This window comes from Chryseobacterium sp. MYb7, assembly GCF_002979455.1.
Lineage (GTDB): Bacteria > Bacteroidota > Bacteroidia > Flavobacteriales > Weeksellaceae > Chryseobacterium.
This window is the reverse complement of the sequence record NZ_PCOU01000025.1, coordinates 1-57,671: the sequence shown is the minus strand read 5'-3', so window position 1 is coordinate 57,671 and position 57,671 is coordinate 1. Positions and strand designations below refer to the sequence as shown.

The following is a 57,671-nucleotide window of genomic DNA, read 5'->3' as shown; positions in this document are numbered from 1 at the left end:
CCTGATTTTTCACAGGCATTTTTTATCCGTTCGTGGATGATAGTGAGATTGTGGAGGATATCTTCTTTCATGATGGAATGATTTCCTTGGCTTCCAGTTTGTTAATTAAAGCAGCTTTCACAGCCGTTAAAGCATAATCCTTAGCTTCGGCAAAAGAAATAGAATATTTTCTTTCAACCGTTCTCATCTCTTCAGGAAACTTTGCCAGCAATTGATCGTAAAACGTATCCAGAATTTCAGCAGAAGGCATTTCGTAATTAATTTTCAACTGGAAACGTCTTAAAAGGGCTGTGTCAATTATCTCAGGATGATTCGTAGCACAAAGCAAAAGTGCGTGTTCAGGATAATAATCAATCAGTTGAATCAGAGTATTCACCAGTCTTCTCATTTCACCCACATCCTTATCATCACTGCCTCTTGCTTTTCCAATCTGATCCAATTCATCAAGAAAAAGGACAGATCTTTCACGTCCTGCTTTATCAAAGATCATTTTGATGTTTTGAGATGTTTCGCCAATTCGTGATGAAACAATATTGCTCAGATCCAGGATCATAATGTTTTTTCCTAAAGCGTTAGCAATAGCCTTTGCGGTCATTGTTTTCCCACATCCTGAACTTCCCTGGACCAGAATTTTATTATTAACCGGAAGACCGTATTCCTGCAGTTCTTTGATGTAGTTATGTTCCTTGATCAGCTGTACAAGCTGATCCCTGTTGTTTGTATTGAGAAATACCTCGTTAAGGCTTACCTGTTCTTTATCCTGAATAATGAGGTTGTACAGATTCATAATGACGTTTAAAAGGATTATTGAATAAGCAAAGATAAAGCTTTATTGAATGCTGGAAGAAATCCTGAATAATAATAAACATCTGGTCCAGCGGAAAGTGAATGATAAATGATGAATGATTGGGGAAAATCAGTATTAAAAACAATCTGTGAAAATCAGCGAGATCTGTGGGAAAAAGTTCAATAAAAAAAGAAAAGCCAGACTTGCGACCGGCTTTTCTCATTTGGATATTAAAATTTGTTATGAAACTAAGATCTTTCTGCTTATGTTTTTGGGCCCTTTTACCCGATGGTAAAAGAGCAATCTGATCTCTCAGACTAAAAACATAAAACAATATAATTAGTATAGATATTCTATAGGCTTATTTATTTTAAAATTAGTTTCTTTCTCTTCTTACTGTCATTAAATAAGAAGCAATTACTACTAAACCTGTTGCGATACCGATATAAGTTACCATTTTATATTATTTTTAATTATTTGACTTTTTTTTATCAATCTTTCAATTGCAATATTACTACTTTCAAATCACGTGCCAAAGTAAATAGTTATGATGTATATCAGTGTATTACAGTGGTTGTTGTTCATTTATTGGTGAAATTTTGTTTACATTAAATTAATGCATTATTGAAAATTTATTAATACTTTTATTATTCTCTCTGTAAAATTTTATTAAAACGGTAACTGTTTCCTGACTTCTATATTGGAGTTGATAAAACAAATAATAAATAATGCTTAGCATAATATTGCCGTAAAGTGTATTTTGTGAACTTTAATTTTCACCTGAAATGGATTTTTTATGTTAAGAAAACTTATTTTTCATCCTGATTTTTACCTTGAAATTTTTATCAGGTGTCACATTTCATGACATGGTGAAATGGTAATTTTATGCCATGACAGATAAATAAGTTGATACAATGACCTGTTTTTTTAGCATATTTGAATGATCAATGTAATTGAAAATAAGGTACTTAAATTGTGTTAAGTGCCTGTGTAGTAGATAGCCGTATTAATGGATGTTAAAAAGCCGCTTTTCATAAAGTATTAGAAAGGAGAGAAACAGCTGCATTCTTGGGAATAAAGAGATGATCATATTTGTGTCCTTTTTGGAATTACCGATGTGCTTTCGTTACTTTTGTATAAAGAATGAATTTATGGGACGCAGTTATATTTTTCTTGCTTTGGCGATTATATTTGAGATCATCGCTACTACTTTCCTGAAGAAATCTGAGGAATTCTCCAAACTGTGGCCATCTGTAGTAACCGCCATCGGATATGCCTGTGCTTTCTATTTTTTGAGCCTTACGCTTCGGCATATCCCGGTAGGGATTACCTATGCCATTTGGTCCGGAGTAGGAATTGTCTTTATAACGGTGATAGGAGTATTAGCATTCAAGCAGGTTCCGGACCTGCCTGCCATTATTGGTATTGCTTTGATTATAATCGGAGTGATTATTATTAATGTATTTTCAAAAATGGGTACTCACTAGAAAATAATCTCATGGCGCTTTTCCATCTGTTTCCAATGTTGTGCCCTTGTTTTGTATAAAAAAAACTTTCCCAGTTTATATTTGAACTTTAAATATCCGCGGAATTCAATGCCGCTAAATAATGTAAAAGGAATTGTCGGATTTTCCTCTAATGATTCCCTTATTCCATTGCTGAATACAGTAGGACCTGTAGTAGCATGGATATTATGTGGATATCGGTGACTGTTTATATTATCTATCATCAGTTCTAATGTTTTCTTCAGAAAAGGATGATTTTTATTGAATATAAGCGCCCATTGAACATACAGATTTTCGTGTCTTTCTACACTGATTACAGCTTCATCATTATCCTTAATCAATTCTCTGAACGGTTTGATAATACTGCTGTCGACATCCAGATATACACCTCCTTTCTTATATAAGACAGCATATCTGAAAAAATCAGCTTTTGAAGCACCAATTTTCAGTTTACGATACGTTTCAATATATTGGGGTGGAAATTCTTCTGTGAGAAACTTTTCTATATCCTGATCATCATAAAAGTAATACTTGTATTCCGGATTCTTTCTTTTCATATTCCAGATATGATAACGCGTAATCAGAGGAAGTTTTTTTGTTATAAAAGTCTGAAATATCTGTTTAGGTACTGCCATATTCAATTTTATTCAATTCTTAAAGGGAAATCCCGAAATCATTTTCATAAACCATTCGCATAAGTGGTAATAAGATTTTTATGAATGAGAATACTCTTAATTTGTGTTTTCTGAAGTTTTGATTATATTTTGGATGAATGGTTAAATCCCGATAGGTAGAAATTTTAATTTTTTTTTAATATTTTTTTTCAGGTCCTGATAATGAGTTAGAAAACTTTAAAATTGAATGACCGATTGATCTTATTTTACTCTTCGTCTTTCAAAAGGGTTATAGGAAATACCAACATTGAAATAGAATGAAGGTTTATAAGTTCCTTTCCATATATAATCATTAAAGGATTCCTGCTTGTTAAAAGCCCTGGAATTAATATTAGCTCTGAGCCCTGTTTTAAAAGTTCCGATGAAATTTCCTCCAAGATTGTGCTCATAAATAGCCCCGGAATTGAGAGCAACCTGCCGGAATTCATAGGTGTTATTATTTCGGTAGGTATAAAAAGAAATATTATCCATCTCCGTTCCCAAAGATATCCTTCCGTTTGCAGCAATATCTTTTCTTACCAGTACTTTTTTCGGAAGCAGGATATCCAGTACCCATCCGTTATTGAACCTGTTTTCATACGTGAAGACAGGCAGCACAGGAATCTGGGTACTTGGGTCAATAATACCTGCCAGCCCGAGGCTCATTTTTGTTTTTGGAGTTGCTTTTAAAATCAATGAAGCCGTAACCAATCCTCTGATACGTTCAAAACGCTGATCACTTCCATCCGTAGAAATGCTTGCAGAGTAAATAGCAGTCTTTTTAAACAATCTTGAAAAATAACTCAGATTGATGGCTTCCGAATGATAATGGAAGGTTTCTTCACCTTCCGTTCCGGGGATGACTGAATTTTCGTTTCTGATGGAAGTGTAGCGGTAGCTCAGGGCTGTACTCAAAAGCCAGCTTCTGTTCTTGATAAAGTAAATATTGGCATCCGCTTTCACTTGCTGAAAACTTTTCACCTTGTTATCCGGCAGATCCTTCCCCTGAAGTTGTGAAGAGAAAGAGGATGGAGTAACGAATGTGTATTCAAGATTGAAATTTCGCGCCTGTGGAATTTTATCAGCAAAAAAAGCGCGGACTTTCAACGGAATACTATCTTTTTTCTGGGCATAAATCATGTTTTTAAAAGGGAGGATTGCCAGTGGTACAAGCATTCTTCTCAATGTTTTCATGGGCAGTTTATTTTAATGGTTGAATTACAGATTGGAAAAAACTGAATGTAAAAATCCTGTCATAGAAGATGTCCAGACTGTTTTCAGTAATAGCATCCGTATAGAAGGAAGTATCCGATACAAAGGTTTCCTCTACAAAAACAAACCAGAGTTCTGAAAGGCCGTATCTTCTTCTAAACTCCTCAGAAGCATTGCTGTCAGGTACAGGAGAATGCTTAAGATCACAAAACAGAATTCCTTTTTTATCTCCGTTCTGTTCTACAATATTAATAGGATGATGGAGGTAGCTGAGGATTTTCATTTTCGGATCAAAACATTCTACGAAATGATGTAAATCAATGAGCTGTATTACTTTTTCTTCCTGTTGAGATTCAGTCATAAAAAAGCATTCTAGTGATATTTCCTGAGTCAGTTCGTGAAAAGAGGTTAATTCCATATGGATTCATTTTACAGTACAAAGGAATAGAGAAAAGCAGCGCGTGAATTTGTTTTTATACGAAACGGCTGGTATTTTATACAAAATCAGGGAAGCTGATAATTGGTATAAAAAAATGCAGGTTTTGTATAATAAAATAGTTATAATTTACGTTATTGTCTATTTTTGTTAATCATAAAATGAGTCTATCGTATGAAATACAGCCCGTGGAAATTTGAAGAAACCTTTGTAATGGATTTTTTGGTGGAAGCGAAGTATGGATTCCGAAGACATCTACTGTTTCTGATCTTCTTTTTCGTCTTAATCTACAGTGCGAGGTTCTGGCATTGGTATGCAGGGATCTATCAGTACTATGTTTTATTCTTTGTGTATGCGGTTCTGATTACTATGGTTTACATTAATATATATGTATTGGTTCCGCGGTTTTTCTTTAAAACAAAATATGTCACCTATCTTGCTTTGCTTGTTCTGATGGGAATAATGGGGCTCAATTTTATCGGATATGGTTTTAAACTTTTCTTTGAAGAATTCAGAGTGAAAAATATTCTTAGGGAAAATGAAAAAGGAGGAATTTATGAAGGAGTTTTGATGTGTATTCCGATTATCATGACCACCACCACCATAAAACTGTTGCAGAAATGGATCAGTGATAATAAAAGGATCAATGAACTGAGCAATCTTACGATGAGTATGGAACTGAATGAACTTAGAAATCAGATTAACCCTCATTTTCTGTTCAATATGCTTAATAATGTCAAAGCATTGATAAGAACAGATCCGGCAAAAGCTTCGGTAGTGATTGTAAAGCTTTCCGAATTTCTCAGATACCAGCTCTATGAAAATAGTGAAGAAAAAACTTTACTGACCTCAGAAATTGATTTTCTTTCCAACTTTTTAAATCTTGAAAAAATAAGACGTGATAATTTTTCTTTTGATATTTATGCGGATGTTGATAGAAGAATAATTAACAGCACTTTTATTCCACCCAATCTGTTCACAACTTTTGTTGAAAATGCGGTAAAACACAGTGTAGATCTCAGTGGGGGAGAATCTTATGTAAAAATAGAAATTAATATTGAAAACAAACAGCTTTATTTCAGATGTGTGAATTCCAGAAGTGCTGACTATATTCTTTCAGATAAGAAAAATAGTGGATTGGGGCTTGCCAATATCACCAGAAGACTGGAACTTCTCTATAGTGATACTTTTGGCCTTCAGATAGAATCCGGTGATAAAGAATATAGTGTAAATTTAAAAATTCCCGTTTGATGAATTGTATTATAATAGATGATGAACCTTTGGCAAGATCCGAAATGAGGTCGCTGATCGCTGAAATCTCCAATATTGATATCCTTGGCGAATTTTCCAATGCTCCGTCTGCTCTTGAGTTTCTTAAGGATAATGATGTAGATCTTATTTTTCTGGATATAGAAATGCCAATGGTGACAGGTCTTGAGTTTGCAGAAATGCTCCCGAAAAAATCCCTGATCATTTTTACCACTGCCTATTCTCAATATGCATTGAAAAGTTATGAACTGGAAGCTGTTGATTATCTCCTGAAACCTATTGATCCCCAAAGACTGGAAAAAGCAATTGAAAAAGCAATACTTTACACCGAACTATTGTCTAAAGATACTGTGAAAAATACAGTAGAATCTAATACTGCAGACTTTTTATTCATCAAAGCAGAACGAAGATTTTATAAGATCAGTTTTTCGGATATTAAGTTTATAGAAGGGCTTAAAGACTATGTGGTGATTCATACAAAGCAGCAAAAGCTGATCACGGCAATGAATTTAAAAACCATTCATCAGAAAATATCCGGTGAAACCTTTATCAGAGTAAGTAAATCCTACGTGGTGAATATGAATTTTATAGATTCATTTGACAATCATAATATATACATCGAAGACTCCGAAATTCCTCTTGGAGAAGTATACAGAGCCGAGTTCTTTACAAAATTTGCCGGAGGACTTCTTAACTCAGATTGATTTATGAGTAATAGGTAATGAGTAATAATAAATATCACTCAAGCAATCAAAAAATCTGTGTAATCAGTGGGAGAGAAATACAATATTATGATTCAATAGAAACGAGCTTTAGCTCGTTTCTATTGAATCAAATCTTTCAATGGCTTTAGCCAAAAATTAAAAATTACACTAATTTTTGTCCTACAAAACGAATCACAGAACCCGTTCCGTTGTGGAATAATCCTTCATTCAGCTCAATTTCTGTTTCTTCTAATTCAATAATGTCATAATCCGGAAAATCAGCTTTGATTTCTTCAATAGAGAATAATGATTCAATATCTTTTGGACCACCCACTTTTTCGTTCTTTGCAATATATTCAAGATGATTCTTACTGAAAGCTTCGAAAATAATAAAACCTCCTTTACGAAGATATTGATTCAGCATCTGATGAATAGAAGATTTGATAGCGCCCGGAAAATGAGCATAGATAAGAGCAATAGCATCAAACTGCTCTTTCTGATAATTCAAAGTAGAAAGTTCTCCTACCTGATAATCAATGGTCGTTTGTTGTTGCTCAGCCAGCTGTGACGCTTTACTTCTTCCATTAGCACTGATATCGAAAGCGGAAACCTGCCATCCCTGTGTGGCTGCGAAAACGGCATTTCGGCCTTCTCCTTCTGCAGGAAAAAGTATTTTTCCGGGAGTTAATCGGGAGAGTTGTTCTCTCAGATAATTGTTGGGTTCTGTTCCATACGCAAACTCTTCGCTGCTGTACCTTTCGTCCCATCTGTTGAGCCATGTATTGTCTGTCATAGTTATAAAGAATTTAAAATTTGAAAGAAGAATCAAAAATATTCTTCAATTGTATTAGTTGTATCAAAAGTAGAATATTTACTCAAGTTTTCCGATCCCTAAAAAACGTTTATTATAATAGATTTTTTGAATGACAGATCTGTTTAATAAAAATCTAAATACTATTCCGTACAATTAAAATTTGGAGTAATTTTGAAAAATGATGAATTTAAACCAGATTTTCACCAATCAACGTACAGGAAACAATCCACAGACAAAGGCTTCACGAACTGATTTTCAAAGAGATTTCGACAGAATTATCTTCTCTTCGGCCTTCAGAAGACTGCAGAATAAGACGCAGGTTTTTCCTCTTCCCGGAAGTGTTTTTGTACACAACAGACTTACGCATTCTTTGGAGGTATCATCCGTAGGAAGAAGTTTAGGAAGTATTATCGGTGAATTTATTGCTGAAGATTTTAAAAATGAACTTACTGAAGATTCAAAGAATTTTTATCTCTATAATTTAGGAAATGTAATTGCTGCAGCATGTTTGTGTCATGATGTGGGAAATCCTGCATTCGGACATTCTGGTGAAGATGCCATTGCAAGCTATTTTGAAAGAAATGAAAAAGATCTGAAATCAAAATTCAATGAAAAAGAGTGGGCGGATCTGGTAAATTTTGAAGGAAATGCAAACGCCATCAGAGTATTGGCGCAGCAGCAACAAGGGAAAGATGCAGGAGGTATTCAACTGACGTTCTCCACATTGGCAAGTATTGCAAAATACCCGTGTGAAGCGGTGGCAAAGAAAAAAGGAATTATTCACAGAAAGAAATTCGGGTTTTTCCAGAACGAAAAAGATATATTCCTGGAAATTGCCAAAGGAACCCAACTTATTTCTGAAAGTGAAGAACCTCATATTTTCAAAAGACATCCTTTTGTATGGCTGGTGGAAGCGGCTGACGATATTTGCTACAATATTATTGATATGGAAGATGCCCACAGATTGGGTATTGTTTCCACAGCAGACTGTAAAAACTTATTTTTCGAGCTGGTAAAATCGGAAACAGATGATGTTCAGAGAATTGAAAAAAAGCTAAGCTCTATCTCCAATGAAAATGAACAGATTTCTTATTTGAGAGCAAAAGTAATCAATGCATTAATCAATAAATCAATTGCGATGTACAAGCATAACTTTGAGACGATTCTTGAAGGAAATCTTGGCAACGGTTTACTTGATATTTATAAAAAAGAAAATAAAGCATTACAGGATATTGAAAGTTTCTCAGTAGAAAAAATTTACAATCATAAAGCGGTTGTTGAAATTGAAAATGCCGGGTATAATGTAATGTATGAATTGCTGGATCATTTTATTCCTTCCATTCTGAAGCCTGATGGTCAAAGAAAATCCTATGATGAAAAAGCTTTGAAATTAATTCCAAAGCAATTTATTTATAAGGACGGAACTGATTATCAGAAAGTGCTGGGAGTCATTGATTTCGTTTCCGGAATGACTGATAATTATGCTACCGATTTGTATAGAAAAATTAAAGGAATAGACATCGGAATGACGGTGTAAATTCTATTTATTGTAATAATTCAGAAGCCTCTTCTATTAATGATTTCATTAAAGTGGAGGCTTTTTTATGCTTTAAAAGGGGTGCAATCTGACCAGACCAGAAGAATACCAAATCATACTTTTGCTGTTCCAAAGCAGCTTTTCTCAATGCTCCCATAAAATGAGTCTGCAAAGGAAACGGCAATGTTTTGTCCGTTGCAGCCAATATATCTCTTGTGATTTTTGTAGTAATTCCACGGCCTAATCTACCTGTATACGCTCTGGAAAGCGCAGTAGATGCTGCATCAGAAAATAAAAACGCTTTGTGTATTGGTAATGCTCCAGATTCTTCAGTGGCCAGAAATGCAGTTCCGATCTGTACGGCATCAGCACCCAGTTTGAAAGCCCCCGCAATTCCACGGCCGTTGGCAATTCCTCCGGCAGCTACTACAGGAATTTTTACCCTATCCTTAATTAATTGAATCAAAGCAAAAGTTCCAGTTGTAGAAAGTTCTGCCTGATCCAGAAATGAAGGTCTGTGGCCGCCACTTTCGAAGCCGGAAGCTACAATTACATCCACTCCTGTTTTTTCCAGAGCAACTGCCTCATCCAGCGTTGTGGCATTTCCCAATACAACAGTGCCCTGCCGATGAAGATCTTCGATGATATTTTCATCAAGCAATCCGAACATAAAGCTGAAAACTTTAGGCTTTATATCAAAAACCATATCCAGCTGATTTTGAAATCTGGATTTAAAAGAGAGTGGTGGCGTAGGAATATCCGTTTGCAAAAGTTCAAAATAAGGTTTAAAAGCTTCAACCGCCTTTTGATATTGTTCTTTTGTGTGTTCTTCGTCAATAATATCATGATCGTTTACCCAGAGATTAAGGTTATAAGGTTTGTCCGTTTGGGATTGTATGGCTGTGTGAATGTCATAGATCTCCTGTGGTAACAAAGTATACGCTCCAAAACCTCCCAATCCTCCAAGGTTACTTACCGTGGTTGTTAGTTCAACGGTAGAAAGACCTCCGCCAAAAGGGCCTTGCAGGATGGGATATTCAATCCCTGATAATTCCGTAATCCTATTTTTATTCCACATGACTGTACTGATTTGAGTTAAAAATTTGAATTAAGGTTGCACATTGGTCAATGTCTTGTTAATGATTAGCCATTTTCCATCGATGTGATTGAAAGTTATGAAATTATAATAATTAAAATCATACATTTTGACGTTTAATTTTGCGACAGCAATTGAATTAATGATGTCAATTGAAATAATTTCAGCTTTAAATTCCTTTCCTGATTTTTCAGGACTTACACGGTTTCTTACTCCTTCAATATATTGTTCTGAAGTTTTGAAATAAGAAACTCCGTTGACGTCTCCGAAAAGTAAAACGCCTTTATAAAAAGCTTTTGCAAGAAGTTCTGTATTTCCTTCATAAATTCCTTTGAAATAACAATTCTCTATGACATTTCTTATTTCAGTTTCTGAGGTCTGATTGGTTTTCATATCCTTTACATTTTGTGCATAGCCACTCAACGGAAAGCTGAACAGCCATGCTATAATTAATGATAGTTTCATGATAAGTGATGTCCGGCTCCCATGCCTCCGTCCACATTGATGATGGCTCCGGAAATTAATTTGTTCTTAGCAATTGCATGGATCATTTGGGCAACTTCTTCCGGTTCACCAATACGATTGATCAGATGAATTCCTGCATTATGATCAAGGTCTGCACCATGCATCGGCGTTCTGATTAAACCCGGAGCAACTGTATTGACTCTTATATTGTCTTTTCCAAATTCTGCAGCCAGCTGTAAAGTCAGCGCATGAATGGCTCCTTTGCTCGAAATAGGTGCTGTAGAAGGAGACTCTGCAATCGCATGATATACCAATGGTGTTCCTACATTGATCACTACACCATCTTTTTGTTTGATCATATGAGGAATGACAGCTTGCGTTGTGAAGAATGTTCCTTTTAAGTTTGTTGTTAAAAAACGATCCAGATAGTCTTCAGTAACGTCTAAAAATGGTTTGTTCTCGTAGATTCCGGCATTATTGATAAGGACATCAATTGATCCAAATCTTTCCAAAGCAGTTTGAGCCAGCGCTTCACCCGTTGCCTTGTCTGAAACATTTCCGGCAACCATCGCCAGATTTTCTCCAGCTCCCAATTCGTGATACACTTCCTCCAGTTTGGATGCTGTTTGTGAATTGATGATGACATGATCACCTCTGTCTAAGAAATAACGGGCAGTTTCCAATCCTATTCCTGAAGATGCTCCTGTTATGATTACGGTTTGCTTTTCCATTGCTGATTTATTTTTTTTCTGTTGAAAATCCCTGTTCTTTTAACACTGAAACCTGTTCTCCGGCATATCCCCAGTTATCATCTTCAATTTCGTTGATGACAATATGAGTTAAATGAGGATCTTTATTCAAAACTGAAGTTACAGCTTCACTGATTTTTCTGATTAATTGTTGTTTTGTTTCGCGGTTAAGATCTTCGCGAAGCACATCTACTTTGATGAATGGCATGATGGTAAATTTTTAAGGTTATTTGAATTAATAAGCTTCCGCAACAAGATGAATATTTAAATCAAAATTGTTGTAGATCAATGTATCACCAAGGTTGGTGAAGAAATTAGAAGACCTGAATTTGATATTGAACTTCGTTCTGTCAACTACGATTTTGGTTTTAAGAATAGCTGTATTGTCCGCTTTTACAATCTCAAGGCTGGTGTCGATAGGATGCGTAATTCCTTTTATGGTAAGATCTCCTTTTACATAATAAAGATTTTCATCACCGGGTTCTGCATGAGTGATCTCGAAATGAGCTTCGGGAAACTGTTCAGAATTAAAGAAATCATCAGAAGCCAGATGATGGGCAAATTGAGTATTCGTTTCTGTGTCATCAATATCAAGGATTTTGATACTTCGGGTATCTATTGTGAATTTTCCTGATAAAGATTTTTCCTCTCCTAATGTAAAGCTTCCTTCTTTTACACCAATAGTTCCATTGTGAGCGCCGGTTACTTTTCTTCCGATCCACTCGATGGTGCTATTTTCTTTATTGACTTTAAAATTTTTTGTGTCCATTTTTATTGGGTTTAAATATTGACACAAAGTTCAGCCGATCGGAAGAAAGACTTACGTGATGTACCTCACAAAATAGAAGGGATTTTAAAGAGGTAAATTATTGATGAAGTCTGCTCAACGTTTCTCTGGTCACTCCCAAATAAGAGGCAATCAGGTGTTTCGGAACCAGATTGTACAGCTGCGGGTACATGGATAGAAGTTCTTCATACCTGAATTTGGCATCATTATTCATAAAAGAAAGCAGACGTTTCTGCGCAGCAACGTATCCTTTGTTGGTTCTCCATCTGAAAAAATGTTCCACCTCATGAATTTCATTACATATCTTTTCCCTGTCTTCATTGGAAATAGACAGGATGGTGGCATTTGTAATACAGTCTACATTGATAGTAGCCCTTGTTTTGCTGTAAAGCGCATCAAAATCGGTCACCCACCACGTAGGCATCGCAAACTGGAGAATAAACATTTTCATACTGTCGTTAAGATAGAAAGCTTTCAGGCAACCCTCAATAACAAAATATTCATGGTTCACAAAATCACCTTCTGAGATCAGGCTTTGCCCTTTCTTTAAACTCATCAGATTAAAATGCCCAAAAACATAATCCAGCTGCTCTTCCGTAAGAGAAGTGAATTTGGAGATATGATCTTTTAATATTTCTTTAGAATCGGTCATGGTTTGTAATGAATATTCAAAAGTAAGAGTTTTTAAGAATAATTTTAATTTTAAAAAATAATTTAGCCGTTGCAGCACTGATTTTCTGTGGATTATATTTCCGGTTTTACATTTATTTTTCCTATATTTAAGCAAGCACGAACAACAATGTTTTTAACAAAACAGGATTTGTGACGACATATTAAAAAAATTAAAACTATGGGTATATATTTAGCGCCCGTTATTTTCTTCGGGCTTATTATTTTATTCGCTTCGTTTTTTGTGGTTAAGCAGGAAACAGCGGCTATTATTGAGCGCTTTGGGAAATTTCGGGCTGTAAAACATTCTGGTCTTCATCTTAAGTTGCCAATTATAGATCAGATTGCAAAAAGACTGAATTTGAGAATTCAGCAGCTGGATGTAATGATTGATACGAAAACATTGGACAACGTTTTCATCAAAATGAAAATTTCCGTTCAGTATCAGGTGATTAGAGAGCAGGTTGGAGATGCTTATTATCGTTTGGAAAATCCTGAAAATCAAATTACTTCATTTGTTTTTGATGTGGTAAGAGCAGAAGTTCCAAAGCTGAAGCTGGATGATGTATTTGTAAGAAAAGATGATGTGGCAATTGCTGTAAAAGGTGAGCTTCAGGAAGCTATGAATAGTTATGGTTATGATATTATCAAAGCTTTGGTAACAGATATTGATCCGGATGAGCAGGTAAAACATGCCATGAACAGAATTAATGCTGCAGAAAGAGAAAAAACTGCTGCAGAATATGAATCCGAAGCACAAAGAATCCGTATTGTAGCCGTTGCAAAAGCAGAAGCAGAATCTAAAAAATTGCAAGGACAGGGGATTGCAGATCAAAGAAGAGAAATTGCAAAAGGGCTTGAAGAATCTGTAAGAATGCTGAACAATGTGGATATCAATTCTCACGAAGCATCAGCACTTATTGTAGTGACCCAGCATTATGATACTTTACATTCGGTAGGAGCGAGCAGCAGAAGTAATCTTGTACTTCTTCCCAATTCGCCTACTGCTGCGAGCGGAATGTTGAATGATCTTGTAGTCGCGATGACAACAGCAAACACGGTAGGAGAGGCTACAAAAGGGAAATATCCTGATCCTCCTCAAAAAGAAGCTGGATTTTAAGAATTAAAAATTGGATTTAAATAAAATAAAAAGAGCTCCTGAAATTTCAGGAGCTCTTTTTATTATTTCTTCGTTTTAGAAACTTGTTCAATCAGTGTATATTTGATGGAAGAGGCATCAGCCGGTGGATTAGCGATTTTTTCTGTTTTTACTTTTAAAACATATTCGTAGCCCGGTTCATAGGTGAATCCTTCAATGCTGCTGTAGAAATTCGTCCATTCTGCAGAAACGCTTTCTTTTACCTGCATACATTTCATGCGGCCTGCTCCAGCAGAACAGTCTACAGTTTGTGGCCCTACGATAATTGTTTTTTCATTGGCTGCCAGTTCTTTCTTTTTTGTTTTAGAAACCTGTTTTACCAGTGTATATTTTATGGAAGAAGCATCAGCCGGAGGATTGGCAATTTTTTCTGTTTTTACCTTTAAAACATATTCATACCCCGGTTCATAAGTAAATCCTTCGATATTGCTGTAAAAATTCGTCCAGTTTCCGGAAACGTTTTCTTTTACCTGCAGACATTTCATAGGAGCTACTCCTGTACAATCTACTGTCTGTGGTCCTACGATGAATGTTTTTTCATCACCTGCGGATGCATTGGCTGTGGTTGTACATTGCGTCATTGCGAATAATGCTAATGCGAGTGCTGCCCCTTTTAGAATTGTTGCTATACTTTTCATAAAACTTGATTTTTTCCCATACCTCGCAATTACCATGCCGAAATTGGTCAGATGAATTTGTAGTACTTCTGCTATTGCTTTTTATTTTTTTAATCATTTAATTTGAATTTATTAAAAACCAACCACAAAACATAATTCTTATAATAAATATGGAAAATCAAATGCAAGTTGAAAATTACAGGATTCAAAAACCTGAAATGTGGGCAGGAAATATCGGAGATGAAGAAATAAAAAACCTGATCAAAGATTCCGAATTTGCCAAAAGACAAATAGATGAAGGCCGTGATTACTGCTACTTTTTAGACAAAAAATACTATACAAGCAACACCGAAAACAGTGAATATGTCTGCATGGCATATACGCTGAACGAACCCGGAAACCTGGAAAGAGCTTCTGTTTCTGATGTCATTGTAGAGGAAAATGAAGTCTATCAGATTCATAGGATCAGTGTTTTGAGAGATGGAGTGCTGATTGATAAAATTCCAGATACTAAGATTAAAGTTCTCGACAGCGAAAACCAAAGCAGCGGAGGTGTTTTGAGCAGCAATAAGAAAATCAATATTACGATTAAAGATCTCAGACTGTATGATGTTCTGATTTTGGAAGATTCAAGAATAAAAGAGTTTACAGACCGTGATTTTTTAAGAAAGGAATTCTCAAAATATGTTTGGGTAAGTCCGGATAATTATTGGGCTTATGGAAATTTTAAATTCACTTTTATCAATGAGCGAGACCAGACTATTGCTTACAAAAAGACGTTTTTCAGAGATGAACAGGGCAATGTTCTTGAGCCCGAAATTAATCATCTTAAAAAAGGAGAACAGTTCGTGATTGAAGAACAGAATTATATCAATCCTGTAGATTCCGGACGTGAAATTTTCCCTTATATAGATTTTGCTACAGAAAGTAACTGGAAAGACCTTTCCAATTACATCGTACCTCTCTATGATGAGATTTTCAATAAATCTTCTTTACAGGATTTCGCTCCGAATCTGATTGAAAAACTGGATGCTATTGCGGATCAGGATGAAAAACTTCAGTTTGCGATAGAATATGTTCAGAATCACATTTACTATATCTTCAATGCTGATGAAATGAACGGACATAAGCCGCAGGAACCGTCAGTAACCTATGAAAACAAGCAGGGAGACTGTAAGGCAAAATCAGTTTTATTAAAAGTAATCCTTGATTATATAGGAGTAGATGCTTCTGTAGTGCTGGTTAATTTTAATACAGATTATTATATTAAATACTATCTGCCCTCATTGCTGAATTTCAACCACGTTGTGGTAAAAGTAAATTATAAAGGGGGAGAATATTTCATTGATGCTACCATCCGTGATGAATTCGGGCTCATAGAAAATAGAGGATTTATCTATTTTATGCATTATCTGGAAGTGAAAAAAGACCAGGAACTTCAGGTAAGAAAATCTTATAAATACCCTTATTTCTGTATTGATGAGAAAGTAGACTTGAATGCTCAGGGCAATACAGGAAAGCTTATTTTGTCAACTACTTACAAAGGAAACAGGGCCAATGCTATGCGTAGGTATTTTAAAAGTACGAACAAAAGAGAAATCATAGACAGTTGGAATAGTTTCCTTTTCTATGCCCTTAATTATTCAGGTGACCGAAATGGAACGGATGTCCGAAACGTATTCAAAGATGCTGCAATTGATATAGTAAGCGATGATAAAAGATTAAACGAAGTGAAGATTCAATATACCGCTATTGTTGAGAATCCTTATTTTGTGGATCCACAGAAAAACCGTTTTCTGATGTACTTTGACCGAAATGTTATAAAGGCAAGTGCAAGAGATTTCATTCATAAAGACTTACCATTCTGGCATAATTTCGACAGTGAGAAATATGAAATTAACCTGCATACGGATCAGAAAATTGATACTGAAGAAAAATATACCATTCAGGAGAGCACCATAGCCAATCCATATTTTGACTATAAAAGCCGTAAAAAAATAAATAAAAATGGGGCAAGTGTGTCTATTGAATACAATCCTTTGGTGAATCTTGAAATTCCGCAAAGTGAGTTTGAACAGTTCAGAACAGATCATCATACCGTTGCAGACAGTAATTTCGGACTTGGAATTGATATCATTGAACCAGGATTGATGAATATGCTTAAATTCAGTTTTAAGAAAAAATTTAAATAGAACCTGGGTTTTAAATTTAAGGTTTAGAGTTTCGGCGGACGGCTTCGCCGCCCGCCGAAACTCTTTATTCTAATAATGATTCGTTTACCAACAGAAATAATGGTAAACTGTAAAATTTTTGATGTATGAATTATGTAACGGTAATCTATCTTCTGAATATTGTTTTGTATGCCATGTATTTCTTTGGAAAAACCGGCAGTGAGGTTGCAATGTCCAGCCTGGATTATATTGTTTCCGGAATATTATCCCTGTTTCTCATCTTTGCAGGCTATCTGAATGCAAAAAAAGGAATGATCTACAGAACGGTTCTATGGGTGTTTTTTGTGAATGTGTTTTTATTTGCTTGTTCCGGTTTGTTTGATCAGTTTGGAAGTGATTTCAATATCCTTTCTACAAACAATAGTGATAGCCTTCTTTTTTCATTGGCACTTATTATTTATAATGGATCCCTTTTTCCTTTAACGGTTATTCTTGACGGATCAGGCCTGGCATTGATAGTTCCAGTAATATTATCATTTATGCTACCTTCATTGGGATATCTGGGAGGGAAAAAACTTCATTCGGACAAGTAAAATCCCACTGGGTTATAGTCATTGCGAGCCGAAGGTGAAGCAATCTCAATCGAAAAGTAAAGGTTGGAAAACGTAAAGGCGCAAGTATGATTACAGGGAAAGCTTTTAAGACGCAAAAATTTTATCGGAGATAAAATTTCAACACTCCGTTTGTCATTCCGAGCAAAGCAAGGAATCTAAACTTTAAACTACAAGAAAAATAATAACATACAACTTGCCGAAAATCTCACATTGAGCGAAGTCGAAATGTTCTTGCGCCTTAAAATATACCCAATAAATGATGTTCTTACGCCTTTTTGATTATTCAACAAAAAGATGAAACGTTCATTTAGAGTATGTAAAGGCGTAAGTATTATTACAAGGAAAACTTTTTGAAAAAAAAAGTCGAGAAAAGTCCTAACACTATTCCTGTTTCTGAGGCTGATTATTAGATGTAAAGAATTTCTGTTTACCAATAAGCAATTCAAAAAACAGTCTGAAATCTGAAATCAGAGACCATAGAGGGTATTTAAAAGTAGCCGGTTTATTTCTCTCAATCACTGCATGACTGAACCAGGCAAATCCGTAGCCTACAATTGGAATATACCATAAAAATCTCTCTTTTCCGGAGCTGATGACATACCATATAACGAAAAATACGAGAAAAGTTCCGATAAAATGAAATATACGGGTTCCTGTTTTACTGTGTTCTGTAAGATAAAACTGATAAAACTCTTTGTATGTTTTGATTCTTTCGGCCATGGTGATCTAGTTTATTGATTTTATTGAAGTTAAAGCAATAATTCTGCCGATTTTTATGATTGGGCTAAAAAGCAAAAAGACAAAACAACAAATCAGTTTCTCCATCAGGTTTAACCTCTTTGCTATTTTGCCTTTCTGCAATTTTGTTTAGTGCTTATTTAGCTGTTCTTTAATTCTTTTCCCAACTTACTGTTTTTGTATCCGTAGCAGAAGTAAATTACCATTCCAATCAGGAACCACATTCCGAACCAGAACCAGTTCTCATGACTCATTCCTGTAAGAAGATATAAACATGAGCTTAATCCAACCAGTGGAATCAATGATAAGTTCTTTATAAAAGTGACTATACATAAGATCAGATTGATGATAATGTAGAAGAAAATAGAAGCTCTGAATTCTCCTTCTTTAGGATCTGACCAGTTCATCAGATTGTTAAAAAACTCTGGCTGCAATTTGTAGAAAACCAACAAACTGCCTATAAAAACCACAGGGAAAATGATTTTACCATTCACATAAGGAAGATGAAATCTGCCCTTAATCTTTTCTTTAGCCGGAAGCATAAGCACTCCGGCACATACCAATACAAAAGCAAAAATAGTTCCGATACTTGTAAAATCAAGGATAAATGTTTTATCTGTAAACAGAATAGGAATACCTACTACAATCCCTGTTACAATGGTTGCATAAGAAGGTGTTTTGTATTTAGGATGTACCTTTTGAAACCTTGCAGGCATCAGTCCGTCGCGGCTCATTGCATACCAGATTCTCGGTTGTCCCATCTGGAAAACCAATAGTACAGTAGTAATGGCAACGATTGCAACGAAGGAAACTACAAGCTCCATCCAGGCTACATTGGCATTCGTTTTTTCAAAAATGAATGAAAGAGGATCTCCCACACCATCGAATTTCTTGTAATCTACCATTCCTGTTAACACTAATGTCAAAGCGATATAGATCACAGTACACAATACAAGGGAAATGATCATTCCTTTTGGTAGGGTTTTCTGCGGATCTTTAGTCTCTTCAGAAAGTACACTTAAGGCATCAAATCCGATATAGGCAAAGAATACTCCGGATACGGCACTCATTACTCCAGCAAAACCATTTGGCATGAAGGATGGTGTTCCTGTTGTAGGACTTACGGGAGTCCAGTTTTCAGTATTGATATAAGCGAAACCAACCAGAATCACTAATAGAATTACTCCAAGCTTTAGGATAACCAGAGAGTTATTGAAATTTTTACTTTCTTTTACACCTACATAGCAAAGCCATGTAATCAAACCGTTGATAACCAGTGCCGGAATATCTACAATGAATTTCAAACTTCCGATTAACGGAGCTGTTTTCCAGGCATTTAATAATTCTTTATTTTCAGAACCATATTGAACGGCTTTTCTTGCTTCGGTATAGCTGCAGGTAAGATAATCAGGAATATGCATTCCGAGACGTCCTAAGAAGCTCGTGAAATAATCTGACCAGGAAAAGGCGACATAGATATTCCCGAAAGAATATTCCATGATCAGAGCCCAGCCGATTACCCATGCAATCAATTCTCCAAAACTGGCATAAGCATAGGTGTAGGCAGAACCTGCGGTAGGAATTCTGCTGGCAAATTCAGCATAGCATAAAGCGGTAAAACCACAGGCAAAACCGCAAATCAAATATAGAAGGATTACACCGGGACCACCTCTGAAAACGGCTTCTCCTAAACTGCTGAAACTTCCAGCTCCTATAATGGCCGCTATACCAAAAAATACAATGTCCCATACACCTAAGACTCTTAAAAGTCCCGTTGAAGTATCTGTATCTGAATAGATTTTTCTTCTAAAAAGTTGACTCATTCAATAACTATATTTGATTTGAAAAAAAGCAAATGTAATGATTTTTTATTTTGATGTTAACAGTTGTTAAGAACATTTGGGTAAAAATGCTCAAACAAAAGACTTTACTCCTTATAAACAGGGATTTCCACGTAGCTGTCGTTGTACCATTTTATCTCCAGAGGTTCGTTGGCATCCTTTATCGTTTCATCACTTACATCTTTCCCAGAACCATAATTGACCTGCCAGCTTTTACTATTATTAACTCCAACCAATAATACCAGTTTGCTTCCCTTTTCTATTTTTTTACTCATAAACAATGAATTTTTGATAGGGATCTGCTCCTTTTGCTCAGGCTTAAGAAGTTGGCGTTTGGAATTGTCTTTTGCAAAACTTGCCCTTGTAAGGTGTGTAGATAGTAAGAACGTTTTACCATCGGGCTGTACCTGATATAATGAAGTACGAGGATCAAAATCTTTCTTATTAATGGAAACGTTGAATACTCCGGATAAATTTCCGCTTAGTATAATATCTCTGTTCAAAACTTCACTTTCAAAATAAACGGAGTTGGTTACATATACACTATCCTGTTTGCTTACTTTATGATAAAGATACTTCGGATTTCTGTCTTTGAAGTCAATGGTCTGTTGAGTAAATTGCTCAGTTTTGGGTTTCTCAAAAACCGAAGAGCCGTTTTTACGATCCTGAAGATAAAATTTAAGTGTAGACGAGTGCATTTTATCAAGAGTAGGAACATGTTTCCATGTATTGCTGCTCATAATCTGGAAATTGACTTTATCCTTTAGAAGTTCCGGTTTTTTTCCATCTTTCAGAATATAATCGAACCATGAAAAAGCAAGTTCATCAATACTTATTCTGGCTACAGGATCTATGAGGGTGCTCCCAGTACCATAGACATAATTATATCCATAACTTTGAGCTCCTGCGTGATCATAAGGCCCTATTACCAAATAATGGTTAGGATTTTTGTTGTTTTGATGATGTTGTTTATAATAATACATTGCTCCGATCTGGTCTGCATCATAATAACCGGTAGTCGTTAAAACCGGAATGTTTATTTTAGCAAAATCCTTTTTATAAGGAACCATTTTCTGCCAGTATTGATCATAACCAGGGTGATCAAGCCATCTTTGGAAAATTTTATTAGGCTTTCCGCTAAGGGAATCCAGAGCTCTGAATGACCTGCCACTTTTATACCATGCAGTATTGATAGAATCCCATTTTGGATAATTGGTGAAGGTTGCTTCGTCGGTCAGCTTATTATTAGTAACATAGCGGATCCACTGCATCATATAGCTCATGAATACATTGTTTTGAGCAGGATAATCTATCCCTATTCCTACAGATACCTGAGGTACAATGGTCTTTAATGCCGGGTGTAGTTTTTTGACCGCTGCCCATTGGCTGAATCCTAGATAACTTCCGCCTATCATTCCTACTTTACCATTGCTCCACGGCTGTTTGCTTACCCAGTCTATGACTTCATAAAGATCTTGTGCTTCATCTTCAAATGGATTATTGGGGTCATTACTGTCTCTTTTTCCACGGGTGTTAACTACAGCTCCTACATAATTGTAGACGGCTGCTCTTTTCCCCATTCCTGCATCTACAAGCTCTCCGGCATAAATATTATTGGTAAGAATAACGGGCAGGGGAGATGTGTTTTCTTTTTTTCGTACAATAGTAATCGTAAGTTTTGTTCCGTTTTTTAAGGTAATGTTTTTAGTTTCGATGATGAATTTTTCCTGCTCTCTTACTTTGAAAAGCTGCATAACCTGAGGCTTGATACTGGAATAGGTCTTATAATTGACATAATTTTTGCATAAAGCCAAAGCGGAAGCATAATCTATAGTGTCCTTATCTTTTTGCTTGTCAAGTGCTGTTTTCAGAGATTTTTTATATTCCCTTACATCACCATCCAGAATGGTCCCTATTTTGGCAGTCAGTGGATCTGAGAAACTTTTATATTTTGTTGTAAATGCTGTTTGAAGGGCATTGGAAAAAGAAGTTTTTTTATCTTTTTCCGTCAGTTTGGCCATGCTGTAGATTTCGTAAGCAAGAGATTTGTTCCCTGCCATATTATGATCTGCATATTCTTTACGATAATCATTTAAGCTTGCAATAGAATTTTTGTAATCTTTTGCGGCGAGCTGTAAACGAAACAGGTTGTCTAAAAATGTGACGGTAGATTTCGGTTTGTTTTTAGGAGACTGATGTTCAGTAATCACCTTTAGAGCGAGTTCCGGAATTTGTTTTTCCAAAATTACAGAATCTGTTGTTGCTGTTTTCGGAAAGTAAAACTTCTGAGCCTGCATTAGATTAACAAAAACTAATGCTACGAGTATTTTAAATTTCATTAAGGGTGTGTTTTGAGCTGCTGATGAAAAAGTATCACATCAGAATGTGTTGTTGATCATTCATTACTCGGTTGGTTATTTTTAGCCGACTAAATTAAGAATTTTTATCATTAAAGAATGAAATAATCTCATTGCTGTTTTTATCGTGTGAAGCCTGCTGAAACTAGCTTAAACAGAAGGTTTTAGTCTTTGTAAACAGGAATTTCCACGTAGCTGTCATTATACCATTTTATTTCCAGAGGTTCCCCGGAATCCTTTATGGTTTCATCACTTACATCCTTACCAGAACCATAATTGATCTGCCAGTTAGGATTTTTATTAACCCCTACCAATAAAAGCAGTTTACTTCCCTTCTCTATTTTTTTACTCATAACATACGAATTGTTAATCGGAATTTGTTCCAGTTTATTAGGTTGGAGAAGCTGTCGTTTTTCATTGTTTTTCGCATAACTGGCTCTTACAATATGAGTAGATAGAAGAGAAGATTTTCCATCCGGTTGAATCTGGTACAAATAAGTATCTGTATCAAAATCCTTTTTATTAATGGAAACATTGAAAATCCCAGATAGATTTCCACTGATGATTATATCCTTGTCTAGCACCTCACTTTCAAAAGCAACAGAATTGGTCATTTTTATACTGTCTTTTTTGCTGACTTTGTAGTAAATATCTTTCTGATCTCTGTTTTTTAAATCTACGATTTGAGTTGTAAAATTTTTAGTTTGAGGTTGATTAAATACAGACGATGCGTTTTTCTTGTCCTGAAGGTAAAATTTCAGGGTAGAAGTATGCATTTTGTCAAGATCAGCTACATGTTTCCAGGTATTGGTGTTCATTACCTGAAAATTGATTCTGTCTTTTAAAATTTCCGGTTTTTTGCCTCCTTTAAGAATATAATCAAACCATGAGAAAGCAAGGTCATCAATACTTATTCTCGCCACAGGATCAATAGGATTTCCATTCACGTAAGTAAATCCGAAACTTTGTGCTCCTCCATGATTATAAGGGCCTATTACCAGATAATGGTTTGCATTTTTATTGTACAAATGATGTTGTTTAAAATAATACAGCGCACCAATCTGATCATCCTCATAATAACCTGTCGTTGTCAGGATAGGAATGTTGATTTTAGAAAAATCCTCTTTGTATGGGACCATTTTCTGCCAGTATTGATCATATCCCGGATGATCCAGCCATCGCTGGAATATTTTGCTAGGCTTCCCACTTATTGTATCCAACGATCTGAATGCCTTTCCACTTTTATACCATTTTGAGTAAATAGAATCCCATTTTACAGCATTGGCAAAATCTGCTTCATCAGTAAGCTTGTTATTGGTCACATACTGTATCCACTGCAGCATATAACTCATGAAGATGTTATTCTGAGCAGGATAATCAATCCCGATGCCTACTGCAACCTGAGGAACGATGGTTTTTAATGCCGGGTGCAGTTTTTTTACGGCTGCCCATTGGCTGAAACCTAGATAGCTTCCACCGATCATTCCCACTTTTCCATCACACCAAGGCTGTTTGCTTACCCAGTCGATTACTTCATAAATATCTTCCGATTCATGTTCAAAAGGATTATTTACATTGTTACTGTTTCTTTTGCCACGGGTATTAACAACAGCTCCTACATAATTATAAACAGCTGCTCTTTTTCCGAAGAATTCATCAAATGAACCTGCATAAATATTGCTGGTAAGAATAACAGGAAGTGGGGACGTATTCTCCTTTTTCCGAACAATAGTGATCGTTAAGGTAGCTCCGTTTTTTATGGTAAGATCTTTGGTTTCAATAATGAATCTTTCCTTGTCTTTTGAAGTCAGAAGCTGCATCACCTGAGGTTTTATACCGGAATAGGTTTTATAACTTAAATAGCTTTTGCATAGAGCAAGAGCTGTTCTGTAATCAATACTGTCTTTGTCTTTTTGTTTGTCAAGTATTTTTTTCAGCTGCTTTCTGGATTCTTTTACATCTCCATCCAGAGCTAGCCTAAGTCTGGGAATCAATTTTTCCGGAAGACTTTCATATTTTTGATTAAACACTTTCTGAAGTGCATTGGAAAATGAAGTGTTGCTTTCTTTTTGTACCATTTTCGAAAGGCTGTACAGTTCAAATCCAATATATCTGTACCCTCCCATGTTGTTATCAGCGAATAGATTACGATTTTCAGAAAGAGAAACCAGTGAATTTTTATAATCCTGAGCTACCATCTGCAAACGGAAAAGATTGTCCATAAGGTCAACTGTGTTTTCCGGTTTGTACTTTGCTGACTGAAGGTGAGGAATCACTTGCAGAGCAAGGTTAGGGATCTGTTTTTCCATTATAACAGAGTCAGTTACAGCTGTCTTTGGAAAGTAAAATTTTTGTGCCTGCAGGAGGTTTACAAAAATTAATGCTAAAAGAATCTTAAATTTCATGGAATGGTGTGTTTATGGTATGTTTTTAGCTGTTGTTGAAAAAGTATCCAATTTAAATACGTTTTTGATAACGGTTAATTAAAATTGTTTACATTTTATTAGACGAAAGTAGTAAATTTTATCATTGTATAGTGAGAAAATTTTCATGGTTATGAAATAAGAATTAACATCCATTAACGGTGTTAAAACTTGCTTAAACAATAAGTTTTTAATATTTTCGTTAACTTATTTAGACTAATTTTCTTATATCAAGAAGAATGAAATCAAAAAAAATACTTTTAGCGGCTGCAGTAATTTATTTCGGAATCTCCGATGCGCAACAGTCCCAATATTTTACCCAGAAAGAAAATTACAGGTTCAATCTAGCCGAAAATCTTTATCAGACTAAAATTTACAACGCTTCACAATACGAATACGCAAGACAATACTTCTACAATCAGAATTTGTCCCGTTCGAAGAAGGAAGCAGCGCAGTTTTTTGATAATGTGATTGGTGTGATTCTTCAGAAAAATCATGCTGAAGAAGGGTTAACGGCTTTCATGAAAGAATATCCTAATTCTGCTTATTTTGCCCAGGCTAATCTTCCTCTGGCAGATTACTATTTGGCAAAAAAAGATTTTGACAAAGCGCTGGAAACCTTGAAAAAGGTGAACCAGTATCAGCTTTCGAAAGAGGAGAATACCCAGTATATTTTGAAGCTTGGATATGCAAAATTCATGACGGGTGACTCCAAAGGAGCTGTTGATGCACTGGAAGAAGCCTATAAAACAGCAGATCAGTCTCAAAAAGGAGATATTGCTTATATGCTTGGGCATTTATATTATAGCAACAGGCAGAATGATAAAGCTTTCCAGTATTTTGATTCAATAAAAGATCAGGATAAATTCTCAAAGCTGGTACGTCCTTATTATGTACAGATGTATTATAACGATAAGAACTATGATCAGGCAATTACGGAAGGAAATGCTCTGTTAAAAGAAAATATTTCAGATTCTTATAAGGCAGAAGTTCATAAGATCATTGGTGAAAGTTATTTCATGAAGAATGATTACAGTTCTGCTTACCCACATTTAAAAGATTATCTGAGTGTACAGCAAAATCCATCTGAAAATGATTTGTATGAGATGGGATTTGTAGCTGCCCAACTTAAAAAATATGATGAAGCGGTTTCTTATTACAATCAGCTTCTGAACAGCAATTCTGCTTTAGCACAAAATGCTTACTATCAGTTAGGAAATGCTTATCTGGCAGTAGATAAAAAGCAGGAAGCACTTTCTGCATTCCGTTCTTCTTATCAAATGGATTATGATGCGAAAGTGAAAAAACTGGCTCATGAGCAGTACGCTAAATTAAGTTACGATATCGGTAACCCGTTTGAAAGCCCTTCGGCGGTGATTCAAAGTTATATCAACGAAAATCAGAATGGTGCCAATGCCACAGAAATGAGATCATTATTGGTGAAATCTTATCTGTATTCCGGAAACTATAAAGAAACTTTGAATGCGATTGATAGATTACAGAGTTCTACTCCTGACATCAACAAAGTAGACCAAGAGGTTTCTTATTTATTAGGGACTGAAGAGTTCAACAAAGGAAATTATGATGAAGCTGAGAAATATTTCTTAAGAAGTCTTGGCTTTAATATCAATAAAGAATTCAACAGCAGAGCTTTATACTGGCTGGCACAGGTGTATTACCAAAAAGGAAATTATCCGTCTGCCATTGTTCGTTATGAAAAGCTTCTTAATGAAAACTTCCCTGAAAAACAGCAGCTTCCGTATGATTTAGGATATGCTTATTTTAAATCCAAGAAATTTGATCAGGCTGCTACTTACTTCAAACAATATCTTACCAATCCGAAACCGGAATTTAAAAATGATGCAGAACTTCGTCTTGCAGATATTCATTATGCCAACAATGATCTGAACGAAGCGATTGCTATTTATGATAAAAATGAAGATGCTACGGATTATACCTTGTACCAAAAAGCGATGGCTTTAGGATTCAAAGGAGATACACAGGCGAAGATTACCAACCTTAAAAATCTTTTATCAAAATATCCGGATTCCGAATATTATGATGATGCTCAATACGAAATAGGAACAGCATATGCAGCTCAGGATGATTTTGCGAACTCCAATGATTATTTTGGAAAAGTAATTAAAGGATCTTCCGACAAAGATCTTATTGCGAATGCTTCTATCTACAGAGCACAGAACTATATCGATCAGAATCAGAATGATAAAGCGCTTTCTGAACTGAAATCTCTGGGTGAGCAGTATAAAAATACAGCCTATGCTCAGAAAGTAGTTCAGGCCGCAAAACCTATCTTCACGAAAAACGGAGATGTTTCGGGATATGAAAGTTTCGCAAGAAATATTGGTGTGAATGTAGATACTGCTGAAATAGATGAAATTAACCTTTCAACTGCTAAACAGTTCTTCGCGAAGAAAGATTATAAGAATGCAATTTCTTACTACGAAAAGTATCTTACGCAGAACCCAACAGGTGAAGGATTGTACCAGGCGAAGTATGAATTGGGAGAAAGTTACTATCAGACTAATAATTCAACTAAAGCTTTACTTGTGCTTCAGGAAGTTTCTGGAATTCAGAACGATTACCAGGGTGATGCAGAAACTCGTTTAGCTCAAATATTTATTGCACAAGGGAATACAGCAGAAGCTAAAAAGTACCTTGAAGGCATTAAGAATTCTTCAGACATTGGTATTAAGAATTATGCGAATGTGGAGCTGATGAAGTTGTACGCACAAGAAAATAATTTCTCTGAAGCTGAAAAATTAGCCAATGCAGTAATTGCTAATTCTAAAAACTCAGCAGCCGTTATTGAAACAGCAAAAGTGATTAAAGCAAGAAGTCTGATGAATTCAGGAAAGGATAAAGAGGCACAGTCTGCTTATGTTTCCCTTGAAAAATCATCCAATACTTCAGTAGCTGCGGAAGCTTTGTATGCTAAAGCGTATTATCAGAACAAAGGAAAAGCTTTCAAATCTTCTAACGAAACGATCTTTAAGCTTGCCAATAACTATGCATCTGAAGAATTCTGGGGAGCAAAAGCGTTGGTATTGATGGCGAAAAACTATATCGGTCTGAAAGATAACTACCAGGCAAGTTATACCTGTGATCAGATCATTGCGAACTACAAAGATTTCCCTGAAATCGTAGCTGAAGCTAAAGAAGTTAAAAAGCAGATTAAGAAATAGGAAATGAAGGTGTTTAAAATTGCCATATATTCTTTTTTAATTTCCGGTTCTCTCTGGAGCTGCATTCCTTCGTACAGTGCCTATCCAAAAGAATATAACCATGCAAAAGCTGATTTCAAAAAGCAAAAGGTTTTTGTGGTAAATAAGGATCTTGAAAAAGAATTTAAAATTTTAAAACACTCCAATATTTATGAAATTGTAGAAGACAGTACTTATGCAGCAAAAATAACTCTGCATCCCATGATGACGCGTACTCCTCCTTGCGGAAATCCAATGATTGGAAGTATGCTTACAGTTGGTCTATTGCCTTCGGGATTTCCGTATGATATTTCTTACAGCTATGATGTAGCAGAGAACAGTACAACGAAAAATTATCAATACAAATTACAAGTTTATCAAAGCCTTTGGCTGTTTAATATATTCAGACTAGGGAGAACTTTTTCAAAACAGTCAGGGAAAGCTTTATTAGGCAATTATATTGCTTCCAATAAATAAAAACCCGTTATATATTTTTTTCAAATAAAGAAAATATGAACAAGAAGATTCAAATATTATCCATATTATTTTTAGGGGTTTCGTCAGTGGCGTTTTCCCAGATCAAGGAGGAAAAACTGGTTCTTAACAAAAAAAGAGAGCCGGAAGTGAAGAAGATCGAGAAGAAGAAAACTTCTGTGGAAACCATCAAGAATTATCCGCCGGAAGAGAAATCGCAGACTCCTGTGAAATATACCATCACAGATGTTCCTGCTGTTTCGGATTTCAAAACTTCAACCATTCAAGGAGAGGACGTAGCTCCAAAATTTGATGGAACTGCCCAGAATAACTATTTCCAGTTCGGAATGGGTAATTACGGGAAAGTTCTGGTAGACGGAAACGTTTCAAAAACCCTTCAAAATAAGCTTGAAGTAGGAGCAGATGTTCATGTTCTTTCTACAAATGGTCTTAAAAAAGATTATGACTGGAAATCCGGGCAGACTTCCGCCAATGTTGGCGCTTTCTTAAACTCTTATGGTGAAAAAGGGAAATTCAATCTTAATGCTGAATATGGTTTAGACAGCTATAATTATTATGGAATCTATGCCATGCAGCCTACGGGAGATATTGATCTGAAGCAAAAAGTAAATCAGTTTAAAGTAAATGGTTACTATGATTTTTACTCCAATGAAATTTTAAATGATGTAAGGGTAAAATCTTCCTTCCTGAAAGACCATTTTGATGCTTCGGAGAATCAGGTTTCAATTTTGGCTAATTTCTCTAAACATGCTGTTGAATTAGGAAAATCAGGAATCAACCTGAATGCTGACCTTGGAGTAGGATTAGATGCGGTGAAAACTGATTTTGCGATCAGAGATAAAAACTCTTCCAATTTCTTCAATACAAGCCTGACTCCGAAAGTGACGTTTAGAAAAGGAGAATCTTACTTGATGTTAGGATCTTCATTCTCTTTCCTGAATGCTAAAAATTCCAACGATCAATTAGAACAGCAAAAAAATAATAAAACCTACTGGTTCCCGCAGGCGGAGTTCCAATTTGCTGCTGCTAAAGAATTTAAATTCTACGGAGGGGTAGACGGAGGTTTGAAGCTGAATACGTATGGAGATATGTTGCAGACGAATCCATTCATCCTTTCTGACCAGTTTTTAAAGCCAACAGAGACGAAATATCATTTTTATGTAGGATTGAGAGGAGATATTGATGAAACGTTGAAATATGACTTCTCCGCAGGCTATGGAAAGATGAGAGATATTATGTTCTTTAAAGCTAATGGTCTTTTCGATAATACATCTGTTAACCGTTCTGCCTACAATTTTGCCAATACATTCTCTGCCGTTTATGATGACGGAAATGTAAGCGATATCAAGGGTAGTGTACAATATTTCCCATTGGCCAACCTTATTATAGATGGAGAATTAAGGTTCACGAAGTATGATCTGAAGACTTACGACAATATTTATAACGTTCCTTTATTCAATGCGAGCATCGGGGCAAAATATACCATGCTTGACAAGAAGTTATTGTTAGGATTCAAAGGAATCTTTGCAAGTGACAGAACTACAAACTCTTATGCGATTGAAGGAGTAGGTGCTCCGAATGTGATCTTCCAGTCTACGGAGAACACCAACGATAAAGTGGGTGGTTATGCTGATTTAAATCTTTCTGCAGAGTATAAAATTCACAAAAATTTCAGTATTTTCGCACTCGGAAATAATCTTCTGAGCTCAAAATACCAGACGTACAAAGGATATAAAGTCCTGGGTGCACAGATTCTGGGAGGTGTGAAAATTACTTTCTAAAAGTAGATTTAGGATAAAGTAAAAAGGCTCAGCACCTATTACCTGTTTCCTTTCATCTGCTACCTGAAATAGGCTGCATAGTTTAATGGATAGAACTTCGGATTTCGGCTCCGACAGTGAGGGTTCGAATCCTTCTGCGGTCACAAATCGCCCTTATAAATAGGGCGATTTTTTTAATTTTACCCCAAAAAATACCCCCAAAATGAAAGAACTTAATTTGTTTTACGAGCCAGGCAAAGAGTAATATTTTGTTTTATACAGATCTCCTGGGGGTAGATCTTCTTTTCAGAGTAGACAACTTAAATCCGACAATGCTGACTCATGTGATTGAAGTTGCTTGGTTTAAATCAAGTCAAGAACGCTCAAAAATAATTGAAGAGATGGAAGTCTTTGCAAAAAGAGAAATTGAAAAGCTTAACAATAATTTTTAATCAAAAAGTAATCCCGGAACTACTCCGGGATTACTTTTTGATTTTTACTCAATCTCATTTCTAAAGACTAATATTAATGATAGTATTGAACTAGCAATAAATAATAGTGAAGGAATAATGAACCAACTATTTATTCTTTTATAATTATTTGGATCATAAACTCCAGTTAGCAAAATTAAAGCTATAAATAGACTTATAAAACAAAATGCTGAAAGATATCTTTCTTTATATCTGTTGCTTGATAAAAATACTATAAAAGTTCCTATAAGAAATACCATTCCTAAGCCTTCCCATAAAATTCCATATTCGGGATTTAAAATATCGGAAATAAACTGATATAATGACATAAATATAATTCCTATATTTAGTGTATCATGTTGATGTATACCTTGTGTAAACAAAAAGGCAATTACTGCGATAATTTTGAGAATTTTGACAATCATTATTTACAATTTCTTTTAGTTTGAGGAGCGTTTCCGTTTGTGCTTGTGGCGCCAGATTGAATGCTATTTGAAAATGAAGTAGGTGTATCGATACTTATCGGAGTCATATTAATCCCTACATTATTCAGTACAATTATTGCGAAATCAACACAATTATTAAATCTTAGATCATAACTAGTGTTTGCAAATGCAGAAGACGTTTTAATAATTTCCTGAAGTTGTGCAGGAGTAATATTTCCTATATTCCATGCGGTTGTATAGGCATGCCCACTATCGTTACCCATTTGTCCAGGACCTATTATTTGTTCCAATCCTGAATTTTTAGGATAAAATCCATATGTCATGGTATTACTTCCTTGAGTTATGGATATAAATGCATGCCCTGAGGGACTTGAAGAAAACATTTTAGCTGCATAAACTGTAAGATTAGCAGGCTTACTAGTATCAAAACACTTTAAAAAATCATTTATATCGCTAATAGGAGTATCTGGAGGTAGAGGTGGGGTAAGTGAAATTGTAGGGGTACCATTTCCTCCGCCACCGCCACCGCTGCCACCGCCGGAGTTTCCAGATCCGCCACCATTATTACATTGCCCATACATTTCACATTGTCCAGGACCTATTACACCCATATCATCTGAAGGATTCGATGGTCCTGTAATCACAATTTCGTCAATCTCATTTACTCCTCCACTTTTGGAGAATATCTTCTCATTAGGACGATTAACAACTCTTTCAAATGTAGAAAAAATATCATTATATTCTTGCTCAGTATTTTTTAGTTTATATAATCCTAGAATAGTATTTTCTTTATTAATAGTAGAGTAATAGATATCGGAAACTTTACGATTTTTAATTACTGGAAAATACATATGTATAACCCCATTTTTATCTTCAATTATTTGAGAATGTATTCTAAAATTAATATAAGAATCAGCGATCGGACCTTTTACATTAATTCCAGTGTAATTTGTTTCATTTTTAAGATCGTAAGAATAATAAGCTTGTTGAAAATCTAAAGCATATAGGTTTCCTAAAGACAGATTATTCTGAGAATCCTTTGATTGGTAAGGATTATCCTTCTTGAAAAGGTTGAATGTTCTCTCATCATTTTGAGTTTCCAATAATCCATCTTGTTGTCGACAAGAAACGATTCCTAATGCTAGAAATAACAAATAGAATAATTTTTTTAAATTGTGTTTAATCATATTATAAAATGAAAATGTAAATATATAACTTAATTCTTTTTAAAGTGAAATTTTATTTTTCACTTTATTTATGCATTAAAAATAGATATTAGTTTTAATGCATAATTACGGAAACCCGTAATGTTTAATAAAATTATATACATTAGATTTACAGAAGATATTCCATTCAATAATAAAACACACAATGAAAAAGAGAAATTAAAAGCTATAAGAAAACAAAAAGGTTTAGGGAGCTGATTTTATAGCAATAGATATATCTAATTACAGCAGAAAGGAAAGCAGTGATGTGAGAATTATTCACGAAGAGTGGGAGAAAATAGCAAATTTTTTTGAAGTACCAATTGTGGGAATATATGAAGAAGAAATAAAAATATACCTGAAAAAACAAAAGAACAAACTATAAAAATTAATAAAGAGAGCTTATACTTGTCAATCATAATCAAATAGGCAAATTTTTGCAGTTTCAAATAAAAAGTAAAGTCTACCCTGATTTTACTCAAGGTAGACTCATATAGAGATAAGTGGTGTTCTTATTTTGGATATACTCCTGCAATAAATTGTTTGTCTGTAGATGATAAAACTGTATTATTACCTACACTGAATCCATTTGTTGTTAGGGTTGAACTAATGCTGTAATGCATAATGGATTGCGTATCATAGGCACTATATTGTGTCTGTGAGGTTGAATATTTAGCAAAAAGGTTGTTGTCTACCTGAGCTTGAGTCCAGTAATTTGGATATCCTGCATAATATGCATATACCTTTGGTTTATCCCATGGAATATCGGCTAAAGGGTGTTGATGCTCATGGATCATACCAAGTGCATGACCAAATTCATGAATGGCTGTTCTGCTGAATTCTGTATCACTGGTTGTATCATCAAACCAACCGAAGTTCATAGTTTCTTTATTGGAAGCTATATTAAGAGCATCTGTTCCTATATAGGAATAGGATCCGGCACCGGACGTAAATGTAACACGGATTTGAGCCGTTCCGGTAGTAATAAAATTAAAGGTGATGTTGGCGTAATTTGACCATTCATTGGCATACTGCATCACTTTATTTCGAACTTTGGTAGTTCCTCCGTAAAGACGTACCGTAATAACACTTCCATTGGGCCATTTTTTATTGGTAATGACAGATCCTTTTGAGGTGTTTCCAGGAATTTTATCCTCACCCGGAAGATAAACATCTTTACACATTTGTGTTTTTTCAAAGCCTGCAGGAATATCTCCTTTAGGTATAGCTTGCAATTCTGAAAATGATTGTTGTTCTTGCGGCATTTTTTCTTCTACATTGTCATTAGTAGTATTACAAGATACTACAGCCATTGAAATAAATGATCCTAATAAGATCTTCTCGTGTAATTTCATAGTATTTAATATTTGGTGTTTTTAGACTTAATAGTGGAAAATAAATTATCCATACTGTGGGAATTAAAACTATGATAAAAAATAGTATTGCCTCTCTTTTTCTTTTGTAAATTAAAATCAGGTCATGTCTACACAGATACTACATTTATCGGAATCTATATTCAATAAAGGAATGCAGGTGATGTAAGAATATTTGATTTAACACTTTAGTAGTTCATACAGGCTTCATTATTTGGCGGATTAAACTGAATTGAGGGTTTTAATGACTTCGATTTTTATTCAATAAATTCATTTTCCTTAATAGAAATTGAAATTTATTGAATTAAGCTTGGGTATTTTTCAATAAAATCAAAGACTTTTAGATTTTATTATGATTTATTTTAATTAAAAAAATAGAAATAGAATCTTAAATTAGATCCAAATTCAACAAAAGGCAAAAAAATGAGAAAAATAGTATTTCTTATGATAACCATAGTAAGCGTTATGATAACAAAAGCGCAAACCATAGAATCCGGCAGCCGAAGTACGATCGGTTATATTAAAAGTGACGGGACGATTGAAAACAGCAGCAGATCAACGATAGGATACATCAAAAACGATGGTACTATTGAAAATAGCCACCGCTCTACGATTGGTTATATTAAAGGTGATGGAACTATCGAAAACAGCAGTCGTTCCACGGTAGGCTATGTAAAGAAAGACGGAACGGTAGAAAATAGCAGCCGTTCTACATTGGGATATATCAAAGATGATGGTACCGTTGAAAATGCAAGCCGAAGTACCATAGGCTATGCCAGGGGTATTCAAAAGGAATGGGTTGCAGTTGTGTATTTCTTCTTTAAATTGCAGTAGTTTTTAGTATTTAAAAATTTTACTATTATTTTTTTAATAATATATGAGCAGTAAAGAATCTGTTAATAAAAATAATATCTTTTTCCTGTTGAAAATCATCATATATGCAATGGGTTTTCTGAGTTTGGTAGGAATGTCAAGAATCTGGATAGGTCCAAAAGAAAATTGGGATCAGGTGATAGAAAATGACTTTATTCCAGCTTTACTATTCAGAAGTATTTTTTTGACCATGGTAGGGTTGTTATTTTTAGGACTATCTTTAATAGTAAGTAAAATCTACAAGAGAGAGAACCATTTTCCGAAAGAACTTGTTGGTTTACTATTGTTTTCTTTCATACTGAATTTAATAATGATGTTAGGTTTTATCACATAAGAATCTATTATAAAAACATATTGTTTTTCATTTTGAAAATTGAAATATTAAATAAAGTGAGCCTTATATAGAAAATTTTCCTAAATGTGGTAGGCCTTAAAGCCCTATTGGCGTATAAATTGATACTACAAACTGAATTGAATTTTGATGACTAATGACTAGAACGACTGTAACTCTGATTTTCCTTTTAAGTGGTTTTTCCTTTTTAAATGCGCAGGAGAAAAAAGACTCGCTATACTACAAAATAGAAGAATTTTCGGATAAAAGAAAAGTAACCAAATTCATTCACCGTTTTATATTCCGTAGAGAACCGGATTCTACTTCTGTCAGCTCCAGAACGGAGAAATTGTCGCAGGAGGCTTACAACAAAAAACATATCAGAAATATCAGGATAGAAACCATTGATCCTTTTGGTTATAATTCCAAAGACAGTAAAGAAAGATCCAGATGGTATGATTGGGTAGCAGATCATCTTCACGCCAATACAAGAAATTCTACCGTTGATAATTATCTGCTTTTTAAGGAAGGGGAAGAATATAATGCTCAGAAATTGTATGAATCTGAGCGTTTGTTGAGAACCATGCCTTTTGTAAACAGAGTGAATATAAGTGTTTCAGACAGTACTTCCAGCAAAGATTCTATTGATGTAGTAGTAAAAGTTCTTGATTCCTGGAGTTTGAAGCCGAGAATCAGCTATTCAGGAAGCAAGATTGGCTTGGGAGTGACTGAAGAAAATGTACTGGGATTAGGCCATACGTTTGATTTCCTTTACAGAAATGATTCCAAAGAACATCAGAACTATCTTATGGGAAGCTACACTTCTTATAACCTTTTTGGTACTTATATCAGTGCTCAGCTTCTCGGGGAAAGGGACTTTTCTAAAAATGAAAGAATCAATTTTAGTTTGAGAAGAGACTTTTTCTCTCCTTTGACGAAATGGGCAGGTGGCTTTACTTTCGAATATTTTATGCGGCATGTTTTACTTCCGGTAGAAACCAGTACTACTTTTCCGGAAGTTCAGATCAAAGTGTATAGCCAGGATATATGGGGAGGATATCAGATCCCTGTTTCAGCAGATCCCAGTGAAAAAGTATCCAGTAATATTGCTATCATAGGGAGATTTCAGAATTATCAGTACAAAGACAGCCCCGGAATTGATCAGTATAAATATTTCAGCTCATACAACAGCTTTCTGATGTCCGTTGGGTTTATTCAGAGAAACTTTTCCGTTCAGAGAAATATTTTCCAGTATGATCTTCCTGAAGATATAGCTTATGGTAATTCTGTGAATATCATTGGAGGAGGTTTATCCAGAAATAAAGAAGTGAACCCTTATGTAGGAATTTCCGCATCGTATGGTACTTTTACAAAGTTGGGCTATTTTACGGTAAAAGGGCAGTTTGGAAGGTTTTTTAATGAAGACAGCCAGAATAGAGAATCTTTCCGCTTTGATGCCACCTATTTTACAAATCTTATGGATTGGAAATTTGCGAAAGCAAGACATTTCTTTTCACCTACTTTAGCATTAGGAAATCCACAGCATAATTACTCTTATAAAGACAGAATCAATCTTTCTTCTGCAGATGAGTTTCCTGTGTATAATTCTGATTATATCGGAACTAAAAAATTGGTTTTAAGATATCAGCTTCAGCTGTTTGTAAACAAAACCTGGAAGAATTTCCATTTCAGCCCTTATCTGACTGCCGCAATGGGATGGCTGGGTATGCCGGACGATAAATTGTTTAAAACAAAAGTTAATACAAAAATTGGAATTGGAGTATTAATTAATAATCCATACCTGGTATTCAATAGGATTCAAATTTCGTTCACGTATTATCCACGTGTTCCTTTTGATAATAATTCGGTTTTTGATTTTAACAGTAATAGGAACAATCTTTTACCAATGAATAATTTCGCAACAGATGTTCCGCATTTTGTGAACTTTGGAAATTAATAATGGGAGCATTTTAAATGGCTCCCATTACAAACATATTTTCCATAGTAGGCACTTTGCTTCCGCCTTCTTTTTCGAGCGTAATGGCAAAAGCCTGAGCATTTGATATATTGGCCAAAGCAATATTGCTGTCTTTATCTTCGGTGTACATTCCTGCACTCACAGGTTTGCCATCTTCAATGGCCCAAAGCTGGTATTGCATTCCTTCAGGAGCTTTTGGCAGTTTTTCAGCATTCAGATATACTTCTTTTGTTTTTTTATCCCAGAAAACCATTGCTTTTGCATCTGTATGCTTTTCTACGCCTTTTAGCATTACCATCTGCATATCAGGATTAGAGAACATATCAAGCTTCTGATTCATTCTTTTCATTTGCTGATTTTGCTGCTTTGTCTCTGCAGCCAGTAAAGCCATTTGTTTTTTATCAGATGACTGAGAATTCATCATGAATAAATTTCCGGCAGCACTGATTAGGAACAACACAGATGCTGCTATTGCATAAGGTTTCCAGCTGGTATTTTTCTTAATAATTGTTCCTTCTGTGCTTTCTTTAAGATCTTTTCTTTCAGGAATATCTATAGAAAGAGCAGGTTTTATCTCTTCAACAATCTGCTCCTGCTGAATTTTATTCCAGATCTTAGATTTCAAATCACTTGGAGGTGTTACAGCCTGAGCTGTAGCCAGATGTTCTAAAGTATTTTGCGCTTCTTCAAAAGCAGCTTTTACTTCAGCATTATTTTTCATCACACACTCCAAAATCCCCGCTTCCTCAGGAGAAGCATGGCCAAGAATATAAGATTCTATAATTCCGGATGATATGTATTCTTTAGTGTTCAATTTATTTTATTGATAATCTTTTAGCAAATCTTTTAATTTCATCAGTGCGTTCCGCATTTTCGTTTTTACCGTTCCCAGCGGTATTTTCAGTTTTTCGGATATTTCATTTTGGGTATATCCCTGATAATAAGCAAGATCTATAAGTTCCTGCTTGTCTGTCTCCAGACCTTTCAGCACGTTATTAAATCCAATATAATCGGAAGAATTATTTGTGGTTGAAAGCTCTTTGGAGTTATATACGAAATCTGGAAGTGATTGGTTTTTAAGTTCGTTCTGAAATCCTTTCGATTTTAAATAATCAATAGCGGTATTTCTTGCAATATTGATCATCCATGTATAAAATCTCCCTTTGGAAGCATCATATTGATGAATAGAATTCCAGATTTTAACAAAGACATCCTGAATAACTTCTTCAGTATATTCTTTAGATTGAACGATTCGGAGAATGATTCCGTACAACGCACCAGAATAGTGGTCATACAGATAATGAAAACCGTTTTCGTTTTTTTCTTTTAATAAAACGATAAGTTCTTCTTCCGAATAGGTTGTTTTAATAGCGTTTATTTTTCTATCCAAATGTAGCAAAATAAAACATATTCCCCAAAAAATCTATATCAACTTTTATTTCGTACATGATTTTAAAGAAATAATTAAAAAATATTAAATATGAAAACATTAGTTTCAAAAACCATACTTGCTCTTTGCTTGGCACTATCTTTCGGAGGATATAAAGCACAAAGTTCACTTTTTAAAAGTAAAAATCCTTATTACTCTCACACTGCAGAAAATACATTGAAAGTAAGCAATACTGAATGGAAAAAGATTTTAAAGCCGGAACTCTATCAGGTTGCCAGAGAAGGAGCTACAGAAACTGCTTTTACCGGAAAGTACTATGAATTTGATGAAAAGGGAATCTATTATTGCGCGGTATGTGGTAATCCTCTTTTCATCTCAACTTCAAAATTTGCAACAACCTGCGGATGGCCGTCATTTTATCAGCCTATTCGTAAAAACAGTGTCAGATACAGAAAAGACACCTCATATCATATGGAACGTACAGAAGTACTGTGTGGAAGATGTGACTCTCATCTGGGACATGTTTTCGATGATGGTCCGAAACCGACAGGAAAGCGGTTCTGTATGAATTCTATCTGTCTTGAATTTGTTCCGGGTAAAAAATAATTAACTTAAAATCAATTAGTTGTGATAAATTTCATTTTTTTTCAATCTAAAATAAAACCAACCTCGTAAATGACATTAAAAGCACAATTAACTATAATTAATTAAAAGAATCAACACAATGAACACACAATCAAAAATCACAGTTTTAGCAATGGTAGCTTTATCATTTGCTTTCAGCGGGAAGGTAACTGCACAAACGATGAAAGAAAAAACAGTAATGGTAGGAGGAGCACCGATGTATCCATCCAAAAACATTATTGAAAACGCAGTCAATTCAAAAGATCACAAAACCCTTGTCGCAGCAGTGAAAGCAGCAGGCTTGGTAGAAACTTTACAGAGCGCAGGACCATTTACTGTATTAGCACCTACAGATGCTGCCTTTGGAAAACTTCCGAAAGGAACAGTTGAGAATCTTGTAAAACCTGAAAATAAAGCAACGCTTACGAGCATATTGACTTATCATGTTTTGCCAGGAAAATACAGTGCTAAAGAAATTTGGGCTGCTGTAAAAGCCGGAAACGGAAAAAGCATGATGAAAACAGTACAGGGAGAGGATCTTACTTTCTGGACCAAAGGAAAAGACCTTTACATTAAAGATGCTAAAGGAAATAGTGCGAAAGTGACTATTGCAGATGTGAACCAGTCTAACGGAGTGATTCATGTAATAGATACGGTTTTAATGCCATAACAAATTATAAGATTTCAAACAGCATATTTTAGTATGCTGTTTTTCTTCTTTTATCCTAACACTAAAAAAATAATAGTATGAAAAAGACAATTCAGGTTTCTAATCAGGGTGCAACCCTTGATACCAGCAGAAGAAACTTTTTAAAATTAGGAGGAGTAGGATTGGCTATCGCAGGCCTTACCATCATTGGGTGTAATGATGATGATGATTTCCAGATCATGGAAGAATCCAAATATGATTTGGGGACAGGAGATGTAGGAGTATTAAATTATGCCTATGCACTGGAACAGCTGGAAGCAGATTTTTATACCAAAGTAGTCAACAATTTTTATTCGGGAATTTCCAGTATTGAGAAAGAAGTTTTTACAGACCTCTATCATCATGAAGTGATTCACCGGGATTTCTTTAAAGCAGCCATTAGTGGTGCTACAGATCATGTACTTCCTAAACTTGAGTTTCAGTATCCTAATGTGAATTTTAATGATCGTAATTCAGTATTAGCCACAGCAAAAGCTTTGGAAGATACGGGTGTAGCAGCTTATAACGGGGCAGGAAAATACATTTCTAACCCTGCTTATCTTGTGATTGCCGGAAAAATAGTTTCTGTGGAAGCCAGACATGCCTCTGCTATCAGAAATTTGATCAATCCAGGATCTGCTGATTTTTCAGGAGATGATGTGATAGATGCTAACGGACTTGATCTTGCAAAAGAGCCTAAAGATATTGTAATGGCTGCCGGAGCATTCATCAAAACACCTTTTACCTGGAAAGAAAGAGGTATTAATTAATCATTCACCTTAAAAAATTACATTATGAATATTCTTAGATTACTGGATAAGCTTTCCCATGATAAATTTTTCACCACGGAAGCTTCAAGACTGGAAACCATTACGAATATGTCATTATTCGGAAAAAAAGCAGCTACAGCAGCGGTACCTCTTGGATTGGGAGCTCTGATGGTGACTCCTGCCAAAGCAGAAACTACAGAAATGAAATTTACAGGAGCTGCCTTAAAAAGTACTTTGACAGATGCCCTACAGCTGGCGCTCGTACTGGAATATCTTGAAAATGAATATTACAGCATTGGATTATCCACACCAGGATTGATTCCCAACGGAGACAGAACTGTTTTTATGCAGATCTCAAAACATGAATCAGCACACGTCAGCTTTCTGAAAAGTACACTTACTTCTTTAGGAACAACTCCTGGTAATAAACCTACATTTGACTTTACAGCCAGTGGAAACTTTATGCCTTTTACAGATTATAACCAATTTCTTATTCTCGCTCAGGCATTTGAAGATACCGGAGTAAGAGCTTATAAAGGACAGGCCGGAAATGTAATGTCTAATAAAGTTGTGCTCCAGGCAGCATTACAGATTCACTCTGTAGAGGCCAGACATGCCTCACAGGTAAGAAGAATGAGAGCCAATAAAGGGTGGATTGAGCTTGCCAACGGAGGAAATATGCCTTCCGCAACCAATCCTGTCTACGCTGGAGAAGACAATGTTAATCAGGCAGGCTATAACACAGGAACTTTATTTGGAGCAGCAGCTGGTTCTGCTGCGTATGACGAAATTTTAAGTGGCAGCGATGCTCAAGCTATTGCTTCATTGTTCATAGTTTAGTTGTGATTTGGATGATGATCAAGTGGTGCGCCCATTTTCGGAAAACCCAGAAATGGGCTTTTTATTGGTATCCTATTGACAAATAATCAGATTGTATTTGAATCTTTTGAGTTTACAGAATTGATTTCTATAACTTTAATAAATGAAATTGAGGTAAATAAAAAAATCCCCAGTTGTGCTGGGGATAAAAACTAATAACCATGAAACTCAAATTAATGAGATAATCAAGCCGCAAATGTATTGAAAAAGATTCAAAATCCCATTAATTTGAATTATATTTTTTTGTTTTTTCTACAAAATTTTTGCTTTTGTTACTTGGGAAATAGTAGGTAAGATTGAATGCTAATTTCATTTAAAGAATGAAAACCTCCCTCACCAAAGAGGCAAGGAAGGTTCTTAATCAAAATGTATAATCACATTCTGATAACTACACAACCACATCTATTTTCACATTAATATTCCCACGGGTAGCTTTAGAATAGGGACATGTTGCATGGGCAGCTTCCACAACTTTTTTCGCATCGTCTATTGACAAACCCGGTAAATGAATTTCCAAATGAGCCTGAAGAAAATATTCCTCATCATGAGTTCCCAGATCTACAGAGGTATTGACAAACAACTCGGTAGGAAGGGAAATTTTCATTTTAGATGCTCCTAATTGCATCGCTCCGATAAAACAAGCTGACCAACCTGCGGCCAGTAATTGTTCTGGATTTGTTCCGTTTCCTTTTGCTCCGGGAGAAGTCAGTTCAATATCAAGCTTTTCGTCATTGCTTTTAGCTTTTCCGTCACGTCCTCCGGTCACTACAACTTTCCCGGAATAAAGTACTTTACTGATGTTTATTATAGAAGTATTTTCTATCTCCTGAATGATATTTGATTCCATAATTTTTTATTATTTAGGTTAAATGATATTTGTTAAAGCTTTTTTCTTACATCCTTGAATGCGGCTCTAAGTTCTTCCGTAAAGACTTGTGGCTGTTCCCAGGCCGCAAAGTGTCCCCCTTTCGGAGCTTTATGATAATAATATAAGGTAGGGTAGGCTTGCTTAGACCAGCTTTCAGGAGCCTGATAGATCTCGTGAGGAAATACTGAAATAGCTACAGGAACTTTAATTTCTTTTGTTTTCTGGGCTTCAGAGCTGAAATTGTTCTTGTTATTTTCCCAATAAAAACGGGATGAAGACGCTCCTGTATTGGTAAGCCAGTAAAGGGTAATATCATCAAGAATGGCATCACGGCCAATTATATTTTCAGGATGAAGGTCACTTTCACTCCACTCAGCAATTTTCTCATAAAGGAAAGCAGCTAAGGCACCTGGAGAATCCGAAAGTAAGTATCCTGTCGTCTGGGGACGCGTTACCATCATTCCTCCATAAGCTGCATTTCTTCCAAAGAACGTACTCATTGCATTATAAGCCTGTTTTTCAGAAGCAGACAACCCGGATGGAGCAGGATCTCCTGCATTAATCGGTTTTACAAGCTCAGCTGGGATAGTGGCCGGCATCGTTAAATGAATACCCAGAAGTCCTGAAGGAGCCTGTTTTGCCAAAGCATCAGAAATCACAGAACCATGGTCCCCGCCTTCAGAAACATATTTCTTGTAACCAAGCCTTTTCATCAGTACATCCCAGGCACGGGCAACGCGGTCAGGGTTCCAGCCCAGTTCAGTTGGTATTTCTGAAAAGCCATAGCCCGGAATTGCTGGTATAATTACATCAAAGGCATCACTTGCTTTCCCACCATATTTTACAGGATTTGTCAGAGGATCTATGGCATTAATGAACTCTAATGGAGAACCCGGCCAACCATGAGTAAGGATCACAGGTAATGCGTTGGATTCTTTTGAACGAACATGTATAAACTGAATATCAATACCGTCAATTTTTGTTACATACTGTGGAAGAGCATTCAGTTGAGTTTCTACTTTTCTCCAGTCATATCCATTGCCCCAATAGGAGATTAGTTCTTTTAACTGAGCCAATTGAATTCCCTGAGAAGCATCTTTTACGGTTTCTTTATCCGGAAAACGAGTTTCAGAGATACGTCTTTTAAGTTCATCCAACTGAGATTGAGGAATATTGATGTGGAAAGGACGGATACTGGTGTCAGATTCTGATGATGTCGTATGAGTGTTATTTGCTTGCGCTTTAAAAATTGTCGGAGTACTTAGAATAAAAGTTGCGGCAAACAGGATGGTTGAAATTGTTGTTTTCATTGCTTTATTGTTTTAGGTTTTACTCTGTTTTTCTTTTTTGATGAGACAAAATTAGGTTCTGGAAAACGGTTGGTAAATGAGTAATTTGTTCAAGTAGTCATATTTTGCAGTGAAATAGACATTACAGATGGTGAACATAAAAATAAGATAAGAATGAGTGTGATGGTAAAGAAAAACTGGGGAAAGTAAGCCGGCTGTCCGATTCGGAAAAAGATAAAAAAATAAGCTCCGTTCTTTGAAGGACGGAGCTTATTTTTTGACTCTATTATTTTGGAAAACTATCCGTGAGCTTCCACGGATACATCATTCCATTCTTCCCAAAGTTTTAGTCGTTGTTCGTAATTGTGTTTTACAAACGGAAGAGCCACCTTTCCAAGTAATAAACGTAAAGGAGGATTTTCAGTTTCCGCCAATTTAATCAACGCCGGTACAGTAGCTTCTACCTCTCCAAAAGAAGTTTCAGATTCAGAGAAAGCCTTTTTAACGCTATCATAAACCGGATTGCTTTGAGTATTGATTCCCGTATGCCAGATATTGGAAGCATAACCATTAGGCTCTACCAAAGTAACATGAATACCAAATTCTTTCACTTCTGTTGCTAAAGTTTCGCTTAAACCTTCCAATGCAAACTTAGAAGCATTATAAAGTCCCATAGTAGGTAAGGTTGCTAGTCCCAAAATTGAAGAAACCTGAATGATATGACCGCTTTTCTGATCCCTCATGATAGGAAGTACCGCCTGTGTAAGCCATAATGTTCCAAAGAAATTTGTTTCGAACTGTGCTCTGGCTTCCTGTTCGTTTGTTTCTTCAATAGCACCCGTTAAAGCGTAACCCGCATTATTGATCAGGATATCAATGCGGCCAAAATGCTGATGTACTTTCTGAACCACCGCTAGAGATTCTTCTCTTTTATCGACATCTAAAGTTAAAGTCAATACAGAATTTCCATATTTTTCTTTTAAATCATTAAGGGTTTCTACATTTCTGGCTGTTGCCGCTACTTTGTATCCTTTTGCTAAAAATGCTTCTGCCCAAGCTTTTCCAAAGCCTTTTGATGCACCTGTAATTAAAACTGTTTTTGACATGTTTTGTTTTTTTAATTGATTGTTATGATTATACTTTTTATGAAATATTGTTTTAAAATTTATATGACCAATCGGTCATATTTTAAGTAAAAAAAATTACATGCTATTTTCCTCTATTATTTTTTTCAGACTATCTCCGATAACCATCATTTTATCATTATTACCCGACATTCTAGCCATCAGATGACCTCCTTCAAGCATTGCAAACAAAACAGTTGCAAAATCTGACGGATTCCAGTCTGCTCTGAATTCTTTATTGGAAATTCCTTTCTCAATGATGCCGGAAAGTAACTCCTGACCTTGTTGAATGGCACGGTTTACTTTTTCCTTTACAACAGGATTCATATCATCAGCTTCTGTTCCAAAATTTAATAATGGACAGCCGCCAGCAACCGGTGGATGATTAGGATCACTAAAGAAATCAATATAAGCGAATAATTGTTCTTTCGAAGTTTTGCATTGTGTCAAAGCTCTTTTGAGTTTCTCACTTAATATTTTCATATTGTGTTCCACAGCGGCACATGCAAGAACCTCTTTGTTTTCAAAATGAACATACATACTGCCTTTAGACAACCTGGTAGCCTCCATAATGTCACTCATAGAAGTAGCTGCAATCCCTTTCGTATTAAAAATAGGGGCTGCTTTTTCTATAATGAACTGTCTGGTCTCTTCTCCTTTTGCCATGGTAATGCTAAATAGTGATGCAAATATATGACCGATTGGTCATAAAAACAAAGTTTTATTTGCTTTTTTTGAATTGTAGATTATAAATATGTGAAAATTAGGTGGTTGAAATTAATTTTAATAATGTAAAAGCCCCTATATTAGAGGCTTTTTGTGTAAGAAAGTGTAAAAAATCCCCAACTAAAAAAAATCAATTTCACTTGAGAACTTGAGGGACAAATTCATAAAAAAGAGTTGGGGATAAGAATAGAAAAGTGTTACTAAAATATCTATACATAAAATTTAGTGATTGTTTTGTACTATATAAAGAACAAATCCTTTATTTATCATCCATTTAATAAATCAATTGTTTTGCATTTGTGTTTATAGAATCGTAAGCGTATGAAAAATGTGAAAAGGATAGCATACATTTAGTAGAGGGAAATAAAATATATGCAACTCATTACTATTTTTTAATGTATGGAAAGATAGCTTTTGATCAGTATTTTTTAATCCATTTGTATAAAGTGGTTTTGGGAATTCTGTATTCTTCTATTATTTCTTTTTTTGTTTTTTCATTAGCTTTTAAAAGGCTCAGAATGAATGTAATCATTTCTAAAGTATAGATATTTTTTCTGAACTCCGGAAGCTGTGTTTTTCTTTCGTCTTTCGTCTTTTGATAAAACTCTGAAGATGATGGTGGAGAGTACAGTACAAGATGCTGGGAATAAATTCTGAAAAAATCATAAGACAACAGCTTACTCCATTTAAGAAGAGTCTCCGTATCCAATGACTTACTTTTGTACATCTGTCTGAGCTCTTCATGACTACACTGCATAAAATTCATGACTCTATCTGAAGAGAAACCGGTTTCCTCTACTCGTTTTTGTATCAATTCACCTACATGGATATCTTTAAAAAGCATAATGAAAATAATTTTAATAGAAGCATCTTTTACAATATGACAAAAGATGCTTTTTGAAAATATTGATAATTTGTGTTTTATAGTTTGAGGCTAATTAATCTATACCAATACCTGCATTTTAGTAAGCATACATTTGACATGTAAAGCCTTATGCCGAGTTCTAGTATGAATAGCAACTTGTGAGTTCGCATTTAAAAAAATCTATTGGTAATAATAATTTTTTCATAGATATAGAATTTTTTATTCTTTGTTTTTTAATGATTGGTTAGTCGATAATTTGTATGTGCTGGAAATCAAATGGATATGATTTATTGATACAATATTACATACCTAATTCCATGTTGTGCAAAATTCTACGTATTACATATCTATGACATAATTGTAACTAGTTGATAATCAGGTTTTTATTTTTTTTTAATTAAAAGAATTGATTGTGTTTGAAATATTCATATTTATGTGGTATTTATAGTAATTAATCAACTCTCATCTTCTGACCATTGGGGAATGGCTATGCTGAAAAAACAGGGGTTCGATTTCGTATTATAAGCTAGTTTAGCTGATAAGAAGAAGCATATTGTTCAGCAGTGAGAATCATAACTTGTAATACTTGATTTAGGAAATGACAAAGGTTTTTTTTAAAATTTGAATAATAATGAGGTGGCGTTCCTGAAAAATAGCCTAAAAACATCAAAAATCTTCAATGTCATATGTATGTCATATGGTTGTAGTGCCTGTGTGTAAGATTTTTGTCCTATAAATATTTTATCATTGCCCTGAATTAAGAGTGTAAATTTCCATTCAGATGTTAATCAGTATTATATTTTTTTTATTATGGGTATTTTTTTAAAACTTTATTTTTTTATTTAATATCAATTTGATTTTTTTTTACTTTTATACTTATTAGATACGCAAATGTTATATATTTAATACATAATGAAATTTATTTTTTTGTTTTTCCCATTACTGCTGTTGGCACAGTCTAAAATTACGACAGCAACCATTGATAAGAGGCTGGAGAAGTCTAATGCTTTACTGATTGATGGTCAGACAGATGCTATGATTGCATTGAATCTTTCGATACTTGATGATGCCAAACGTATTAATTATGCAGAAGGTAAATTATCTGTATATTATAATTTGGCACTCGCTTTTTCTATGCAGTACAAGTATAATAAGAGCAATTACTATTTAAAGATGATGGAGCCGGAGTTTAAAAATGCAAATGCAGAGGATCAGGAAATTTCAATGAATATATTGTACAGTATTAATTATAGGGGAATTAAAATGTATGATGAAGCCCTGAAAAAGCTAAAAAAGAATCTTGTGATGGCGAATGATTTAAAAAATGATTCTACAAGACATGCTATAAAGGGAATAATTCTGGTACAGGTAGGAAGAAATTATATCGAGAAAAAGAAGTATGACTCTGTTACCTATTATGGAAAGAGAATTGTTGATGAACTGAAGCAATCCAAAAAAATGGATGCAGGTATGAATACAAGTTTAAAGGCAGCAATGCTGCTTCTATCTGAAGCAAAGCTCAATCAAAATAAAATAGATTCTGCTGTTTTTTTTGTAAAAAAAGCCCAATATGTACCTGTTCAATTAGGTAATAATGAGTTTGCAATATTTAAACTTTTGGGGCAAATTCATGACTCGCGAAAAGAATATGATTCTGCTATTGTAGATTATAAAAAGGCAATAGAACTAGCTACAAAGGCTAAGAATCTTAAAAAGCTATCAGAATTATATGAGTTGATATCCAAAGCATATGATAGGACAGGGCAGATGGATGAAGAAAAAAAGTCTGAGCTTAAGCTGGATAGTATTAATAGTACACTAAAGAAGCTGGAGGAAGATAATCTGAAGGATACTGTAGATCTTATGGTGGATGAAAAACAAAAAAATCTGAAAGATGAAAATCACTTTTTACTCAATATTATCATTACAGGAATTGTTATTTCTGTTATTATTGTGTTTTTTATCAATAACAGATTAAGAAACAGAAATAAGATCCTGAATGTGAAAGAAGTTGAAACTAAGGAGCTTAGTCAAAAGTTGAATGTAGTTTTTGAAGAAGTTATACAATTGGCAAAAAATAATGATGTGGAATTTCTTGCCCGTTTTCAGGAAGTATATCCGGAATTTGTTCCGAAATTATTAAAAATTGAGCCCCAACTATTGAACACAGAATTAAAATTTTGCGCTCTGCTATTTCTTAACTTTTCAACCAAAGATATTGCAACATATACTTTTGTTCAGCCACAATCTATACAAACCAGAAAAAACAGGTTGAGAAAAAGATTAAATATTCCTTCAGATGAGGATATTTATGTATGGATGAAGAATATATGATTTCCAATCCTAATTGATGAACAAAACCAACAAGTACGGCAAATTTCAATCTGTCATACCTGTTGGTTTTTTTATAAGATTTGAGTTTGCCTGTATTTATGGAAATGCTATGAGGTATAAGATGTTTTATAAAAACATGATCACTCAAAATGTATTACCTTGTAAATTAGGAATATTGCCCAAAAATAGCGTGAGTATGATGGAGTCATATCCAAGTCATATCTGTTTTTTTGGAGAATACTATAAAAAGCAAGAGCTTTGAACCAGAATTTTAAAAAGACAATATGAATTGGAAAGTATTATAACCAGATTTTAGAAATGTGCTTACAGATTTATCGAAAAATCTACAAATGAAGCTCATACAATTCAGCCTAAGACTGTTTTTATATTGAAGAAAGTGTCCATCAAAACGAATGGTTTTTCTATTCATATTGTAATTTTAAAAGTGGAAAATTAGATAATTGAAATTAATCTGGAAACAAAGTCTACTCATTCTTCGTATACAATTGATAACCGAATTTTTACAGTTTTTATTTGAAGAAGAGAAACTATTAGAAGTGGAAATAAAGTTATATACACATTCAATATTAACAGCAATTTTAACAGAATATGGGAATGAAGATTTTGACTTCCGGAATACCTCAATATAAACTTGTTGAGGAAGATAAAGGTTCAAAATGAAGTTTTGTTCAATTTTAAAATTTAAAAAAATAGATATGCAAAATCCTGATTATAAGAGAATATATGAAGATATTTTATTAAAGCATCCTACTAAAAAGAAACAGTGTGAGACGATATTGTCTAAAACAACTTTTTCTGTGAAAGATGTTATTACCATTAATGATATTATTTTCCCAAAAGCTAATCAGGAAACTGAGTCTGCTAATCAGAGGCACCGTTCTTATGATAAAAGATCTATTATGGAGATTTTGGATTATCAGAAAAAGAATAAACTTAATAATTCCGAATTGGCAAGGCATTATAAACTGAGCAGAAATACAGTAGCCAAGTGGAAAAAACAATTTTTAATTTAGTATGTTATCGGGCTGTTTTTATTGTGAGGCAGCCTGGTTTTTTTACTAATTATTGATATGGACAAAGCAGAAACCTTCATAAGTTTCTGCTTTTTTAGTTATTTAACCAGAACCTTAATATTCTCCTTATCATTACTTTCATAAAAAATACTAATAATATAAGCCCCTTTGGTATAGCCGAAAAAATCTATTTGGGTGTTATAAACATGGAGGTTTTTCCAATTTGCAAGTTGTCTTTGCGCCATATCATAAAGGATGATGGTTTTTATTTTTTCTTTACTTTTTATATAACAAATTTCAGCAACAGGATTAGGATAAAATGTAAGTTCAGGCTGTACATTAAGATCTGTAGTTTCTAATGATCCGATAGTAATTATTTGGGTAAATGTTTCTGAGCAGGAGTTTTTATTAACGGTAAGTGAAACAGTATAATTTCCTGAAGAAGTATACTGATGAACCGGATGTAAAGATGTATCGGTTGTACCATCTCCAAAATTCCACAGTATTGAAGTAAAATTGGCAGAATGATTGGTAAAGTTTACAGTCGTTCCATTGATTGCTGCTGTAAAATTAGCATAAAGATGAAATAGATTGCTGTTCCACTGAGCAGGATTGTTAAAAAATACAAGATCTGCAATGTTTTGAAAGTTTTCAGCAGTATTCTGTGGCAGTCCATTATAAAAAGTGGATGGAGATACGTGGTCCTGAAATATAGTTGAATACATTGATGCAGCCACAAGATAGCTCCCTTTAGGCCCCGGATGAATGTCATTATAAGATCCGTGGAGAGCAAGATCCTGAGAGGTATTATAATATTGTCTTGCAGATTCTCCAGCAGGAACTATTTCTACCTGCATTAGATTGGACATCTTAGTTATGGAATCCTTTATTTTTTGCTGAAAAGTAAAATAGGTGTTATATTCATTGGCAGATGGTACTCCATAGGGGATTTCGTAAAGAAATATTTTAGAGCACGGGCTGTATTTCCGAATAGAATCCCTGATCTTGCGGCCACGCTCAGCTGTTAACGAAACAGGATAAGAATGACCCGCAGATTCTGCAGTACCAGGTTGCATAATAACATATTTGTAGTTTTTAGATCTTATCTTTTGATAGAGTGAAGGATCGTCTACATGATTGACAAATCCGGTTCCTCCTGGAGTATGCGTTGTTATTGAAACGGTTTTTCCTTTTGAAGCTGCTATATTTTTGAAAATTTCTGGCATATCATTAAAATATGTCACACTGTTTCCAATAAATAGCACCTCATCGGATTGACAAAAAGATAATACTGAAAAACCAGTACATAGAAGAAAGAGTAGTTTTTTTAGCATATAGTATTTTTTAGATTGTTATGTTAAAAAAGGTACCTGCAAAAAAAACACTTATGCTGCAGGTACGCTACTAGAATGATTAAAAACACATATAATGAGTGATTGTGGTCTTTGCTTTAATAAGGCTTAAAAAAGTACCTGTAGAAAGTACTGGTTATCCTACAGGTACACGGTACACTAATGATTAACTCTTTATTATTACAGTGAGTTTATGAAAATTTTTTCGGTTCTTTTTGTGTTTGCAGCTGAATGATAAATGCTCTTGTATGGAGTTCTTTTTTTCAGTATTTCAAAAGTAATTGCTAATTTTTTAATTTAAATAATGTTTAGTTGCTGTTTTGATACATGTAGTATGTGATATGTAGGTGTTTTATATGATTTTAGGTAGGTGTAGTAGTAATGTAGTATTTGTGTTGCATTTGGATTTTTGGGAATTTGTAATGAACACCGGAATGTTTTTTTAATGCGATTGCTCAATCCATACAATATGCTGTAAGAAAGAAATTAAATATTCATTAAAAAGAAAAGAGACTATTTCATTTCGAAATAGTCTCTGCGTTTCAATTAATTTCCGTCAAAACATGATATTAATTTCTTATGGTTGAAATATGAATGTTTTTTTTGTCCGTTAGTATCTATAACTTCAATATTGCTAATCATTTCATTATAGACGAGAGTAGCAGTATCATTAAACTGATATCCTTCAATAAATACAGGTCTGTCTTTTGGAAGACTATTTTGCTCATTCAACGTTTCCAGAGATAAGCTGTCAGGGTAACGTAAAATCACTTTGAAAATAAGGGAAATAGAAATAATAAGACTTTATCTTCAGGGATTAACAATAGAAGAAATTGTAGAACAGTTGTTTGTGTCTCCCAGCACAATAAAGTTTCACAGGAGCAAATTGTTTGAAAGAATTGGGGTAAAAAATATTATTGAAGCAATCTCCTACGTAATATCGAATAATTTGATTTAAACTTTATTTTCTGAAAAATTTTACCGGATAATTTACAGTTTTCAAAATATTGAAAACCTGTCATATCCTGTGCTATACTATTTTTTTGAGAATTGCTCCTCTACAAGACATAGTAAAGGAGCAATCCGCTAAACAGCCTAATTAAGCTGATAGTTGGCAATCACTAAACTCAGGATGAAGTGCACATAGTTTTCTTCAACCTCTTTTCTATTGATCAGTTTGTTTTTGTATTCATAAGAACTAAGATCTCTGGATAATTTCTGATAGGTTTCAAAATCATCACCCTTAATCTTTACTCTTATATTACCGTCTCTTCTGTTGATAAGTACATCATCTAAAGTTCTCACTTTAAATAAAACTTCACATAATGTAGGACGGGCCTTCATGGACCCGATATATCTTTCAACTATATTAATCTTGAACGAATCAAATTTGACGTTATGAAAAACAATTTTAGAATTAGGCTCCTGAGTGTTGAGTTCAAGTTTATAGTTCATTACTTTATAAATTTTGGCAAATATAAGTTTAATTATGCCAAAAAACAGACAGTTTTAATAGATCATTACCATAATAATGATTGAATTTTATTCTGTAAAGATAAAATCATGTGAAAATGTGAATATTAGTGGCTTATAAATGAGGGACAAACAAGAATTTGTAGAACTTTTTCTTTCCTTTTATTTTTTTCATTATGCGCATTTGCGTAATTTTATTCTCTGTATAATAAAAATTCATATTAATACCAATAGAATGGAAAGATATAGTTATGGAATGGTTGGCCTTGGAGTAATGGGGCGGAATCTGCTTTATAATATCGCTGGCAATGGGTTTTCAATCGCAGGATTCGACCTTGATCAGGAGAAAGTTAAAGAATTAGAGAGTGGAGCGGCTCCGGAAATGAAAGTAAAAGGTACAGGCTCTTTAGAGGATTTTGTGTCCGCATTAGAAACCCCAAGGAAAATTATTCTGATGGTTCCTGCAGGAAAACCTGTAGATGCAGTGTTGGAAAATATTACTCCGCTTTTGAATGAAGGTGATATCGTCATTGATGCAGGAAACTCTTATTTTGAAGATACCAACAGACGTGTTGCAGATCTGGCATCCAAAAAACTTCACTTTATGGGAATGGGAGTGTCAGGTGGTGAAAAAGGAGCAAGAAGAGGACCGAGTATAATGCCCGGAGGAGATCTTGAAGCTTTCAAACTTCTGAAGCCAATGTTGGAAGCCATTGCCGCAAAAGTAGATAACGAAGCATGTACAGCCTATATGGGCAAAGGATCTGCCGGAAACTATGTGAAAATGGTACACAACGGTATTGAATATGCCATTATGCAGCTTATCAGTGAAGCTTATGATCTGCTTAAAAGAGGAGCTGGCTTAAATAATGATCAGCTTTACCAGGTTTTCAGAGACTGGAATAATGGTGAAATGAACTCTTTCCTGATTGAGATTACCAGAGATATTTTTACACAGAAAGATACTTTCACAGACAATTATCTTGTAGATCAGATTTTAGATAAAGCCGGTGCAAAAGGAACTGGAAAATGGACTTCTGAGCAGGCTATGGAAATCGGAGTTTCTATTCCTACCATTGATATTGCAGTAACTTCAAGAATTTTATCAGCCTATAAAGAAGAGAGAGTTCAGGCTTCTAAAATATATTCTGAAACAGAAATCACCAAACCGGAAAACACAGAATTGTTTATTCAGGAAGTGGGTGAGGCTCTTTTCCTTTCAACATTAATCAGCTATGCACAAGGTTTATCTTTATTGGTAAAAGCATCTGAAGAATATGGCTTTGAAATTCCATTGAAAGATGTTGTGAAAATCTGGAGAGGAGGATGTATCATTCGTTCTGTATTGCTGGAGAAATTCTATTCTGCATACACTCAAAATCCTAATCTTTCTAATATTCTCCTTGATCACGATATTTCTGAACTGGTAAAATCAAAAATCAAAGCGTTAAGAAAAACTGCAGGGTATGCCGCTGCAAACGGAATATCAAGTTTAGGAATTCAGACTGCTTTGGGATATTTTGATGCCTACACTACAGAATCTCTTCCTGTGAATCTGATCCAGGCTCAGCGTGATTATTTCGGAGCTCATACTTATCAACGTATTGACAGAGAAGGAGTTTTTCATACTTACTGGCAAACAGCAAACAACTAAAATTCGGAAAAAAATGAATCAAAATAGAATCTTGCAGCCAACATCTATCGTTATTTTTGGTGCTACAGGAGATCTGGCAAAAAGAAAACTTTTTCCGGCATTTTATAACTTATATATCGATGGCAGAATGCCCAAAGGCTTTAATATTATAGCATTGGGAAGAGCAGAAAATACTAACGAAAATTTCAGAAATTATATCAAAGAAAACCTCGAGAGTTTCTCCAGAAAAAAAGTAACTTCTGAAGACTGGGCAGGCTTTCAGGCTCATATTACTTATTTCCAGCATCAGTTGGATGAAGAGGGTTCTTATCAAAATCTACAACAGAAGCTTCAGGATTTCGATGCCGTTTACGGAATAAGAGCCAATAGATTATTTTACCTGTCAATAGGGCCTAATTTTATTACTACGATTTCCAATCACATCAAAACTACATCTTTAGCTTCAGATCCGAAAAAAGACCGCATTATTATAGAAAAGCCTTTTGGTCATAATAAACAGTCGGCGATCGAACTAAACAGTCTTCTGGCAAAAACATTTGAAGAAGAACAAATTTATCGTATTGACCATTACTTAGGTAAAGAAACAGTACAGAATATATTAGCATTCAGATTTGGGAATTCTATTTTTGAACCTTTATGGAAGCATAAATATATAGAATCTGTTCAGATTACTGTAGCTGAAGAAGTAGGAGTTGAAACCAGAGGAGCTTTCTATGAACAGACGGGAGCTTTGAGGGATATGATTCAGAATCATTTGTTACAAATTCTTTGTATGGTGGCTATGGAGCCGCCGGCTTCATTACAGTCCGGGGAGATCAGAGATCGTAAAGTAGATGTTTTGAAATCGATCCGCAGAATTTCTTCCGATCAGGTAGAACATTACGCCGTAAGAGGTCAATATGGGAAAGGTACCATCAATGGAGTGGAAGTGAAAGGTTATCGTCAGGAAGACGGAATTGCAGCGGATTCTAATACAGAAACGTTTGCAGCAATTAAGTTTTATCTGGATAATGACAGATGGCAGGATGTTCCTTTCTACGTCCGCACCGGAAAGAAAATGAAAGAAAAGCACTCTTATATTACCATCCAGTTTAAGCCGCTTCCTCATTCTACATTCTCAGACAGTCCACATCTTTTGTCAGCCAACAGATTGATTATTAATATTCAGCCTCTGATGGATATCAGATTGCAGTTTATGACAAAAAAACCGGGACTTACATTGGACTTAAAACCTGCAGAAATGATTTTTGATAATTTTGCTTGTCAGGATGATACTCCGGAGGCATATGAAACTCTTTTACAGGACGCTCTTTTAGGTGATCTTACTTTATTTATGCGTTCCGATCAGGTGGAAGAAGCATGGGATGTTGTTACCACCATTCAGGAAGCCTGGGAAAATAATAAGGATTTATCTTTCCCGAATTATAAAGCAGGAAGCTGGGGCCCGGAAGACGTTAATGCTTTGGTTGAAAGACAGGGGCACAGCTGGGTATAAAACAATAAAAATTTAAACAGAAAAAAATGAATATTACAGTATTTGACGATCTGGAAAAACTGTACACAAAGGCTGCAGATGCATTTGTTGACCTTTCGAAAAAATCTATTCAGAAAAATGACCGTTTTGTGGTTGCTTTGAGCGGAGGATCTTCTCCCAAAGCTATTTTCAAACTATTAGCAACTGAAAAGTATGCAGAACAAATTGAATGGGATAAAGTTTACTTCTTTTGGGTAGACGAAAGATGGGTACCTTTAAATGATGATAAAAGCAACTTCCGAATGACGGATGAAGCGCTTCTAAGTCAGGTTACTGTTGATGAAAACCATATTTTCCCTATGTATGCTGATGGAATTCTTCCGGAAGAATATGCAAAAACTTATGAACAAAATATCAGAAATGTTCTTGGTGATGAAGGTATATTTGATTTTATCCTTTTAGGAATGGGAGATGATGGTCATACTGCCTCTTTATTCCCGGGTGAAGAAGTTTTAAATGAAAAGGAAAAATGGGTATCTGCCTACTACCTTAAGCCTCAGGAAATGTTTAGAATTACATTGACTGCACCATTGATCAACAAAGCTGAAAATATCCTTGTTGTGGCATTTGGTGAGTCGAAAAAACATGCACTGAATGAAGTGTTGAACGGTGAGTATAATCCAGCATTATATCCAATGCAGCTTATTGAAAGAAAAGAAGGGTTTCAGTTTTTCACAGATGAAAAAGCGAAAGGTTGATTTGATTTACTTTAATCTTTAAAATATAAGAGACTGTCGTGAGACAGTCTCTTTTCATATCAACTATTTTAAAACCGAATCATCGGTATATACAGTCTTCTGTAATTTAGAAAAACAGTATCATTAAATTGTTAACGATACTGTTACATTTAGTGTTTTTACCTTAGTTGCTTGTTTTCGAAAACTTTTCATTTTTCTCAAATCAATAGTGCTTCTATGTAAAATGGTTATTAGTTTGAAGCAAATATACAAAATAAGACACTTCAAAGTGTCTAAAAGATAAAAAAAATCAAAAAAAAGTGTTAAAGTTTTTGTGAAGTCAATAAAACCCTTTGATATAAGGTGTTTTAAGCAAAAAATAAAATTTAAAAAAAATAGATTTAATTGTATAAAAACTGAAATATGACGTCTTTTATGGTAAATCAAGTTGAATAAGTTCTCTCCTTTATAAAAACAGCACCATTGGTTAGTAACGGTGCTGTTTGAGTAATGTTTACCTCAGTTATAAGATGCAAAACTATTTAAACTGAGGGAACTAACGGTACAATCTGATCTCTCTTAATCTCACAACTTAGATCGTCTGTTTATATAAAATGGTTATTAGTTTCTGCAAATATATACATTTAGACACTAAAAAGTGTCTAAGCTGGAAAAAAATTCTTAAACTTGTACGATTGAAAGTTTACCATGGAAAGAAAATCAGCGGCAGGAAGTATCCGGAACACAGAACGCAGTAAAAAAAAGTTTTTAGATGCAGTTGGAAAAATACTGAGAACCAAAGGATACACTGCGTTGAAAGTAAGTAGTATTGCCGCTACAGCCGGGGTAGATAAGAAAATGATCTATTCTTATTTTGGTGGATTTGATGGTTTGATAGACGAGTATATTCGGTTACAAGACTATTGGAGCAAAGTAACTATTGAAGAAGTAAAAAAAATAAAACCTAAATTAGATGATGGAGGAAAGTCTTTTATGGAAGAAATGCTATTGACTCAATTTGATTATGTTTATACTCATAGGGAAGCCCAAAAATTACTTCTATGGAGACTATCAGAACCCCGTAAAGCATTAAAAAAATTAACTGATACTCAAGAGGAAAACGGAGAATATATTTTTAAATTACTGATGGATCCCCACTTTAAAGAAAATGCTGAAGAAGTACGTTCTGTTATGGCGATCTTGGTTTCGGGGCTGTATTATCTGAATATGTATGCGGCGATCAACGGGAGTATTTTCTGTGGAATAGATGTTAACAGTTCCAGAGGACGAGATAAAATAAAGAAAGCTATTTCTTTTATATTGAATCACACTTATGAAAATTTATAATTACAGATTGATTTTTGGAGATATTGATTTCTTAAAAAACAAAAACCATTAGAGATCTAATGGTCAGTTTGTTTGTTGTGTTTCTACCTTAGTTGTTTCGAATTCGAAATGGTCTTAAAGTAAGGGGACTGAAATAATACAATCTGAATTGTTTTATTTTTCAACCTAAAAGTGTTTTTAAATATATAGATGGTTTTAGTTTGTACAAATAGAACTCATCTTGACTTTCTTTTTATGAATTTTTTACAAGCAATAACAATAAAAGCTAAATAATTGAATCCGATCCAG

54 protein-coding genes and 1 tRNA gene (1 of these 55 running past the window's edge) are annotated in these 57,671 nt (G+C 34.7%); 25 read left to right on the top strand and 30 right to left on the bottom strand.

The genetic code is table 11. The features are described 5' to 3' along the window. Together CQ046_RS17930 and CQ046_RS17925 are read right to left on the bottom strand one after the other, a co-directional pair. A protein-coding gene (locus CQ046_RS17930) for a YggS family pyridoxal phosphate-dependent enzyme (protein ID WP_105703594.1) crosses the window boundary here: on the bottom strand, window positions 1–71 show its 5' end (the start). It extends 664 nt beyond the left edge of the window; the window shows 71 of its 735 coding nt (coding positions 1–71); its start codon is at window positions 69–71; its stop codon lies beyond the left edge, outside the window. Then, entirely contained in the window at window positions 68–787 is a 720-nt protein-coding gene (locus CQ046_RS17925) for an AAA family ATPase (RefSeq protein ID WP_105703593.1), read from the bottom strand. The genes CQ046_RS17930 and CQ046_RS17925 overlap by 4 nt, the downstream gene beginning before the upstream one ends. A 1,151-nt stretch (window positions 788–1,938) precedes the next feature. On the opposite strand from CQ046_RS17925, the gene CQ046_RS17915 reads away from it, so the two are divergent. Continuing rightward, window positions 1,939–2,274 (top strand): DMT family transporter, encoded by a 336-nt coding sequence (locus tag CQ046_RS17915; RefSeq protein ID WP_105703591.1) that lies wholly within the window; start codon window positions 1,939–1,941, stop codon window positions 2,272–2,274. Here the strand turns inward: CQ046_RS17915 and CQ046_RS17910 are convergent. The 3 genes from CQ046_RS17910 to CQ046_RS17900 form a co-directional block, all read right to left on the bottom strand. Further along, window positions 2,271–2,927 carry a glycosyltransferase family 32 protein gene (locus CQ046_RS17910; protein ID WP_105703590.1) on the bottom strand — a complete coding sequence of 219 codons (657 nt, stop codon included), beginning with the start codon at window positions 2,925–2,927 and terminating at the stop codon, window positions 2,271–2,273. The two genes, CQ046_RS17915 and CQ046_RS17910, sit on opposite strands and share 4 nt — an antisense overlap. Window positions 2,928–3,167: 240 nt before the next feature. Continuing rightward, window positions 3,168–4,139: a hypothetical protein gene (locus CQ046_RS17905; RefSeq protein ID WP_105703589.1), complete on the bottom strand. Its 972-nt coding sequence runs from the start codon at window positions 4,137–4,139 to the stop codon at window positions 3,168–3,170. Window positions 4,140–4,146: 7 nt separating this feature from the next. Next, window positions 4,147–4,575, bottom strand: a complete 429-nt coding sequence (locus tag CQ046_RS17900) for a hypothetical protein (RefSeq protein ID WP_105703588.1) — start codon at window positions 4,573–4,575, stop codon at window positions 4,147–4,149. Between the two features lie 192 nt (window positions 4,576–4,767). Between CQ046_RS17900 and CQ046_RS17895 the strand changes: the two genes are divergently transcribed. Beyond that, a complete protein-coding gene (locus CQ046_RS17895) occupies window positions 4,768–5,844 on the top strand; it encodes a sensor histidine kinase (RefSeq protein ID WP_105703587.1) in 1,077 nt (358 codons plus the stop codon). Next, complete coding sequence (locus CQ046_RS17890; RefSeq protein WP_105703586.1) at window positions 5,844–6,566, top strand: LytR/AlgR family response regulator transcription factor; 723 nt, start codon at window positions 5,844–5,846, stop codon at window positions 6,564–6,566. The genes CQ046_RS17895 and CQ046_RS17890 overlap by 1 nt, the downstream gene beginning before the upstream one ends. A gap of 163 nt (window positions 6,567–6,729) precedes the next feature. Here CQ046_RS17890 and CQ046_RS17885 read toward each other — a convergent pair whose 3' ends face one another. Next, window positions 6,730–7,359: a class I SAM-dependent methyltransferase gene (locus CQ046_RS17885; RefSeq protein ID WP_105703585.1), complete on the bottom strand. Its 630-nt coding sequence runs from the start codon at window positions 7,357–7,359 to the stop codon at window positions 6,730–6,732. A gap of 202 nt (window positions 7,360–7,561) precedes the next feature. Between CQ046_RS17885 and CQ046_RS17880 the strand changes: the two genes are divergently transcribed. Next, complete coding sequence (locus tag CQ046_RS17880) at window positions 7,562–8,917, top strand: deoxyguanosinetriphosphate triphosphohydrolase (RefSeq protein ID WP_105703615.1); 1,356 nt, start codon at window positions 7,562–7,564, stop codon at window positions 8,915–8,917. A gap of 7 nt (window positions 8,918–8,924) precedes the next feature. On the opposite strand, the gene CQ046_RS17875 is transcribed toward CQ046_RS17880, so the two are convergent. The 6 genes from CQ046_RS17875 to CQ046_RS17850 all read right to left on the bottom strand — a co-directional run bounded on the left by CQ046_RS17875 (window position 8,925) and on the right by CQ046_RS17850 (window position 12,666). After that, entirely contained in the window at window positions 8,925–9,995 is a 1,071-nt protein-coding gene (locus CQ046_RS17875; protein ID WP_105703584.1) for an NAD(P)H-dependent flavin oxidoreductase, read from the bottom strand. Between the two features lie 30 nt (window positions 9,996–10,025). Then, a complete protein-coding gene (locus CQ046_RS17870) occupies window positions 10,026–10,478 on the bottom strand; it encodes a nuclear transport factor 2 family protein (RefSeq protein WP_105703583.1) in 453 nt (150 codons plus the stop codon). Then, a complete protein-coding gene (locus CQ046_RS17865; RefSeq protein ID WP_105703582.1) occupies window positions 10,475–11,209 on the bottom strand; it encodes an SDR family NAD(P)-dependent oxidoreductase in 735 nt (244 codons plus the stop codon). Before CQ046_RS17865 ends, CQ046_RS17870 begins: the two co-directional genes overlap by 4 nt. Window positions 11,210–11,216: 7 nt before the next feature. After that, window positions 11,217–11,435, bottom strand: coding sequence for a tautomerase family protein (locus CQ046_RS17860; protein WP_047377560.1), 219 nt, complete (start codon window positions 11,433–11,435; stop codon window positions 11,217–11,219). A 27-nt stretch (window positions 11,436–11,462) separates the two neighbouring features. Next, window positions 11,463–11,996: a YceI family protein gene (locus CQ046_RS17855; RefSeq protein WP_105703581.1), complete on the bottom strand. Its 534-nt coding sequence runs from the start codon at window positions 11,994–11,996 to the stop codon at window positions 11,463–11,465. A gap of 97 nt (window positions 11,997–12,093) precedes the next feature. Continuing rightward, window positions 12,094–12,666, bottom strand: a complete 573-nt coding sequence (locus CQ046_RS17850) for a Crp/Fnr family transcriptional regulator (RefSeq protein ID WP_105703580.1) — start codon at window positions 12,664–12,666, stop codon at window positions 12,094–12,096. Window positions 12,667–12,864: 198 nt separating this feature from the next. Here CQ046_RS17850 and CQ046_RS17845 point away from each other — a divergent pair, with 198 nt between their 5' ends. Then, window positions 12,865–13,803, top strand: a complete 939-nt coding sequence (locus CQ046_RS17845) for an SPFH domain-containing protein (RefSeq protein WP_105703579.1) — start codon at window positions 12,865–12,867, stop codon at window positions 13,801–13,803. 62 nt (window positions 13,804–13,865) lie between these two features. Here the strand turns inward: CQ046_RS17845 and CQ046_RS23935 are convergent, their stop codons facing one another. Then, window positions 13,866–14,480, bottom strand: a complete 615-nt coding sequence (locus CQ046_RS23935; protein WP_228406989.1) for a DUF4377 domain-containing protein — start codon at window positions 14,478–14,480, stop codon at window positions 13,866–13,868. Between the two features lie 149 nt (window positions 14,481–14,629). On the opposite strand from CQ046_RS23935, the gene CQ046_RS17830 reads away from it, so the two are divergent. Beyond that, window positions 14,630–16,651: a hypothetical protein gene (locus CQ046_RS17830; protein WP_105703578.1), complete on the top strand. Its 2,022-nt coding sequence runs from the start codon at window positions 14,630–14,632 to the stop codon at window positions 16,649–16,651. Between the two features lie 125 nt (window positions 16,652–16,776). Continuing rightward, window positions 16,777–17,223: a hypothetical protein gene (locus CQ046_RS17825; protein WP_105703577.1), complete on the top strand. Its 447-nt coding sequence runs from the start codon at window positions 16,777–16,779 to the stop codon at window positions 17,221–17,223. 402 nt (window positions 17,224–17,625) lie between these two features. Here the strand turns inward: CQ046_RS17825 and CQ046_RS17820 are convergent, their stop codons facing one another. From CQ046_RS17820 to CQ046_RS17805, 4 genes are all read right to left on the bottom strand, one after another. Then, window positions 17,626–17,964: a DUF962 domain-containing protein gene (locus CQ046_RS17820; RefSeq protein WP_105703576.1), complete on the bottom strand. Its 339-nt coding sequence runs from the start codon at window positions 17,962–17,964 to the stop codon at window positions 17,626–17,628. A 158-nt stretch (window positions 17,965–18,122) separates the two neighbouring features. Further along, window positions 18,123–19,805, bottom strand: a complete 1,683-nt coding sequence (locus tag CQ046_RS17815; RefSeq protein WP_105703575.1) for an APC family permease — start codon at window positions 19,803–19,805, stop codon at window positions 18,123–18,125. A 104-nt stretch (window positions 19,806–19,909) separates the two neighbouring features. Next, window positions 19,910–22,162, bottom strand: a complete 2,253-nt coding sequence (locus tag CQ046_RS17810) for a CocE/NonD family hydrolase (RefSeq protein WP_105703574.1) — start codon at window positions 22,160–22,162, stop codon at window positions 19,910–19,912. Window positions 22,163–22,344: 182 nt separating this feature from the next. After that, complete coding sequence (locus CQ046_RS17805) at window positions 22,345–24,585, bottom strand: CocE/NonD family hydrolase (RefSeq protein ID WP_105703573.1); 2,241 nt, start codon at window positions 24,583–24,585, stop codon at window positions 22,345–22,347. A gap of 257 nt (window positions 24,586–24,842) precedes the next feature. Here CQ046_RS17805 and CQ046_RS17800 point away from each other — a divergent pair, with 257 nt between their 5' ends. The 4 genes from CQ046_RS17800 to CQ046_RS17785 all read left to right on the top strand — a co-directional run bounded on the left by CQ046_RS17800 (window position 24,843) and on the right by CQ046_RS17785 (window position 30,243). Then, window positions 24,843–27,806 carry a tetratricopeptide repeat protein gene (locus CQ046_RS17800; protein ID WP_105703572.1) on the top strand — a complete coding sequence of 988 codons (2,964 nt, stop codon included), beginning with the start codon at window positions 24,843–24,845 and terminating at the stop codon, window positions 27,804–27,806. 3 nt (window positions 27,807–27,809) lie between these two features. Next, window positions 27,810–28,301 carry a hypothetical protein gene (locus CQ046_RS17795; RefSeq protein ID WP_105703571.1) on the top strand — a complete coding sequence of 164 codons (492 nt, stop codon included), beginning with the start codon at window positions 27,810–27,812 and terminating at the stop codon, window positions 28,299–28,301. A gap of 35 nt (window positions 28,302–28,336) precedes the next feature. Further along, entirely contained in the window at window positions 28,337–30,100 is a 1,764-nt protein-coding gene (locus tag CQ046_RS17790) for a TonB-dependent receptor (RefSeq protein WP_105703570.1), read from the top strand. Between the two features lie 71 nt (window positions 30,101–30,171). Beyond that, window positions 30,172–30,243, top strand: a tRNA-Arg gene (locus CQ046_RS17785). Between the two features lie 332 nt (window positions 30,244–30,575). Here the strand turns inward: CQ046_RS17785 and CQ046_RS17775 are convergent. The 3 genes from CQ046_RS17775 to CQ046_RS17765 form a co-directional block, all read right to left on the bottom strand. Next, window positions 30,576–30,974, bottom strand: coding sequence for a hypothetical protein (locus CQ046_RS17775; protein ID WP_105703568.1), 399 nt, complete (start codon window positions 30,972–30,974; stop codon window positions 30,576–30,578). After that, complete coding sequence (locus CQ046_RS17770) at window positions 30,974–32,182, bottom strand: hypothetical protein (RefSeq protein WP_105703567.1); 1,209 nt, start codon at window positions 32,180–32,182, stop codon at window positions 30,974–30,976. Before CQ046_RS17770 ends, CQ046_RS17775 begins: the two co-directional genes overlap by 1 nt. A 530-nt stretch (window positions 32,183–32,712) precedes the next feature. Then, entirely contained in the window at window positions 32,713–33,555 is an 843-nt protein-coding gene (locus CQ046_RS17765) for a M12 family metallopeptidase (RefSeq protein WP_105703566.1), read from the bottom strand. A gap of 462 nt (window positions 33,556–34,017) precedes the next feature. Here CQ046_RS17765 and CQ046_RS17760 point away from each other — a divergent pair, with 462 nt between their 5' ends. The 3 genes from CQ046_RS17760 (at window position 34,018) to CQ046_RS17750 (ending at window position 36,734) form a co-directional block, all read left to right on the top strand. Beyond that, entirely contained in the window at window positions 34,018–34,407 is a 390-nt protein-coding gene (locus tag CQ046_RS17760; protein ID WP_228406988.1) for a 5-fold beta-flower protein, read from the top strand. Window positions 34,408–34,450: 43 nt separating this feature from the next. Beyond that, the gene (locus CQ046_RS17755; RefSeq protein ID WP_105703564.1) at window positions 34,451–34,780 is read left to right on the top strand and encodes a hypothetical protein; all 330 of its coding nucleotides are present in this window, start codon (window positions 34,451–34,453) and stop codon (window positions 34,778–34,780) included. A gap of 154 nt (window positions 34,781–34,934) precedes the next feature. Then, entirely contained in the window at window positions 34,935–36,734 is a 1,800-nt protein-coding gene (locus tag CQ046_RS17750; protein WP_105703563.1) for a hypothetical protein, read from the top strand. 13 nt (window positions 36,735–36,747) lie between these two features. On the opposite strand, the gene CQ046_RS17745 is transcribed toward CQ046_RS17750, so the two are convergent. Together CQ046_RS17745 and CQ046_RS17740 are read right to left on the bottom strand one after the other, a co-directional pair. Beyond that, the gene (locus CQ046_RS17745) at window positions 36,748–37,569 is read right to left on the bottom strand and encodes an anti-sigma factor domain-containing protein (RefSeq protein WP_105703562.1); all 822 of its coding nucleotides are present in this window, start codon (window positions 37,567–37,569) and stop codon (window positions 36,748–36,750) included. A 6-nt stretch (window positions 37,570–37,575) separates the two neighbouring features. Further along, entirely contained in the window at window positions 37,576–38,145 is a 570-nt protein-coding gene (locus tag CQ046_RS17740; protein WP_228406987.1) for an RNA polymerase sigma factor, read from the bottom strand. A gap of 90 nt (window positions 38,146–38,235) precedes the next feature. Here CQ046_RS17740 and msrB point away from each other — a divergent pair, with 90 nt between their 5' ends. From msrB to CQ046_RS17720, 4 genes are all read left to right on the top strand, one after another. Next, window positions 38,236–38,751: a peptide-methionine (R)-S-oxide reductase MsrB gene (msrB, locus tag CQ046_RS17735; protein WP_105703561.1), complete on the top strand. Its 516-nt coding sequence runs from the start codon at window positions 38,236–38,238 to the stop codon at window positions 38,749–38,751. A gap of 118 nt (window positions 38,752–38,869) precedes the next feature. Next, window positions 38,870–39,439 carry a fasciclin domain-containing protein gene (locus CQ046_RS17730; protein WP_105703560.1) on the top strand — a complete coding sequence of 190 codons (570 nt, stop codon included), beginning with the start codon at window positions 38,870–38,872 and terminating at the stop codon, window positions 39,437–39,439. Window positions 39,440–39,516: 77 nt separating this feature from the next. Further along, window positions 39,517–40,227: a ferritin-like domain-containing protein gene (locus CQ046_RS17725; protein WP_105703559.1), complete on the top strand. Its 711-nt coding sequence runs from the start codon at window positions 39,517–39,519 to the stop codon at window positions 40,225–40,227. A gap of 24 nt (window positions 40,228–40,251) precedes the next feature. Then, complete coding sequence (locus tag CQ046_RS17720; protein WP_105703558.1) at window positions 40,252–41,067, top strand: ferritin-like domain-containing protein; 816 nt, start codon at window positions 40,252–40,254, stop codon at window positions 41,065–41,067. Between the two features lie 427 nt (window positions 41,068–41,494). On the opposite strand, the gene CQ046_RS17715 is transcribed toward CQ046_RS17720, so the two are convergent. From CQ046_RS17715 to CQ046_RS17695, 5 genes are all read right to left on the bottom strand, one after another. Then, the gene (locus tag CQ046_RS17715) at window positions 41,495–41,953 is read right to left on the bottom strand and encodes an organic hydroperoxide resistance protein (RefSeq protein WP_185126204.1); all 459 of its coding nucleotides are present in this window, start codon (window positions 41,951–41,953) and stop codon (window positions 41,495–41,497) included. Between the two features lie 32 nt (window positions 41,954–41,985). Continuing rightward, window positions 41,986–43,284 (bottom strand): epoxide hydrolase family protein, encoded by a 1,299-nt coding sequence (locus tag CQ046_RS17710; RefSeq protein ID WP_105703557.1) that lies wholly within the window; start codon window positions 43,282–43,284, stop codon window positions 41,986–41,988. 278 nt (window positions 43,285–43,562) lie between these two features. After that, on the bottom strand, window positions 43,563–44,369 hold the full coding sequence (locus CQ046_RS17705) for an SDR family NAD(P)-dependent oxidoreductase (RefSeq protein WP_105703556.1): 807 nt from the start codon (window positions 44,367–44,369) through the stop codon (window positions 43,563–43,565). Between the two features lie 96 nt (window positions 44,370–44,465). Then, window positions 44,466–45,053, bottom strand: a complete 588-nt coding sequence (locus tag CQ046_RS17700; protein ID WP_105703555.1) for a TetR/AcrR family transcriptional regulator — start codon at window positions 45,051–45,053, stop codon at window positions 44,466–44,468. A 478-nt stretch (window positions 45,054–45,531) separates the two neighbouring features. Next, on the bottom strand, window positions 45,532–45,957 hold the full coding sequence (locus tag CQ046_RS17695) for a helix-turn-helix domain-containing protein (RefSeq protein WP_105703554.1): 426 nt from the start codon (window positions 45,955–45,957) through the stop codon (window positions 45,532–45,534). A gap of 933 nt (window positions 45,958–46,890) precedes the next feature. Between CQ046_RS17695 and CQ046_RS17690 the strand changes: the two genes are divergently transcribed. Both CQ046_RS17690 and CQ046_RS17680 read left to right on the top strand, forming a co-directional pair. Next, window positions 46,891–48,312 carry a tetratricopeptide repeat protein gene (locus tag CQ046_RS17690; protein ID WP_105703553.1) on the top strand — a complete coding sequence of 474 codons (1,422 nt, stop codon included), beginning with the start codon at window positions 46,891–46,893 and terminating at the stop codon, window positions 48,310–48,312. Window positions 48,313–49,028: 716 nt separating this feature from the next. Further along, window positions 49,029–49,346 (top strand): transposase, encoded by a 318-nt coding sequence (locus CQ046_RS17680; protein ID WP_105703551.1) that lies wholly within the window; start codon window positions 49,029–49,031, stop codon window positions 49,344–49,346. A 98-nt stretch (window positions 49,347–49,444) separates the two neighbouring features. Here CQ046_RS17680 and CQ046_RS17675 read toward each other — a convergent pair whose 3' ends face one another. Both CQ046_RS17675 and CQ046_RS17670 read right to left on the bottom strand, forming a co-directional pair. Then, window positions 49,445–50,572 carry a PKD domain-containing protein gene (locus CQ046_RS17675; RefSeq protein ID WP_165790547.1) on the bottom strand — a complete coding sequence of 376 codons (1,128 nt, stop codon included), beginning with the start codon at window positions 50,570–50,572 and terminating at the stop codon, window positions 49,445–49,447. A 672-nt stretch (window positions 50,573–51,244) separates the two neighbouring features. Further along, the gene (locus CQ046_RS17670; protein ID WP_105703549.1) at window positions 51,245–51,469 is read right to left on the bottom strand and encodes a hypothetical protein; all 225 of its coding nucleotides are present in this window, start codon (window positions 51,467–51,469) and stop codon (window positions 51,245–51,247) included. Window position 51,470: 1 nt separating this feature from the next. Between CQ046_RS17670 and CQ046_RS24070 the strand changes: the two genes are divergently transcribed. Next, window positions 51,471–51,656, top strand: coding sequence for a LuxR C-terminal-related transcriptional regulator (locus tag CQ046_RS24070; RefSeq protein WP_165790546.1), 186 nt, complete (start codon window positions 51,471–51,473; stop codon window positions 51,654–51,656). 137 nt (window positions 51,657–51,793) lie between these two features. On the opposite strand, the gene CQ046_RS17660 is transcribed toward CQ046_RS24070, so the two are convergent. Further along, entirely contained in the window at window positions 51,794–52,153 is a 360-nt protein-coding gene (locus tag CQ046_RS17660) for a prevent-host-death protein (protein WP_105703547.1), read from the bottom strand. A 253-nt stretch (window positions 52,154–52,406) separates the two neighbouring features. Between CQ046_RS17660 and gndA the strand changes: the two genes are divergently transcribed. The 4 genes from gndA to CQ046_RS17640 all read left to right on the top strand — a co-directional run bounded on the left by gndA (window position 52,407) and on the right by CQ046_RS17640 (window position 57,383). Beyond that, entirely contained in the window at window positions 52,407–53,825 is a 1,419-nt protein-coding gene (gene gndA / locus CQ046_RS17655) for an NADP-dependent phosphogluconate dehydrogenase (RefSeq protein WP_105703546.1), read from the top strand. 13 nt (window positions 53,826–53,838) lie between these two features. Further along, window positions 53,839–55,320, top strand: a complete 1,482-nt coding sequence (gene zwf / locus CQ046_RS17650; RefSeq protein WP_105703545.1) for a glucose-6-phosphate dehydrogenase — start codon at window positions 53,839–53,841, stop codon at window positions 55,318–55,320. Window positions 55,321–55,346: 26 nt separating this feature from the next. Next, window positions 55,347–56,057, top strand: coding sequence for a 6-phosphogluconolactonase (pgl, locus tag CQ046_RS17645; RefSeq protein ID WP_105703544.1), 711 nt, complete (start codon window positions 55,347–55,349; stop codon window positions 56,055–56,057). Between the two features lie 687 nt (window positions 56,058–56,744). Next, window positions 56,745–57,383, top strand: a complete 639-nt coding sequence (locus CQ046_RS17640) for a TetR/AcrR family transcriptional regulator (RefSeq protein WP_105703543.1) — start codon at window positions 56,745–56,747, stop codon at window positions 57,381–57,383. Window positions 57,384–57,671: the final 288 nt, after the last annotated feature.

Coding starts and splice junctions, on each gene's coding strand:
- CQ046_RS17925 (WP_105703593.1), bottom strand. CDS start 787: ATGAATCTGTACAACCTCATTATTCAGGATAAAGAACAGGTAAGCCTT.
- CQ046_RS17915 (WP_105703591.1), top strand. CDS start 1,939: ATGGGACGCAGTTATATTTTTCTTGCTTTGGCGATTATATTTGAGATC.
- CQ046_RS17910 (WP_105703590.1), bottom strand. CDS start 2,927: ATGGCAGTACCTAAACAGATATTTCAGACTTTTATAACAAAAAAACTT.
- CQ046_RS17905 (WP_105703589.1), bottom strand. CDS start 4,139: ATGAAAACATTGAGAAGAATGCTTGTACCACTGGCAATCCTCCCTTTT.
- CQ046_RS17900 (WP_105703588.1), bottom strand. CDS start 4,575: ATGGAATTAACCTCTTTTCACGAACTGACTCAGGAAATATCACTAGAA.
- CQ046_RS17895 (WP_105703587.1), top strand. CDS start 4,768: ATGAAATACAGCCCGTGGAAATTTGAAGAAACCTTTGTAATGGATTTT.
- CQ046_RS17890 (WP_105703586.1), top strand. CDS start 5,844: ATGAATTGTATTATAATAGATGATGAACCTTTGGCAAGATCCGAAATG.
- CQ046_RS17885 (WP_105703585.1), bottom strand. CDS start 7,359: ATGACAGACAATACATGGCTCAACAGATGGGACGAAAGGTACAGCAGC.
- CQ046_RS17880 (WP_105703615.1), top strand. CDS start 7,562: ATGAATTTAAACCAGATTTTCACCAATCAACGTACAGGAAACAATCCA.
- CQ046_RS17875 (WP_105703584.1), bottom strand. CDS start 9,995: ATGTGGAATAAAAATAGGATTACGGAATTATCAGGGATTGAATATCCC.
- CQ046_RS17870 (WP_105703583.1), bottom strand. CDS start 10,478: ATGAAACTATCATTAATTATAGCATGGCTGTTCAGCTTTCCGTTGAGT.
- CQ046_RS17865 (WP_105703582.1), bottom strand. CDS start 11,209: ATGGAAAAGCAAACCGTAATCATAACAGGAGCATCTTCAGGAATAGGA.
- CQ046_RS17860 (WP_047377560.1), bottom strand. CDS start 11,435: ATGCCATTCATCAAAGTAGATGTGCTTCGCGAAGATCTTAACCGCGAA.
- CQ046_RS17855 (WP_105703581.1), bottom strand. CDS start 11,996: ATGGACACAAAAAATTTTAAAGTCAATAAAGAAAATAGCACCATCGAG.
- CQ046_RS17850 (WP_105703580.1), bottom strand. CDS start 12,666: ATGACCGATTCTAAAGAAATATTAAAAGATCATATCTCCAAATTCACT.
- CQ046_RS17845 (WP_105703579.1), top strand. CDS start 12,865: ATGGGTATATATTTAGCGCCCGTTATTTTCTTCGGGCTTATTATTTTA.
- CQ046_RS23935 (WP_228406989.1), bottom strand. CDS start 14,480: ATGAAAAGTATAGCAACAATTCTAAAAGGGGCAGCACTCGCATTAGCA.
- CQ046_RS17830 (WP_105703578.1), top strand. CDS start 14,630: ATGGAAAATCAAATGCAAGTTGAAAATTACAGGATTCAAAAACCTGAA.
- CQ046_RS17825 (WP_105703577.1), top strand. CDS start 16,777: ATGAATTATGTAACGGTAATCTATCTTCTGAATATTGTTTTGTATGCC.
- CQ046_RS17820 (WP_105703576.1), bottom strand. CDS start 17,964: ATGGCCGAAAGAATCAAAACATACAAAGAGTTTTATCAGTTTTATCTT.
- CQ046_RS17815 (WP_105703575.1), bottom strand. CDS start 19,805: ATGAGTCAACTTTTTAGAAGAAAAATCTATTCAGATACAGATACTTCA.
- CQ046_RS17810 (WP_105703574.1), bottom strand. CDS start 22,162: ATGAAATTTAAAATACTCGTAGCATTAGTTTTTGTTAATCTAATGCAG.
- CQ046_RS17805 (WP_105703573.1), bottom strand. CDS start 24,585: ATGAAATTTAAGATTCTTTTAGCATTAATTTTTGTAAACCTCCTGCAG.
- CQ046_RS17800 (WP_105703572.1), top strand. CDS start 24,843: ATGAAATCAAAAAAAATACTTTTAGCGGCTGCAGTAATTTATTTCGGA.
- CQ046_RS17795 (WP_105703571.1), top strand. CDS start 27,810: ATGAAGGTGTTTAAAATTGCCATATATTCTTTTTTAATTTCCGGTTCT.
- CQ046_RS17790 (WP_105703570.1), top strand. CDS start 28,337: ATGAACAAGAAGATTCAAATATTATCCATATTATTTTTAGGGGTTTCG.
- CQ046_RS17775 (WP_105703568.1), bottom strand. CDS start 30,974: ATGATTGTCAAAATTCTCAAAATTATCGCAGTAATTGCCTTTTTGTTT.
- CQ046_RS17770 (WP_105703567.1), bottom strand. CDS start 32,182: ATGATTAAACACAATTTAAAAAAATTATTCTATTTGTTATTTCTAGCA.
- CQ046_RS17765 (WP_105703566.1), bottom strand. CDS start 33,555: ATGAAATTACACGAGAAGATCTTATTAGGATCATTTATTTCAATGGCT.
- CQ046_RS17760 (WP_228406988.1), top strand. CDS start 34,018: ATGATAACCATAGTAAGCGTTATGATAACAAAAGCGCAAACCATAGAA.
- CQ046_RS17755 (WP_105703564.1), top strand. CDS start 34,451: ATGAGCAGTAAAGAATCTGTTAATAAAAATAATATCTTTTTCCTGTTG.
- CQ046_RS17750 (WP_105703563.1), top strand. CDS start 34,935: ATGACTAGAACGACTGTAACTCTGATTTTCCTTTTAAGTGGTTTTTCC.
- msrB (WP_105703561.1), top strand. CDS start 38,236: ATGAAAACATTAGTTTCAAAAACCATACTTGCTCTTTGCTTGGCACTA.
- CQ046_RS17730 (WP_105703560.1), top strand. CDS start 38,870: ATGAACACACAATCAAAAATCACAGTTTTAGCAATGGTAGCTTTATCA.
- CQ046_RS17725 (WP_105703559.1), top strand. CDS start 39,517: ATGAAAAAGACAATTCAGGTTTCTAATCAGGGTGCAACCCTTGATACC.
- CQ046_RS17720 (WP_105703558.1), top strand. CDS start 40,252: ATGAATATTCTTAGATTACTGGATAAGCTTTCCCATGATAAATTTTTC.
- CQ046_RS17715 (WP_185126204.1), bottom strand. CDS start 41,953: ATGGAATCAAATATCATTCAGGAGATAGAAAATACTTCTATAATAAAC.
- CQ046_RS17710 (WP_105703557.1), bottom strand. CDS start 43,284: ATGAAAACAACAATTTCAACCATCCTGTTTGCCGCAACTTTTATTCTA.
- CQ046_RS17705 (WP_105703556.1), bottom strand. CDS start 44,369: ATGTCAAAAACAGTTTTAATTACAGGTGCATCAAAAGGCTTTGGAAAA.
- CQ046_RS17700 (WP_105703555.1), bottom strand. CDS start 45,053: ATGGCAAAAGGAGAAGAGACCAGACAGTTCATTATAGAAAAAGCAGCC.
- CQ046_RS17695 (WP_105703554.1), bottom strand. CDS start 45,957: ATGCTTTTTAAAGATATCCATGTAGGTGAATTGATACAAAAACGAGTA.
- CQ046_RS17690 (WP_105703553.1), top strand. CDS start 46,891: ATGAAATTTATTTTTTTGTTTTTCCCATTACTGCTGTTGGCACAGTCT.
- CQ046_RS17680 (WP_105703551.1), top strand. CDS start 49,029: ATGCAAAATCCTGATTATAAGAGAATATATGAAGATATTTTATTAAAG.
- CQ046_RS17675 (WP_165790547.1), bottom strand. CDS start 50,572: ATGCCAGAAATTTTCAAAAATATAGCAGCTTCAAAAGGAAAAACCGTT.
- CQ046_RS17660 (WP_105703547.1), bottom strand. CDS start 52,153: ATGAACTATAAACTTGAACTCAACACTCAGGAGCCTAATTCTAAAATT.
- gndA (WP_105703546.1), top strand. CDS start 52,407: ATGGAAAGATATAGTTATGGAATGGTTGGCCTTGGAGTAATGGGGCGG.
- zwf (WP_105703545.1), top strand. CDS start 53,839: ATGAATCAAAATAGAATCTTGCAGCCAACATCTATCGTTATTTTTGGT.
- pgl (WP_105703544.1), top strand. CDS start 55,347: ATGAATATTACAGTATTTGACGATCTGGAAAAACTGTACACAAAGGCT.
- CQ046_RS17640 (WP_105703543.1), top strand. CDS start 56,745: ATGGAAAGAAAATCAGCGGCAGGAAGTATCCGGAACACAGAACGCAGT.